At 38.8% G+C, this 57,671-nt stretch carries 44 protein-coding genes, 1 tRNA gene and 4 pseudogenes (2 of these 49 cut by a window edge); 17 read left to right on the forward strand and 32 right to left on the reverse strand.

Features of this window, described 5'->3' with window-relative positions; genetic code table 11:
* The 4 genes and pseudogenes from metG to JO40_RS00310 all read right to left on the reverse strand — a co-directional run.
* Window positions 1–2,010, reverse strand: the 5' portion of a protein-coding gene (metG, locus tag JO40_RS00300; protein WP_044977296.1) for a methionine--tRNA ligase. The gene continues 372 nt to the left of window position 1, outside the view; only the first 2,010 of its 2,382 coding nucleotides appear in the window; its start codon is at window positions 2,008–2,010; the stop codon falls past the left edge of the window.
* Window positions 2,011–2,091: 81 nt separating this feature from the next.
* Window positions 2,092–2,180: transfer RNA gene (locus JO40_RS13795), tRNA-Sec, on the reverse strand.
* A gap of 32 nt (window positions 2,181–2,212) precedes the next feature.
* Window positions 2,213–4,103, reverse strand: a pseudogene (locus tag JO40_RS15125) (ABC transporter ATP-binding protein).
* The gene (locus JO40_RS00310) at window positions 4,103–5,917 is read right to left on the reverse strand and encodes an ABC transporter ATP-binding protein (protein WP_044977297.1); all 1,815 of its coding nucleotides are present in this window, start codon (window positions 5,915–5,917) and stop codon (window positions 4,103–4,105) included. The pseudogene JO40_RS15125 and the gene JO40_RS00310 overlap by 1 nt, the downstream one beginning before the upstream one ends.
* Window positions 5,918–6,286: 369 nt before the next feature.
* Between JO40_RS00310 and JO40_RS14035 the strand changes: the two genes are divergently transcribed.
* Window positions 6,287–6,436, forward strand: coding sequence for a hypothetical protein (locus tag JO40_RS14035; protein ID WP_170225384.1), 150 nt, complete (start codon window positions 6,287–6,289; stop codon window positions 6,434–6,436).
* 191 nt (window positions 6,437–6,627) lie between these two features.
* Here JO40_RS14035 and JO40_RS00315 read toward each other — a convergent pair whose 3' ends face one another.
* From JO40_RS00315 to JO40_RS13810, 3 genes are all read right to left on the reverse strand, one after another.
* Window positions 6,628–6,966, reverse strand: coding sequence for a hypothetical protein (locus JO40_RS00315; protein ID WP_044977298.1), 339 nt, complete (start codon window positions 6,964–6,966; stop codon window positions 6,628–6,630).
* Window positions 6,967–7,136: 170 nt separating this feature from the next.
* Window positions 7,137–7,322 carry a hypothetical protein gene (locus tag JO40_RS13280; protein WP_144242213.1) on the reverse strand — a complete coding sequence of 62 codons (186 nt, stop codon included), beginning with the start codon at window positions 7,320–7,322 and terminating at the stop codon, window positions 7,137–7,139.
* Window positions 7,313–7,489 (reverse strand): hypothetical protein, encoded by a 177-nt coding sequence (locus JO40_RS13810; protein WP_158506557.1) that lies wholly within the window; start codon window positions 7,487–7,489, stop codon window positions 7,313–7,315. The genes JO40_RS13280 and JO40_RS13810 overlap by 10 nt, the downstream gene beginning before the upstream one ends.
* 677 nt (window positions 7,490–8,166) lie before the next feature.
* Here JO40_RS13810 and JO40_RS00320 point away from each other — a divergent pair.
* Entirely contained in the window at window positions 8,167–9,516 is a 1,350-nt protein-coding gene (locus JO40_RS00320) for an MATE family efflux transporter (protein WP_044977299.1), read from the forward strand.
* Window positions 9,517–9,527: 11 nt separating this feature from the next.
* On the opposite strand, the gene JO40_RS00325 is transcribed toward JO40_RS00320, so the two are convergent.
* The 5 genes from JO40_RS00325 to JO40_RS00340 form a co-directional block, all read right to left on the reverse strand.
* Window positions 9,528–11,606: a methyl-accepting chemotaxis protein gene (locus tag JO40_RS00325; RefSeq protein ID WP_044977300.1), complete on the reverse strand. Its 2,079-nt coding sequence runs from the start codon at window positions 11,604–11,606 to the stop codon at window positions 9,528–9,530.
* Window positions 11,607–11,788: 182 nt separating this feature from the next.
* Window positions 11,789–13,114: a Na+/H+ antiporter NhaC family protein gene (locus JO40_RS00330; protein ID WP_044977301.1), complete on the reverse strand. Its 1,326-nt coding sequence runs from the start codon at window positions 13,112–13,114 to the stop codon at window positions 11,789–11,791.
* 183 nt (window positions 13,115–13,297) lie between these two features.
* Window positions 13,298–13,474 carry a hypothetical protein gene (locus tag JO40_RS14150; protein ID WP_201771185.1) on the reverse strand — a complete coding sequence of 59 codons (177 nt, stop codon included), beginning with the start codon at window positions 13,472–13,474 and terminating at the stop codon, window positions 13,298–13,300.
* Window positions 13,467–14,474 (reverse strand): MalY/PatB family protein, encoded by a 1,008-nt coding sequence (locus JO40_RS00335; protein ID WP_201771186.1) that lies wholly within the window; start codon window positions 14,472–14,474, stop codon window positions 13,467–13,469. The genes JO40_RS14150 and JO40_RS00335 overlap by 8 nt, the downstream gene beginning before the upstream one ends.
* A 327-nt stretch (window positions 14,475–14,801) precedes the next feature.
* Entirely contained in the window at window positions 14,802–16,814 is a 2,013-nt protein-coding gene (locus tag JO40_RS00340; RefSeq protein ID WP_044977303.1) for a sigma-54 interaction domain-containing protein, read from the reverse strand.
* Between the two features lie 119 nt (window positions 16,815–16,933).
* Here JO40_RS00340 and JO40_RS00345 point away from each other — a divergent pair, with 119 nt between their 5' ends.
* The 3 genes from JO40_RS00345 (at window position 16,934) to JO40_RS00355 (ending at window position 19,308) form a co-directional block, all read left to right on the forward strand.
* The gene (locus JO40_RS00345) at window positions 16,934–18,727 is read left to right on the forward strand and encodes a tetratricopeptide repeat protein (RefSeq protein ID WP_044979638.1); all 1,794 of its coding nucleotides are present in this window, start codon (window positions 16,934–16,936) and stop codon (window positions 18,725–18,727) included.
* Window positions 18,728–18,795: 68 nt separating this feature from the next.
* The gene (gene rd, locus JO40_RS00350) at window positions 18,796–18,954 is read left to right on the forward strand and encodes a rubredoxin (RefSeq protein WP_044977304.1); all 159 of its coding nucleotides are present in this window, start codon (window positions 18,796–18,798) and stop codon (window positions 18,952–18,954) included.
* A gap of 69 nt (window positions 18,955–19,023) precedes the next feature.
* Complete coding sequence (locus JO40_RS00355) at window positions 19,024–19,308, forward strand: hypothetical protein (RefSeq protein WP_044977305.1); 285 nt, start codon at window positions 19,024–19,026, stop codon at window positions 19,306–19,308.
* 110 nt (window positions 19,309–19,418) lie between these two features.
* On the opposite strand, the gene JO40_RS00360 is transcribed toward JO40_RS00355, so the two are convergent.
* The 9 genes from JO40_RS00360 to megL form a co-directional block, all read right to left on the reverse strand.
* Entirely contained in the window at window positions 19,419–20,102 is a 684-nt protein-coding gene (locus tag JO40_RS00360; protein ID WP_044977306.1) for a P-loop NTPase family protein, read from the reverse strand.
* A 12-nt stretch (window positions 20,103–20,114) separates the two neighbouring features.
* Window positions 20,115–22,202, reverse strand: a complete 2,088-nt coding sequence (gene fusA, locus JO40_RS00365) for an elongation factor G (RefSeq protein ID WP_044977307.1) — start codon at window positions 22,200–22,202, stop codon at window positions 20,115–20,117.
* Between the two features lie 313 nt (window positions 22,203–22,515).
* A complete protein-coding gene (gene rpsG / locus JO40_RS00370; RefSeq protein WP_044977308.1) occupies window positions 22,516–22,986 on the reverse strand; it encodes a 30S ribosomal protein S7 in 471 nt (156 codons plus the stop codon).
* 9 nt (window positions 22,987–22,995) lie between these two features.
* A complete protein-coding gene (gene rpsL / locus JO40_RS00375; protein WP_044977309.1) occupies window positions 22,996–23,370 on the reverse strand; it encodes a 30S ribosomal protein S12 in 375 nt (124 codons plus the stop codon).
* 151 nt (window positions 23,371–23,521) lie between these two features.
* The gene (locus tag JO40_RS00380; RefSeq protein ID WP_044977310.1) at window positions 23,522–23,875 is read right to left on the reverse strand and encodes a nitrous oxide-stimulated promoter family protein; all 354 of its coding nucleotides are present in this window, start codon (window positions 23,873–23,875) and stop codon (window positions 23,522–23,524) included.
* Complete coding sequence (locus tag JO40_RS00385; protein WP_044977311.1) at window positions 23,850–24,269, reverse strand: YbaN family protein; 420 nt, start codon at window positions 24,267–24,269, stop codon at window positions 23,850–23,852. Before JO40_RS00385 ends, JO40_RS00380 begins: the two co-directional genes overlap by 26 nt.
* A 294-nt stretch (window positions 24,270–24,563) precedes the next feature.
* Window positions 24,564–28,169, reverse strand: coding sequence for a pyruvate:ferredoxin (flavodoxin) oxidoreductase (gene nifJ, locus JO40_RS00390; protein WP_044977312.1), 3,606 nt, complete (start codon window positions 28,167–28,169; stop codon window positions 24,564–24,566).
* Window positions 28,138–28,842 (reverse strand): aspartate/glutamate racemase family protein, encoded by a 705-nt coding sequence (locus JO40_RS00395; RefSeq protein WP_044977314.1) that lies wholly within the window; start codon window positions 28,840–28,842, stop codon window positions 28,138–28,140. The genes nifJ and JO40_RS00395 overlap by 32 nt, the downstream gene beginning before the upstream one ends.
* Before the next feature lie 76 nt (window positions 28,843–28,918).
* Entirely contained in the window at window positions 28,919–30,124 is a 1,206-nt protein-coding gene (megL, locus tag JO40_RS00400) for a methionine gamma-lyase (protein ID WP_044977315.1), read from the reverse strand.
* Between the two features lie 191 nt (window positions 30,125–30,315).
* Between megL and JO40_RS00405 the strand changes: the two genes are divergently transcribed.
* Window positions 30,316–31,200, forward strand: a complete 885-nt coding sequence (locus tag JO40_RS00405; protein ID WP_044977316.1) for a DMT family transporter — start codon at window positions 30,316–30,318, stop codon at window positions 31,198–31,200.
* Between the two features lie 269 nt (window positions 31,201–31,469).
* Here the strand turns inward: JO40_RS00405 and JO40_RS00410 are convergent, their stop codons facing one another.
* From JO40_RS00410 to JO40_RS00420, 3 genes and pseudogenes are all read right to left on the reverse strand, one after another.
* The gene (locus JO40_RS00410) at window positions 31,470–32,831 is read right to left on the reverse strand and encodes a Na+/H+ antiporter NhaC family protein (protein WP_044977317.1); all 1,362 of its coding nucleotides are present in this window, start codon (window positions 32,829–32,831) and stop codon (window positions 31,470–31,472) included.
* Between the two features lie 160 nt (window positions 32,832–32,991).
* The gene (locus JO40_RS00415; protein WP_044979639.1) at window positions 32,992–33,147 is read right to left on the reverse strand and encodes an ankyrin repeat domain-containing protein; all 156 of its coding nucleotides are present in this window, start codon (window positions 33,145–33,147) and stop codon (window positions 32,992–32,994) included.
* 1 nt (window position 33,148) lies between these two features.
* Window positions 33,149–38,708: pseudogene (locus JO40_RS00420) on the reverse strand (alpha-2-macroglobulin family protein).
* A 687-nt stretch (window positions 38,709–39,395) separates the two neighbouring features.
* Between JO40_RS00420 and JO40_RS00425 the strand changes: the two are divergent.
* Window positions 39,396–39,878, forward strand: a complete 483-nt coding sequence (locus tag JO40_RS00425; protein WP_044977319.1) for a hypothetical protein — start codon at window positions 39,396–39,398, stop codon at window positions 39,876–39,878.
* An 88-nt stretch (window positions 39,879–39,966) separates the two neighbouring features.
* The gene (locus JO40_RS00430; RefSeq protein ID WP_044977321.1) at window positions 39,967–40,914 is read left to right on the forward strand and encodes a formylglycine-generating enzyme family protein; all 948 of its coding nucleotides are present in this window, start codon (window positions 39,967–39,969) and stop codon (window positions 40,912–40,914) included.
* A 285-nt stretch (window positions 40,915–41,199) separates the two neighbouring features.
* On the opposite strand, the gene JO40_RS00435 is transcribed toward JO40_RS00430, so the two are convergent.
* Window positions 41,200–41,952, reverse strand: a complete 753-nt coding sequence (locus tag JO40_RS00435) for an Rpn family recombination-promoting nuclease/putative transposase (protein ID WP_044977323.1) — start codon at window positions 41,950–41,952, stop codon at window positions 41,200–41,202.
* Between the two features lie 286 nt (window positions 41,953–42,238).
* Between JO40_RS00435 and JO40_RS00440 the strand changes: the two genes are divergently transcribed.
* The 6 genes and pseudogenes from JO40_RS00440 (at window position 42,239) to JO40_RS00465 (ending at window position 46,003) form a co-directional block, all read left to right on the forward strand.
* Entirely contained in the window at window positions 42,239–42,862 is a 624-nt protein-coding gene (locus tag JO40_RS00440; protein WP_245608931.1) for an energy-coupling factor transporter transmembrane component T family protein, read from the forward strand.
* Window positions 42,850–43,635: an energy-coupling factor ABC transporter ATP-binding protein gene (locus tag JO40_RS00445; RefSeq protein ID WP_002674567.1), complete on the forward strand. Its 786-nt coding sequence runs from the start codon at window positions 42,850–42,852 to the stop codon at window positions 43,633–43,635. The genes JO40_RS00440 and JO40_RS00445 overlap by 13 nt, the downstream gene beginning before the upstream one ends.
* A 72-nt stretch (window positions 43,636–43,707) precedes the next feature.
* Entirely contained in the window at window positions 43,708–44,142 is a 435-nt protein-coding gene (gene cbiM / locus JO40_RS00450; protein WP_245608932.1) for a cobalt transporter CbiM, read from the forward strand.
* 7 nt (window positions 44,143–44,149) lie between these two features.
* Window positions 44,150–45,274, forward strand: a complete 1,125-nt coding sequence (locus JO40_RS12965) for an ISAs1 family transposase (protein ID WP_044979641.1) — start codon at window positions 44,150–44,152, stop codon at window positions 45,272–45,274.
* Window positions 45,275–45,295: 21 nt separating this feature from the next.
* Entirely contained in the window at window positions 45,296–45,484 is a 189-nt protein-coding gene (locus JO40_RS00460; protein WP_044977325.1) for an energy-coupling factor ABC transporter permease, read from the forward strand.
* A gap of 32 nt (window positions 45,485–45,516) precedes the next feature.
* Window positions 45,517–46,003 (forward strand): annotated as a pseudogene (locus tag JO40_RS00465) (hypothetical protein).
* Between the two features lie 29 nt (window positions 46,004–46,032).
* On the opposite strand, the gene JO40_RS00470 reads toward JO40_RS00465, so the two are convergent.
* From JO40_RS00470 to JO40_RS00480, 3 genes are read right to left on the reverse strand one after another with little or no spacing between them, the layout of a single operon-like run.
* Complete coding sequence (locus tag JO40_RS00470; RefSeq protein WP_044977327.1) at window positions 46,033–47,355, reverse strand: MFS transporter; 1,323 nt, start codon at window positions 47,353–47,355, stop codon at window positions 46,033–46,035.
* Window positions 47,356–47,379: 24 nt separating this feature from the next.
* Window positions 47,380–47,781, reverse strand: coding sequence for a type II toxin-antitoxin system tRNA(fMet)-specific endonuclease VapC (vapC, locus tag JO40_RS00475; protein ID WP_044977328.1), 402 nt, complete (start codon window positions 47,779–47,781; stop codon window positions 47,380–47,382).
* On the reverse strand, window positions 47,781–48,011 hold the full coding sequence (locus JO40_RS00480; RefSeq protein WP_002668190.1) for a hypothetical protein: 231 nt from the start codon (window positions 48,009–48,011) through the stop codon (window positions 47,781–47,783). The genes vapC and JO40_RS00480 overlap by 1 nt, the downstream gene beginning before the upstream one ends.
* 399 nt (window positions 48,012–48,410) lie before the next feature.
* On the opposite strand from JO40_RS00480, the pseudogene JO40_RS14970 reads away from it, so the two are divergent.
* Window positions 48,411–50,469: pseudogene (locus JO40_RS14970) on the forward strand (S9 family peptidase).
* A 109-nt stretch (window positions 50,470–50,578) separates the two neighbouring features.
* Here the strand turns inward: JO40_RS14970 and JO40_RS00490 are convergent.
* The 3 genes from JO40_RS00490 to JO40_RS00500 form a co-directional block, all read right to left on the reverse strand.
* Window positions 50,579–52,852 carry an oxidoreductase gene (locus JO40_RS00490; RefSeq protein WP_044977329.1) on the reverse strand — a complete coding sequence of 758 codons (2,274 nt, stop codon included), beginning with the start codon at window positions 52,850–52,852 and terminating at the stop codon, window positions 50,579–50,581.
* Between the two features lie 83 nt (window positions 52,853–52,935).
* Window positions 52,936–53,379: an aconitase X swivel domain-containing protein gene (locus JO40_RS00495; protein ID WP_044977331.1), complete on the reverse strand. Its 444-nt coding sequence runs from the start codon at window positions 53,377–53,379 to the stop codon at window positions 52,936–52,938.
* 1 nt (window position 53,380) lies between these two features.
* Window positions 53,381–54,649 carry an aconitase X gene (locus tag JO40_RS00500; protein ID WP_044977333.1) on the reverse strand — a complete coding sequence of 423 codons (1,269 nt, stop codon included), beginning with the start codon at window positions 54,647–54,649 and terminating at the stop codon, window positions 53,381–53,383.
* Between the two features lie 136 nt (window positions 54,650–54,785).
* Here JO40_RS00500 and JO40_RS00505 point away from each other — a divergent pair, with 136 nt between their 5' ends.
* Together JO40_RS00505 and JO40_RS00510 are read left to right on the forward strand one after the other, a co-directional pair.
* Window positions 54,786–55,565, forward strand: a complete 780-nt coding sequence (locus tag JO40_RS00505) for a Nif3-like dinuclear metal center hexameric protein (protein WP_044977334.1) — start codon at window positions 54,786–54,788, stop codon at window positions 55,563–55,565.
* 31 nt (window positions 55,566–55,596) lie between these two features.
* Window positions 55,597–57,255, forward strand: coding sequence for an ATP-binding protein (locus JO40_RS00510; protein ID WP_044977336.1), 1,659 nt, complete (start codon window positions 55,597–55,599; stop codon window positions 57,253–57,255).
* A 1-nt stretch (window position 57,256) separates the two neighbouring features.
* On the opposite strand, the gene JO40_RS00515 is transcribed toward JO40_RS00510, so the two are convergent.
* On the reverse strand, window positions 57,257–57,671 hold the 3' end of the coding sequence (locus JO40_RS00515) for a galactokinase (RefSeq protein WP_044979642.1). It continues 773 nt past the right edge of the window; 415 of the gene's 1,188 nt are visible here — the last part of the coding sequence; its start codon lies beyond the right edge, outside the window; its stop codon occupies window positions 57,257–57,259.

Here is a 57,671-nt window from a genome sequence, read left to right on the forward strand (position 1 = left end):
TTCCTTCAAAAATGGCACAAGACCTGAAAGGATTGTTCTTTCTTCGCCGGAGCCGTCATCAAGCTTTTCGATGTAAAGCTTGTCGGCATCGGGATGTCTTTCGACGGATATAATCTTGGCGGTTTTTAAGGCAATCTTTTTTGAAAAAAGCTCGGCCGGGGAGAGTTTAACTTCCGGCTTTGCAGAAGAAGCTGCTGCATCGGACTTTGAAGAACCGCCGTCCTTACAAGCTGAACAGCCTTTTTCCGATTTTTTTCTGTCCTTTTGACTTCCCGAATAACGTTCACGATAGGCATCGATGACCTTGTTGTCGAGGGTCTTAAAGATGATTACGGGGTTTTCTACCGTTTTAAGCCCTTCCCTTTCGCCTAAATTTTTCCATGAAAGGAAGACTCCTTCCGGCCTATTAAATTGCGGGGCATTACCGTCAAAGATATTTCCCGACCAAATCTTTTGTCCGAAAAAGCCTGCGGCCTGATCGGCGTATTGGGGCATGTAGGGATGAATTAAAATTAAAATATCCTTTATAAGATAGCAAAGCTCGGACATAAGGGCTTCGGCATATTCAGGATCGGTTTCGCGCCTCTTCCAAGGCTCTCCATCTTGAAAGGCCTTGTTTGCAACTGAGGAAAGGGCAAAGGCTTCATGGAAGGAATCTCTAAGCTCGGCCCAGTCGGAAAGCTCCGTTATCTTTTTGAAGCTTGCAGAGGCGGCATCTCTTAAAGATTTTACCATGCTCTTTATGTCTTCACGATCTGATTTTGCCCCGTCAACTTGAGGTATTTTACCATCATAATAGCGGTGAATAAAGGTGGCAGTCCTGTTTACAAGATTGCAGAGGTTTCCGATAAGCTCGCTGTTTACCCTCTCCTGAAAATCCTTCCATGTAAACTGGGTGTCGTTCTTTTCGGGGCGGTTATAAAAGATGTAGAATCTCCACATATCGGCAGGGATACCCGATTCTTTGGCATCGTTTCCGAAAACGCCAACTCCCTTCGACTTTGAAAATTTTCCGTTCTCGTAATTAAGGTACTCGGTGCCGGACATGTGAAAGAGTTTTGTCCAATTTTTTCCGGAACCTATGAGAGAACAGGGGAAGATTACCGTATGGAAGGGAATATTATCTTTTCCGATAAACTGAAAAAGCTCTACATCATTTTGGTCAAGCCACCATGCCTTCCAATCCTTTCCGGCAAGGTCTGCCCAGCACTTTGTTATCGAAATATAGCCTATTGGAGCATCGAACCATACATAAAAAACCTTGTCTTCAAAGCCTTTTTTGGGCACGGGGATTCCCCATTTAAGGTCCCTTGTGATAGCCCTTTCTTGAAGGCCGTCCCTAAGCCAGCTTTTTGACATTTGCAGGGCATTGTTTGACCATCTTCCCTCCTCTGCTGTCTTAGGCATCCACTTTTCATACTCAGGTACGATTTTGGGGAGGTTTATATAAAGATGGGTTGTAGAGCGCACTTCGGGAGAAGCCCCGCAAGAAGAACAACGGGGTTCTTTTAAATCGGTAGGATCTAAAAGTTTTCCGCAATGCTCGCACTGGTCGCCCCTTGCTCCGTCATAGGAACATGAAGGACAGGTACCCAATACATAGCGGTCAGCCAAAAAACGCTTACAGGATGGGCAGTAAAGCTGTTCTACAGTATGCTCGGTAATGTAGCCGTTTTTATCGAGGTCATTAAAAATACCCTGAGTTATTTCGCTCTGCTGCGGTGTAGAAGTTCTTCCAAAATAGTCGAAAGCAATATTAAACCAATTGTAAATTTCAGCATGAATTGCATGATAGAATGAGCATAGCTCTTCGGGGCTCTTTTTTTCTTCGAGAGCCTTTGTCTCGGTAGCGGTTCCGTATTCATCGGTGCCGCAAATATAAAGAGTTTCATATTCTTTTAAGCGGCAAAAGCGCGCAAATACATCAGCGGATAATACTTGAATTAAGTTTCCCAAATGGGGAAAATTGTTTACATATGGCAAAGCCGAGGTTACTAATTTTCGTTTCATAGAAATGATTATGAATTATTATTAAAAAAAAATCAACTACCCGCATTAGCTTGCAAGCTTAGTTTTATCTATAAGGAGGTACGGAAGAGGCAGGAATCGAACCTGCCATTGCGAATTATGCAACCTACGGTTTTGAAGACCGCGGGAGCCACCAGACCCCATCTGCTTCCGCAAGGACTATACACAAAATCGGAGTTTTTGTCTAGGGGTGATTTTGATAATACTGTGCTTGGGCGTTCCACAATTTACTGTAAAGGCCGGCTTCCGCTAAAAGTTCTTCGTGGCTGCCTTCTTGGACTATGCTACCGGCGTCAAAAACCAAAATATGGGAACAAAACCTACAGGAAGAAAGGCGGTGCGAAATATAAAGGGAAGTTTTGTTCTTTACAAGGCTATCGAATTTGGAGTAGATTTCGGCTTCGGCAATTGGGTCGAGGGCGGCTGTAGGTTCGTCCAAGATTATAAAAGGAGAATCCTTATAAAGAGCTCGAGCTATTGCAATCTTTTGCCCTTCCCCGCCTGAAATGTTTACGCCATCATCATCGAAGTTTTTATAAAGATAAGTTTTTTCCGCATTTTTAAATTTAGAAAGATCGAGGCCGGTATTTTTTAGAACCTCCAAGACCTTGAGTTTATCGTAAACCTGCCCGCCTGAAATGTTTTGGGCAAGAGGAAGGGCAAGGAGTTTAAAATCCTGAAAAACTACGGAAAAAAGGTTTAGGTATTCTTTATAGTCATATTCTTTTATATTTTTTCCGTTAAAAAGAATTTCGCCTTCTACCGGGTCATAGAGACGGCAGAGGAGTTTTACAAATGTAGTCTTACCGCTCCCGTTTTTACCGACTACGGCAAGCCGCTCGCCCTGCCTTAAAGTAAGGTTTAAATTCTTTAAAACGGTTTTTTCGGAATCGGGATAAGCAAAGGAAACGTTTTTAAATTCTATTAACGGCTCTTTAAGAGCCGGAGCATCATTTTTTTTGATAGCTGACCTGAGCCTTGTTCATGCACATTCCGTTTTTTATATCCAAGAAGTCAAACACATCCTTTAAAAATTCCCTATTGTTTTTTGCCTCTCCTGCAATCGTAAAAATTTCGGTGAGGGCGGAAGAAAGGGCTGTGATGCTTGCCGCATATTGCATTAGGTTTCCAGCAGGGAAGGCACCTCCTAAGGCCTTCAGCCCAACAAAACCGTAAATGACTATTAAAAGAGAGGTAGAAATAAAGGCCGATAAAAAAGCAAAAAAGCCCATCTCTTTTTTAGCATATTGCGAAACCCTTCCGCCCGGCATAAAAATATTATTGGAAGACCTTATTGTGCTGCCCTCCCCCTGCTGGCCGTAGATACGCACATCCATTGCACGATTTTTTTCGTTAAAGAGCCTAAAGAAAAAACTAAACACTCTGTTTCCCTCTGTGGCATCCTCCGAAACAATTGCCCAATAGGAATCGGACATTGTTTGAAGTTTTGCAGGAATAAGGATTAAAAGCACGATGCTAAAAAGAATTACAAAGATAAACAAAGGATTATTTAAAAAGGCCAATTCAGCGCTTTGAACCTTAAAGCTAAAAAGGCTTATGCTCAATGCGGCCGAAGTAATAACGGAAGTAATATGGGTAGAACATCTTGTATAAACCCAAATGATTTTTTCCAAGCCCCAGCCCCCGTAATTTGTATTTTGCCATATCCTTGTATAAACCTCATTTGTTTTTGCGGATTCAACATCTTGAAAGTCCATGCTTAAAAACTTTTGAACATAGATATCTTGCAGTTTATAATCAACGCTCCGGCCTTCATAGTTTGCCCATCTTTTAAATAAGGAAGAAACGAACATGCAGACAGCCGTTAAAATAAGAGAGAGTAAAACCAAACTTTTGATTTTTGATAAATCTCCTTTCCCCGAATAAATTAAAACAAGCTCGTTTATAATTCTTGCCGAAAAGAAAATGCCTATAAAGGGCAAAAGGCTTGTAAAAACTTTTTCTCCAAGCACGGAAATAAAAAACAAAGGAGCCTTTTTAAAGAGAAGCAAAAAAGCCCGCCGATTCAAGCCCTTGTTATGTCTTTTTTGATTATATCCTTTTTCAGTTTTCATCAGATTTCTTCCTTATAATACTTGCTTTGTACTTCAAAAAGATGAGCGTACTCACCGCCCTTTTTTAAAAGAGAATCATGAGTGCCTTCTTCGATTATCTTTCCGTCTTTTATAAAAATAATCCTGTCACAAAAACGGGTAGAAGCGAGCCGGTGCGAAATAAAGATAGAAGTTTTGTCCTTCGATAAATCGTTATATTTAGTGTAAAGCTCATGTTCAGCGATAGGGTCCAAGGCCGCCGTAGGTTCATCCAATATTAAAAAGGGCCTGTCATTGTAAAGTGCCCTTGCAAGTAAGAGCTTTTGAGTTTCGCCGCCTGAAAGTTCTACTGCATCAAAGAAAATATCCTTGCAAAGACGGGTTTCTTCTTTTTGGGGAAGAGCCTGAACCTTATCATAGAGTCCCGAAAGTTTTAGCACTTCTTCAATTTTTTTCTTGTCAATGACCTCTCGGCTTTGTGCAATGTTTACTGCAATACTGGTAGGCAAAATCGAAAACTCCTGAAAGACAGCACTAAAGCACTTATAGTATTCGCTCCGGTTAAATTCTTTTATATTTTTTCCGTTAAATAAAACCTCTCCTTCTGTAGGATCATAAAGGCCGGTAATAAGTTTTACAAGGCTTGTTTTCCCTGCCCCGTTTAAGCCGACAATGGCGAGTTTTTCTTTAGGCTTCAAAGTCAAATTAAACCTATCCAAAACAGGAGTTCCGCCTTCCGAATATAAAAGGCTGACATCTTTTAGCTCGATGAGGTTTTCTTTTTGTAGAGGAACTTCTTCACCTTTTTCAAATAGGTAGTTCTCCTTGAATTCAAAAAATTCTCTAAGGCGGGAAATATCCAGACTTTGCTTATGCAGAACTGAAAACTTATTTAAAATACCGCTTACCCATTGGGTAAAGGTTCCCGCTGCGGCAAAATAAAGGATAAATTGCGGAACGCTTATATTTTTTTGTAAGACAAGACTTATCAGCCAATAGTAAATAAGGCCGTTCCGCAAAAAGGTTAAAACAAGGTCTGCAAGGTCGGCAAAAAAATAACGCTTTTCTCCTTGAAGATAAAAATTGCTGTAAAGCCTTAGATGCTTTTCATATAATTCTTTAAGCCAAGCCTCCATTCCAAAAAGACGGATATCCTTTGCAAGCTGCTTATTTTTTCCGGTTTGGGTTATGTAGCGTAAATGATTTACATGCTTATTTTCTTCATCACGCCTCTTATACATCCAAGAGCTTACACTGTTGGTGATAAAAAAGCTTACGCAGGTTGTTAAAATGGTAATTAAAATTATATTAAGATTTAAGGAAGCAAGGATAACAAGATAGATGATAAAGCAAAGAAGGTATTGAAGAAGCCCCTGTAAGGTAGTCCAAATAGCTTCGGTAGATTCCGAGTTACCGCCGGTAACATTCATCGCCTTATTTTTCTTTGCTTCAAAATCCTTATTATCCAAGTTATTATAGGAAGTGTTCATCGCCTTACTGCCTATCATAAAAATAAGCTCGCTCCTAACTCCAATCCGCCCGAATAGATGGTTCGTTTGCAGATAAGAGAGGAGTCCGCGTAAAAGCATTAAAGAAAAAGCAAAGGCAAAAATAGTTATTAAAAGATTTTTAATGGGAGCATTGCTTTGAATTAGGGTTAAAACAGCAGGCGCAAAAAATATCGAAATTAAATTATCTCCCGTATATAAAAGAGATTCCAACAAAATCAAAACAGGCACCGACTTATAAGTTCTAAAAGATGTTTTAAGCATAAATAGAACATTGCTTAAAATGCCGTATTTTATAGGCTCTTCTTTTTTTTCCTCTTTTTCCATAAGGAAAGGAGTATAACACAAAGGGGAGAAAGAGTCAAAGGCGTGTTTAATTTAACCGCAGGGAGCGCAAATAGCGCTAAGATTTTTTTTAATGCATTGATTACAAAAATCTTTTTATAATTTACTAATTTTTTCAAATAATAACTATAAATATCTTTGCGTAGACAACATTTAAATTTCGCTCAGAACCTTTGTTTCCTAACTCAACCAAAGAATTGACCAGAAACTTTATAACAATGCGGGATTCCAAAGGGCGGCAAGTCCTTTGGCAGCGCGAGAAAAAGAGGGGGTACAGGGGGAGAGAAAACCCTGCTCTGAACGGGGTGTTCTCTCCCCCTATATATACAAGCAAGACAAGAATATAGATTAATGTCCACTTTTGAGATGGATGCTAGGTATAAGGGCTTTTCCGAAGGCTTAAAGCAAAAATCGATAGAAACAGCAAAACTTATGAAAAACAGAGGCTATCCGATTTCCGAGATTTTGTTAATAACAGGCCTTCCCGAATCCGAAATTTAGGAACTGTAAATTAGGGGAGAGGCGTAAACCTGACGGGGAGGCCTTGTCTCTACTTAAAATTGTTTCGCTAATCTTCAATATGTGGAAAGTGTTTATAAGTTCTAACTACCGCTATCCATAGCGGAATTTTAATACTTATTTGATTTTCAAAACCGCCCAATGGGCGGTTTTGAAAAGTTAAATTGATAATATTAATTGGTACAATTCTTCTCTTTCATTTTAGTGAAAGCTAATATTACAGCAGAAAGAAATCTATCAAATTTTTTCTTACGATCAATATTTAAAATATTTTCAAATTCTTCCAAAATTTTATACATATTATTTTGAAATTCGGATGCAGCCATCTCGATAGATTTTAATGTTTCATCGTTAATAGTAGTAAATTCTTCAAACTCAAAATGAACTTTTCCAATTTTTTTATCTAATCTGTCAACAAATTTAAATTCATATATTGTTGACAGGGCATTTGAAGATTTTTCCGTAATAATAACAGATAAATTATCATCAAAATTAAATCTTTTATTTTCCATATTTTATTTCTCCTTAAATCATTTCCTTCAAAACCGCCCAATGGACGGTTTAGAAAAGTTAATAGTTAATCCACCACCGCCACGGATGGCGGTGGTTACAGCTTCGAGAGTTTTGCTGTCAGGCAAAACTCTAAGATAAAAAATGTACAGGATGTACATTTTTTATCGACTTATGGCCGGCACGCCACACGAAAACCAATAGAGCTGACGCGAAGGTCCGATTTGTAGTCGCCCCGCCAGGCACGAGCGACGAAGTTAGCGTCAAAGATGTGATAGGCGCCGCCGCGTTCGACGCGGTCAGAACCGTATACAGCACCCGTAGGATCCTGCCCGCCTGTAGGCGTATTCACATACACGTTCCAGCACCATTCGGATACTTTACGGGGATTAAATTTTCAAACGAACTGTTTGAATAAAAATATTTATCGATTACTACAACCGTATGATAAATCGATCTTTGATGTTGCCAATTATCCATATTTTTTGCAAAACGCAATGGTTCAAGGCAGATATCGGTACTCATGTCATGTAAAACCTCCTCTCGGCACAATAAACCGCATATATAAAAATTTGCAAAGACGATTAATACAGTTATGTATATGCGTTTTAAACTCTAGAAATAAAGAAAAAATAATTATGAACAAAATTTATGTATAAAATGCAGAAAACCATAAAATAAAGTGAAAAACACTGTTTTGTTTTTGCAGCCTTAACATATTTGACAAACTATTTTTGATTATAGATTGAGAAAAAATTTTATTTATAGCCTTTGCGCAACTCAAGCAAGAGCTTGAGCAAAAACTTGAGCATCTTTGCGTCCCTTGTGGTTTATTTTCAAAAAAGAATTGACCTATATGAGAAAAATAAGTATTACTAGCTTTAATTAGAGATATTTTACTTAATAGAGAAATTGGGGGGGGTAAACCTAGGCTAACATTTTTCAAGTCATTTTTATTCCGTAAATATCGGGAAAGAGAAAATTGTAAATAGCCGAAAAATTTTCATTACCATAATTTAATTATAGCATAAAATATAGAAAAATTCAAGGGGTCGGAATATCAATTTTATCAAATTTATAATATCCTAAAATTAAAAAAAACGGTTTTGACAAAACGGTGTTCTTTCGTTGACAAGCTCTAATTTTATTCTTATTATGTAACCCAAGGTTTTAGCAGGGAATCTCAAAACGGAAAAAAGGCTATGTACAAAAAAGACTTGGATCTTACCGAAGGCGTAATTTGGAAAACTTTGATAATATTTACTCTTCCCATTTTGGCAGGAAACTTTTTTCAGCATTTATATACGGCAGCCGATGCCGTCATTGTCGGGAAGTTTACAGGCAAGGAAGGTCTTGCAGCCATTGATTCCGTTTTAAGTTTATTAAAACTGCCGATAAATCTTTTTAGCGGACTTTCGGCAGGGGCAACAATTATTATCTCCCAATTATTCGGTGCAAAAAAAATCAATGAACTCTTTACTGCAATTCACACTTCAATAGGCTTAACCCTTATTGCGGGCATAAGTCTTTCGATAATCGGAGTTCTTATTTCTCCCATGCTTCTTTTTATGATGGGCGTTCCTAAAGATATTTTTGAGATGACATTGGGCTATGTCAGAATTTATTTTGCAGGAATGGGAGTCTCCCTTTTTTATAATATCGGCTCTGGAATTTTGCGTGCAATGGGAAATTCCAAAACTCCTTTTTATGCACTTATAATTTCTTCAATATCAAATGTAATTTTGGACTTAATCTTTATAGGAATTTTTAATTGGGGAATAGGAGGGGCAGCTCTTGCAACGGTTATTTCACAACTTATAAGTGCTGTAATAATCCTTTTTGTTCTCACAAAAAAAACGGGATGCTGTCCCTTGCTCCTTAGCAAGATAAAAATTGACAGGCTCTCTTCTATCAAGATTGCAAGGCTCGGACTTCCTATCGGTATACAGTCGGCTTTTTTTCCTATAGCAAATATGATAATTCAGGCGACGGTAAACGGTACGGGCACGACCAACATTGCGGCTTGGGCAGTTTGCGGCAAGTTGGACTTTTTAGTTTGGATTTTGCTTGAAGCTATTACCTCTTCAGTTGCAACCTTTGTTGCTCAAAATTACGGTGCAAAAAAATATGACCGCATTACCGGAGTTGTACGATTAAGTCTTATTATGTCCGGAATTATAATAGGAAGTGTTTGTGTAATTCTTTATTTTTGGAATGTTCCCTTGGGAAAACTTTTTATTAACTCAAAGGATTACGGCGTTCTTACAATAAGCGAAAGGCTTATGCACATTCTCGCACCATTTTATACGGTTTTTATATTCACGGAAGTTTTTTCGGCAGCCATCCACGCAACCGGAGAAACTTTTAAGCCCATGTTAATAATCCTCCTCGGAGTTTGTGTTTCCCGCATTGCTTGGATATTTTTATTTGTTCCTATAAACCCTGTAATTGAAATGATTGTTCTAGCCTTTCCTATCTCATGGACTTTGACAAGCATTATATTTATAATTTATTATCCAATATACAGAAGAAAATTATACTTAGAAAAATAATTTTTCTCAACTTAAACCTTAAACTTTGAAATTTCAGAGGCAACGCCGGAAGCCGTCTCTTTATTCAGTCTTGCAGTATCGTTTACCTCTTGGATATTTTTATTTACCTTCCCTACACCGACGGCCATTTCTGCCATACTTTGGGTTATTTTTTCCGAAAGAAGAGACAGTTTTTTAAACTCTTGAGAAATCTTTTCCGTTCTGACAAGCATTTCATCTGAACTTTTTTTTACGGCTTGACTTAATTCTCCCATTCCGTTTATCTCATGCAAAACTGCCTCTGCATCTTTAAGCTGTTCATTCATAGTCCGGATCATTCCGTCTTCATGCCTGTAAATAAAGTCCATCATAGAGCTTATCTTTTCAAATTGCTCGGAAACACGGGGACCGGCACCGTTTAGATTTTCAATCTTGCTTTTTAACTCTTCCAAAACCTTTGTGATATTTTGCCCTTGTTCTCCGGATTCTTCAGCAAGTTTTCTTATTTCATCTGCAACAACGGCAAAACCTTTTCCTGATTCTCCTGCATGAGCTGCCTCGATTGCGGCATTCATTGCAAGAAGGTTTGTTTGACTCGCAGTATTTTGGATAACTGAAATTGCATCTAAAAGTCCCTCAGACTGTTCGGTTACAATACGTGTAATATCCACAACAGACTTTACCGTTTCCTTTCCTTGATGAGTCGTTTGCTCAAGCTCTTTAATGGCTTTTAAGTTGTCTTGAGCCTTTCCTCTCACTCCCTCAATATTAGAAACTATTTCTCCTACAGCTTTAGTAGAAGATATAAAACTTTCAGCTTGACTGTCAATACATTCATCAAGTTCAGATATCGTATTAGAAATCTCATTTACAGTTTGTACTGCATCTTCAACACTTGAGTTTTGAATCATTACTTGATTTTTAACACCGTCAATATTTGCAGTAATTTCGTTCAAAGAAGCTGCAGACTCTATCATACTGACCGATAAACTTTCGCCTATACTTTGCATTTTATTTGTATGCTCTCCTATATTCGAAAGTGCATCTCTAATTTTTTCGATTGCATTATTTAAAACCGCAGTTATGCGTCCGACTTCATCATTTGAAATTTCTGCCCTTATCGTAAAATCTCCTTCGGCAATTTTATTAAATACCTTATTCATTTTAGCAAAACGGCCGAATAAAAATCCCAATAAAAATCTGCTTGACAAAATTACAATAAGAAGAATCGCTGCCGACCAGATTATGGGAAGTCTTAAAATTGAGAGCATCGGCGGAATAAATTCATTTATAGGAGAAGCAAGTACAATATAATACGGAAGCCCCTCAATTTGTTTTTTTGCAATTATAACCTTTCCTAAATATTTATCTATGTAATATTCAAGCCCGGAAAAATCTTCGACGGGCAAGCTTTTTCCCGTAATATCCGTAACTTTTTTTCCTGCCATATCTCCATTTGAAGAAATTAAAAATTCATTATTGGAATCTATAAATCCAAGCCATGAGTTTATGCTTGGAATTGAGCTCTTCATATTTTCGATTGAACTATCCAAATTGACGGCAAGTCCGGCAAATCCCAAAGCCTCTCCTCTGTTATTAAAAATTTTGCAATCAAACCAAAAATTTGTAATTCCCAAGGTTTTATTATAATCAACATTATAAAACATATCTTCTTTTTCTTTTAAAAGAGAATAAAACCATGAATCAGCCGGATCCGTTTCTGATAAACTGTCCCGTATAATATTATTTTTATCAACTACGTAATAAGAGCCTGTTAATTTGGAAGCGGCAAAACAGGTACTGAATTTTTCTTCATTTGACAGTTTTAAAAGCATAGCCCTTATATCCTCACCGTCTTGCTCATTTTTTTCATAAGACTCGAACCAGCGGATAAGGTTTTCTTGATTTGCAAAGCTCCTTGACAACATTAAGCCGCTTTCAAGATCTCTTTGCAATTTGGAACATGACGAATCTAAAAGATAATACATATTACGGTAAAAAGTTTTTTCTACGTATGACCTGACATAATAAATAGTCGAAACTAAAGCTCCGCATATAGCAATAATCAAAGTAAATGCTAAAAACAAATTAACTGATGTCCGAATTTTCATTATTACCTCGAATTTAATATATCATTTTAATACATTTTCTTTAAATTGTCTAGTGAGATATTATTAAAAAATAAAAACCCGTCTTTAAAGAGTTTAATCTCTAAAAACGGGATAAATTTTAAGTAAGATCCGGTTCCGGTAAACCTCAGTTTTGGTATCTATAATTTTTTTTAAAGATAACCTTAAATCGCTGCCTTTTCCTCTTTAGTCCGCAAGAGGCCGAATTGAACAGTTACAACGGCTGCAATTATCAAGGCAAAAATATAGTACGAATGAGCTAGGACTGCCGTCGGAGCTACACCGGATAAGCCTGTAACAATCAGCATACCGCCGTCATGCGGACAGAGTGCCAAGAAAGCACATGCAAATATATCCAGTAAACTTGCCAGCCGTTTAGGCGAAATGTTATATTTAAACCCGATTTCTTTTGCGATCGGTGCTGAAATGATAATAGCTATCGTATTGTTTACCAAGGCGATTGAAAGGAGTCCTGATAATAAACCGATACCGTACTCGGCGCCCTTTCTGTTTTTAATTCTGGAAGTTATTTTATTTATAAGCCAATCAATACCGCCGTAATATTTAATTAAGCCTATTAGACCGGAGATTAAGATGGCAACTATAGTAATGCTCATCATATCTTCCATGCCCTCTCCTAAAGATTGAACAAATGTCATAAAGGTTAATGTACCTTGTAAAAAACCTATGATACCTGACATAATAATGCCTATAAAAAGAACGGCGACAACATTCAACCCTGTTAAAGCGGTTATTAAAACGACAATGTACGGAATTATTCTGATTAAGTGGAATTCAAGGTCACCGGTAATTGTTCCCTTTCCGCCCATAATTGCGTATAAAATAAATGCAACTAAAGCTGCGGGAAGAGCAATCAGCAGGTTCATTCTAAACTTATCTTTCATTTCGCAGCCGACACCCTTTGTTGCTGAAATTGTCGTATCCGATATGATTGAAAGATTGTCACCGAAATAAGCGCCGCCTATTACTGCACTACAGGCGACGGCTAAATTAAGATTTGATTTTGCCGCAACGCCTATTGCAATGGGAGCCATAGCCGCTATTGTCCCCATTGAAGTTCCGATTGCTGTAGAAATAAAACAGCTCATTAAAAACACGCCGGGAATTAAGAGAGTACTCGGAATATACGTAAGACCTAAATTAACGATACTGTCTACTCCGCCCATGGCTTTTGCAGCTCCTTGAAATCCTCCGGCCAATAGGTAAATTAAACCTATGAGCATTACTCCTTCGTTGCCGGCATTTTTTGAAAACACTTCAATCTTTGTATCTAATTTTTCCTTGCGGTTCATAAGCACCGCAATAAAGATACCGATTAAAAGTGCTACGTGCCGAGGAAATTGTTTAAAGGCTTTTGGAACACCTTGAGCCGTAAAAAACAAACCGAATCCGATATACAAGGCTAAAAAAACCAGTAACGGAACAAAGGCTATAAAGCCGTACCTCTTTGAACTCCTACTTTCATCCATAACTTCCCCCTATCATACTCCTATAAAAATTTTTTGCAGCAAATATCAATTTGCGAAAAAAATTTTTTTCAAGTAGTTTTGCTTTATGCAAAACTACATACAATAATGCGATGTTTGCCGAAAGGCAAACTCGGCAGATAAACATGGAGGCTTGTATTTCAAGCCGGAATGTTTATCATACTCCTATAAAAATTTTTTTATTGCAGCATCAAGCTGCATAAGAGACTTTTCAATTACCCGTCTTGAAGCGGCAGCATTTAAACGGACAAAACCGCTTCCGCCTTTACCGAAATCACTTCCCTTACTAAAAGCAACACCCGCTTTTTCTACAAAAAATTGTTGTAAAGCATCGTCATTCATTTTTTAGAGCACTTGCATCTATCCAGCAAAGATAGGTAGCTTCAGGTATATTCGGTTTTAAAACGGGAATTTTATTTTTACAATATTCGTATATAAATTCCATATTGCCGTGAATATATTCGATTACTTGATTAAGCCAATCTTCTCCTTTTCTGTAGGCGGCAATAGTTGCAACAAGACTAAAACAATTATTGCGCGCTATATCCATTTCTTTTAGATTAAAAACATATTGATTTTTTTCTTCCTCATTGGGAAAAATAATTGTAGAGGCTTGTAAACCTGCAAGATTAAAAGTTTTACTTGGAGCTATCATCGTATAGGTAATTTTTTCAACCTCTTTCGAAATAGAAGCGATCGGGATATGCTTATAACCTGAAAATATCAAATCGGAATGGATTTCATCCGAAATTATTTTTACCCTGTATTTTAAACAAAGCGAAGTTAAAGTTTTAAGTTCTTCTTTTGTCCAAACACGGCCGACGGGATTATGAGGATTACAAAATATAAAAAACTTAATCCCCTTTTTAAACTCAGCTTCAATATCTTCAAAGTTCATTTTGTAAATACCTTTTTCATTTACGAGAGGAACATTTACAAGAGTTCTTTTTGTATTTAAAACTATGTCGGTAAAAGGATGATAGACAGGAGTCGTTATCATAATTCTATCATTTTCCGCGCTGAACATTTGAAGAATAAAACGCATGCCGGGAACAACTCCCGGAGCAAAAGCCATAAGTGCAGTGTCCGGTTTATAATTGTTTCTTTTAATCTGCCAATCGGCAATGGAATTAAAATATTCATCCGGCCTAAAAGTATAGCCGAAAATCCCCTGCTTAGCTCTGTCAATAATTGCATCTATTATTGGCTGAGCTGTTTTAAAATCCATATCGGCTATCCATAATGGAATCACATCATTAGTACCGTAATGTAAATAAGATTCTTCAACCTTTGCCGAAAAGTTTGAAGAACGATCAATTATCTCGTCAAAATCATACTTCATATAACTTTACTCCAAAATGATAGTTTATATTGTATTAAGCAAAAAACATACCAAGATAAGGGCCATTGGAAAACTTTACGGTTTAGTGAAAAATAAGATATTTTTATAACATTTTATAGAAACAAATAAATCAATAAATGGGATGCTTAACCCAATTAACCCATTTCAATCCCATTAAATATTAAGGACATCTCTATTCCGAAGGATTCTAAGCAAACCCAAAAAGTTTTTTTAAAAATGACAATAAAAATGCGTTTACTAGACAATTTATAAAAAAACTACTAAAATAAAAAAAATATGAAGGAACAGAGTCCTAAATCATCACTATCAAAAGTCTAAACTCCTAAGATACTTGATACCCCTATCGGTTATTTTTGTGCCGCAGCGGCCATCATTTACATATATAAAGCCTTTTTTTTCAAGAGATGAAAGAATTTTTCGTATCATATTTTCTGAAATACATAAATCATCAGCCCTGCATTTTTCTAAAATTTTTCTTCTTCCGAAACCTAAAGGGAGAGCCGCTTCCAAAAGTTTAAGAATGTAAATTTCTTTTTCCTTGCATGACAAATCTCTTAACAAACCTAACGGTTCAAAATCTCTGATATATTTAGGCAAGTGTTCAATTTCAATTTCTTTTTCATCCAAATATTTTAAATATTCAAGAACATTATAAAGCTCCCTTATGTTTCCTTCCCATCGGTATTTTAAAAAAAACTCTTTAACGCGCGGCGACAGTGTAAAATCGGCTTTTATTTTATCCATAATGGTATAAGCTATAAGTAAAACGTCCTCTTCTCTTTCTCTAAGAGGCGGCACCTCGATAGGTATCGTATTCAATCGGTAATATAAATCTTTTCTAAATTTATTCTGAAAGGTGAGTTCTCTAATATTTTCATTGGAGGCAGCGATTATCCTTACATCTATTTTTATTATACGGTTCCCGCCTACTCTCATTATCTCTTTTTCTTGAAGAACCCGTAAAAGTTTTATCTGAAGATTAGCACTCATTCCTTCTATTTCATCAAGAAAAAGAGTTCCTCCGTGAGCATATTCAAAGAGCCCCAGCTTTCCGCCCTTTCTGGCTCCCGTAAAAGAACCTTCAACATAACCGAAAAGCTCGCTTTCCAAAAGGCTGTCCTGAAAGGCAGCACAGTTCAAAGCAATAAACGGCATAGAAGCCCTTTTTGATGCTTTATGAATGGAATGGGCAAAAAGCTCTTTCCCCGTACCGCTTTCGCCGGTTAAAAGGATTGAAGCATCGGAGAGGGCGGCTTTCTTTGCAATCTCTTTTATTTTGGTAATGGACGCACAGTTTCCGATTATGTCTTGAAAAGAGTATTTTGCGGTATGTCCTTTTTTCATAAGCTGCATCCTAAGGCGGTGCTGCGTTTTTTCCGTTTCACTGAACAGTTGGAGCAAAATATATTTTCCGGCATATTCGTTTTCCCAAAAAAAAGGGATAACGGTTAGAACAAAGTTAGAATTATGAATGCGGATAATCTTTGAGATTTTCTTTGTAGTATTTTCTTCTTTTAAGTGTTCAAAGATACCGGTTAAGGCCGTTTTAAAATTGCCGTTTATAAGTTCAAAACGGTCAATGTTCATTATTTTAGAAAAAGCATTGTTACATACGAAAATCTTTCCTTCCGCATCGATTCCTATAACGGCGACATCAAGGGATTCTATAAGCATTTGATACGTATTTTCGATACTTAAATTTTTGTTTGTGAGCGTTTCGATACTGTAGCTCCGTTCGGCCAACTGCGATATATAATTTTCATATTTTTCGCTTTTTAAAATTTCCCGCCTGCCGAGTTTAAGAATTGTTTCGGTAACCGTATTTGCGTTTAAATACCTGTTCCCCAAATCGATTACGGTTTCAATATTTTTAGGAACAAACCTCTGCTCGCCCGGCGTTACAGCCAAAGCCGCTTCCGGTATATTCTTTTGCCCGGGATAACATGGGTAAAAGTTGATGTTTGTAACATCCAAACGGTACAAATCGGAAATAGTTTCCAGAGCCATTTTTTTACTTAAATTTACAAGTAAGGCCTTTGTTCCGGCAGTTAAGGCTTTTAAACGCTCAATGTCTTGTTGTTTAAAAGTAAGCCTCACCAGCACAGCCTTGTCTTTGTCGATATTCGACATAACATAATCAAAATATTTACTGGAAGTTGTGGCGACAAGGTACACATCCGCTTTTTCGGGTAATACAAAATTATCGGATTCGACGCTTTTTGTTTTAATAAATACCGAATCTCCGAATATTTCAAACAGACAGTTTTTGTAGAATTTCGCCACAAGAGACGATATGGTAAGAATAAGAATTTTTTGCATTTTTCCTCCAATCACTAAAATAATGCTATCATAGCTTAAAAAAAATTTGCAATGAAAATTCTCAATTAAGATTGCTAAAAGATATTGGCAATCTTATTAAAATATATTATAATAAAAGCGTGAGCTTTTACTTAAAAAAAACAACAGTCAAATTTTGTTCTCTACTGTATTTTACGATTCTAATATGCTGTATTACCTTTTTTTCGTGTGTAAGTACAAAATCGGCAGCTGATGACAGCAAAATAGCTACAATAGAACAAAACGGGAGTAATTTAAAACCCATAGGAGAAGGAACAATTCTCTCCCTTCCCGGAAAAAATGAGCTCGCCGAAAAGAGGCTTGACGCTAATCTTGCTGCCCTAATAGAAAAAGGAAGCCCGGCAAGTTTAAAGGAAGCAGTCCTTTATATCCAAAATGACAGCAAAGGCCTCACAAACGAAAATAAGCTTTATCTTAAAGTCATCGCCGATATTATGTATCTGGTTTATCCCCTTGAAACAAACGGTATAAAACCGCCGGTATCCAATGAAGATGACCCCTATTTAAAAGCTCTAAGAGATGTAAAGACCGGAACTTATCCGTCCGGGACCAAAAAAGACGGGTTTTTAAGTCTTATAATACCGGCTCTTATTTTAACCTATGAAGATTTTTCCGATGCGGCGCTAAAACCCTATGCGGATGACATAGAGGCAAGACTCCGTTCAGCCCAAGAATTAAGACCGGAATCCGTATTGCCCTATTACCTTTTAGCCTTACTAAAAGAGAAAACAAACAGCCTTACAGAAGCCGTCAATTTATATCAAAGGGCATGGAAGATTGACTCTTCATGCTACCCTGCGGGGTTTAAATACGGAAATTTTGCAGCAGAATCGGGTAACGGAAACGAAGCCCTAAAAATAGCCGATACTCTCAACTCCTCATACAATGACAACACGGAAGTTAAGCTCTTATATGCTAAAGCCTATTTAGCAAAAAATGACTTTGACAAGGCTTCCGAAAATATTATATTCGTTCTAAAAAAAGAACCGGAAAACATTTCAGCATTGCTTTTGCGCGTAAAAATCTTAATAGAACAAAAAGAATACTTAAAGGCAAACGCCCTTTTAGATGCTTATTCCACAAAGAATAAAACATCAAAAGATTATCTTTTATACCGTGCACGGCTTACAAGGGAATGGAATAAAAATCTTATCCGTTCCTCAGAATTTTTAACTGAGGCTTATAAATACTATCCTGAAGATTTTAATGTTCTATTATCCTGTGCGGAAATTTGCTTTGAAGCCTCAATAAAAATCGATAATAAGACTGCCGATTTTTTTATCAAAAAGGTCTTAGACGGTTATCCCGAAAACACGGCAGCTCTTGCACTCTTGGTAAAAAACGATATAAATAACGGAAGATGGAATCAAGCTGTAAATTCGGCTGAAGATTTAGTCAACAAATATCCTACAGACTCTAACAAGGAACTTTTATTAACAGCATATCTAGGGGCAGGTCAATCTACACAAGCCTTAAACCTTGCAAAACAGCTTTATACAAATACAAAAACTCCTTCAAATGCCTTTATAAACCTTTATATTAATTCTTTATACGCTGCAAAAGATTACCAAAGCATAAATCAAATCATAAATCAAAAACTTAAAGGAGCCGATTCGGAGCTAAAATCAATCTTATATTATTATAATGCAAAATTGGTGCAAAGTAATGATACGGAGTACTTAAACTTTTTACAATCAAGTCTTTTATCCAATCCAAGAAACAAAGATTCTCTTTTTGCGATGTATGAATGGTATTTAAAAACTAAAGATTATAAAAAGGCAAAATATTATCTTGGCCAAGTCGTTGCTTTAGATCCTTCAAACAAGAATATAATCAATTTATCCGAAAATCTAAATAAATTACTTGCCGATTAAGTAAAAATATTGTATTATGTATAAAGCAATATGGTAAATCATAAAGACATAACTTAAGGAGTATGATTATGGACAAATATGTATGCGATTTGTGCGGATATGTGTATGATCCGGCTGTCGGCGATCCTGATGGAGGAATTGCACCCGGAACGGCATTTGAAGATATACCTGATGATTGGGTATGCCCACTTTGCGGAGTAGGAAAAGAAAGCTTTACAAAGGTATAATGCCGATAAAATCCAAAACGGAGCCGGTCTTTAAAATAAGATCGGCTTTATTTTATACTTGGAGATGTTATGGAAATAAACGATTTTATAAATACAATAGGATATGACGGAAATTCAGCCATAGTAGATAAGGCAAGACTTTCTAAAAATTCAAACAAGGACATTGATAAACTATTGGAAAGCGGAGCATTCCGTGCAGCTGCGGCCTATGCGGTTTATACCGAATCGGACGAAGACCTCCAAAAAGTAGCGGATGAATATAACAAACTTTCCAATTCAAATTATAAGAAAGAACAAATTAAAAGGCTTTTCGGTGTATCAAAGGTTGAAGTAAAAAGGAAATTAGTCTGGTAAACCTGCTCTTATACTCTTTATAATCAACAGAAAATAAAAAAGCCGTGCAGGGCAAACCTTTCACGGCTTTTTGTATAGACACTCTAGTCTTATAAAATCCAGTAGATGACTTATTTTTCGCTCAAAAGCATGGTTCTGGCATCAAAAGAAGAACCTGTATCTGAAGCTCCATTTCCATGCTCTTTTAAGGCCCTTATCCTTATAAAATCTCCGTCATTTTCAAGATATAAAAGTACGTCAATATCGTCAATATATTTTTTCAAGCTCTCATCAACTTCAAATGAAGTAACATCTGCCGCAGCCGTATACCAAACGGCAATACCCATTTCTTTAGCGAAGGCCTTCATTTCCTTCATTGCCTCAGGCAGGGCTTTGGCAAAGTTAAAGTCATCAATCATAACTACTGACGGCTTTGAACCACCCTCAGACAAAGCTCTGATTGTCTTTAAAATCTGGGTAGTTCTCACAGTGTCTTGATTAAAGTTTAAGACAATCCTCTTTGCAAAAGCCTGGGCCTTTACTTCCTTAGCATTACCGAGATTCTTTTTCTTTGCAAGCTCGTTAAACATATCGTTATACCAAGTTATGGCATAGTCTACATGCTGACTGAACGATATATGAACAACAGGCTTGTCCTGTAAGAGTTTATCCAAACCGAACTGAACCAAAATAGATGTTTTTCCCACACCTTTTTTTGATGTAACAACACCTACCTCACCTGCTGCCAAGCCGCCGCCGAGGGCTTTTTCAAGTTTTCTCATCGGGCTTTTTTCAATCAAATCTTCTTTAAGCATTACAGAGCCTCCTTATTTTTTTTCTGCAAGCCGTTTAGCTTCGTATTCTTTTATCAGTTCTTCCGAAATACTTGCCGGAGCCTTGCCGTACTTGGCAAATTCCATAGAGTATTCCGCCTTTCCCTGTGTTGAAGAACGCAGGATGGTAGAAAACCCGAACATTTCGCTTAACGGAACTTCGGCATCTACACGGGTAAAATTATCATCCTCCGTTGATGAAACAATAATTCCGCGTCTTTGATTTATAAGACCGAAGATATTACCTTGGAATTCCTGAGGTCCCTCTATGGAAACCTTCATGATGGGCTCAAGGATGGCCGGTTTTGCAGCCTTATAAGCCTCACGGAAGGCACCGATTGCAGCAGCTTGGAAGGCCATATCCGAGGAGTCTACAGGGTGGGACTGTCCGTCATTTATGGTAATTTTAGTTCCGACAATGGGGAATCCGATTAGGGTTCCTTTCTTAACGGCCTCTTTAAAGCCCTTATCGCAAGAAGGTATGAATTCCGAAGGAATTGCGCCTCCCTTTATCTGATTGTCAAACTCGTAATCTTTTTCGGTAATGGGTTCAATAAAGCCCGCAACACGGCCGAACTGACCTGAACCGCCGGTCTGCTTTTTATGCGTATAGTTAAAGTCTGCCCTCTGGGTAATAGCTTCACGGTAAGCAACCTGAGGCATACCGGTTTCAACATCACACTTGTATTCCCTCTTCATTCGTTCAATATAAACTTCCAAGTGAAGCTCACCCATACCCTGAATAATGGTCTGGTTCGATTCCTTGTCTACATAGCTTCTAAAAGTGGGGTCTTCTTTTGTAAAACGGTTAAGAGCCTTAGACATTTGATCGGCAGCCTGCTTGTCTTTCGGTGTAAGAGAAAGAGATATAACGGGATCAGGAACGTACATGGAACTCATTGCATAGTTTAGGTTTCCTCCGCAGAAAGTATCACCTGAAGCGCAATCAATACCGAAGAGAGCTACAATGTCGCCGGGCCCGCCTTCGTTGATGTCTTCCATGGCTGCCGAGTTCATTCTAACTAAGCGTCCAACCTTAAACTTTTTTCTGGATCGGGTATTAAAGAGCTCTTCACCTTTTTTCAAAGTTCCCTGATAAACTCTGACATAGGTAAGCTGGCCGTATTTTCCGTCTTCAAGTTTAAAGCCCAATGCAACTACGGGAGCATTTTCATCCGTACCAAGAACTACGGGCTTTTCATTATCGTCTAAATTTAAAGCAGTATTTTCGATTTCAGTCGGATCGGGGAGGTAATAACCTACAGCATCTAAAAGAGGCTGGATACCCTTATTTTTATAGGCTGAACCGAGGAAGACAGGTACAAACTGCTCTGCGAGAGTTCCCTTTCTGACGGCAGCTCTGATCATTTCTTCGGTTTCGGTACCCTCCAAAAAGGCTTCAGCCAATTCATCCGAGAACATTGTTGCGGCATCAACCATTTCTTCCCTATATTTTTGAGCATCGGCTAGAAGATGCTGAGGGATTTCAGCCATTCGGATTTGCGTACCGTTTTCACCTTCAAAATACATAGCCTTCATTGTAACAAGGTCTACAACACCTTCAAGTTTGTCTTCCAAACCTATGGGAATCTGCATCATGTAGGCATTAAGCCCGAGCTTCTCCCTAAGCTGCATTCTAACCTTAAAGGGATTAGCACCCGTTCTGTCGCACTTATTTACAAAAGCAATACGGGGAACATGGTAGCGTTTTAACTGCCTATCAACAGTGATAGATTGGGACTGAACGCCTCCAACCGAACAAAGCACCAAAATAGCTCCGTCCAAAACACGCAAGGAACGCTCAACTTCAATTGTGAAATCTACGTGCCCGGGAGTGTCAATTACGTTTACCGTATAATCCTTCCATTTAACTTGAGTTGAAGCTGACTGAATCGTGATACCGCGTTCCTTTTCAAGCTCCATATTATCCATCGTAGCACCCACACCGTCTTTTCCGCGTACTTCATGTAAAGCATGAATTCTATCACAATAAAAAAGAATTCGTTCAGAAAGAGTAGTTTTACCGGAGTCGATGTGTGCACTAATACCGATATTTCTCATCTTAGAAATATCATTACCCATAATCAATACCTCATCTTTATAGATTTTTAGGAGGAAACAGGCAGTTCCTCCTAAATTTTTTTACAAAAACCGAAAAGTTTTTCATACTTTTCAAAATATAAGACATTCGAGTATAATAAAAAAAACAATAATATACAAGAGGGTCGATTAAAAATGTACATCCAGAGTACAGTTTTAATCTTAGAGTTTGGAACCATGGACATCCTGAGTCCATTTATGAATGTACATCCTGAGTATATTTTTCATCCGCCGTCCATGCGGATATAAAATATTTACAAAAAAAGGGAGTCCGTAGTATGAACTCCCCTTTGTACTACCATCTGAAGTGAGCAAAAGCCTTATTTGCTTCGGCCATTCTGTGAACTTCTTCCTTCTTTTTAAAAGCGGTTCCCGTATTGTTGTAGGCATCGATCAGCTCTGAAGCTAATCTTTCCGACATTTCATGACCGCTTCGCTTTCTGGCAGCTCCGATGATCCAGCGCATAGCCAAGGCTTCCCTTCTTCCTTCCGGAATGTCCATAGGTACCTGATATGTGGCACCTCCGACTCTGCGGGATTTTACTTCAACAACGGGTTTTACGTTGTCCAAAGCCTTTGAAAAAACGGCCAATGGTTCTTCACCGGTTTTTTCCTTGATTTTATCAAAAGAGTCATACATAATTTTTGTAGTAATACTCTTTTTTCCTGAAAGCATCATCCGTCCGATAAAGCGGGTAACTACCACGCTATTATATTTTGTATCAGGCGCTATAGGACGTCTTGTAGTAATTTTTCCTCTACCCATTTTCTACCCCTAGGCCTTAGGCTTTTTAGCCCCATACTTGGAGCGGCCTCGTTTTCTGTCTTCTACACCGAGAGCGTCTTTAGTACCGCGTATAATGTGATAACGTACACCCGGGAGGTCCTTAACACGTCCGCCTCTTACGAGAACAACAGAGTGTTCCTGCAAGTTGTGTCCGATACCCGGAATATAGGCGGTTACTTCGATTCCGTTGCTTAAACGGATACGGGCAACCTTTCTTAAGGCCGAGTTCGGTTTTTTCGGCGTAATGGTCTTAACGCTGGTGCAAACACCGCGTTTTTGGGGGCAAGACTGCAAAGCAGGACTCTTTGTCTTAACCGCTGCCGATTTTCGCCCCTTCTTTATCAATTGATTAATTGTAGGCATAAGCCTTATCTCCTTAATTTATCCGCCAGCACTACGGAATATCAGTGAAAACATATTATAACATAAATTTTAAAAAAATGTCAATGCCGTAAAAAAGATGTAAAAAAACTCCTAAAGCGGATGACTGACTCAGGCTGCTTTTATTGCCGTTTTAAACCGGAGGCTTTGGAGGATGTTTTTTTGCATAGATTGTATGAAAAAGATGCTTTAAGCTTAAAATAGGCCGTTTAAATAAAAGCCTCGGCCCTGCATACCGCATTACTTTTTTTATTTTTTCACGCATATCGCTTTTGTAACAATGAATAGGACAGACATTACAAAAAGGTTTTTTTTGGGCTTTTTTTCTGTAAAGACAGGTTTCAATTCTTTTAGATGCATATAAAAAAAGCTCATCAAGCTCATCATCATTCATTTCTCTTCCTTCAAAAGAGCGGTACATATCTATCATAATACCAATGAGCTTTTTTTCTTGTTCTGTTTTATCTTTTTTCAACACAGCCTGAATCTGCTTTTACTGCCGATTTTTCTTCAGCAGGAAGAGTTTTTATTTTAAAGATAAAAACATAATATTTAGCCAAAAAAACGCAGGCTATTAAAATTCGGGCGTATGGTTTAGCTGAAAAATAAAAGGCGGCAGCAAGCATGATTGAAGCAAAAGATAAAATAATAATCTTATTTTTTAAACTGATGCCTTTTTTTTCATAAAAACTTTGAATGTATTTTTTATGAAAAGACGTGCCCATAAACCATTTTTTTAACCTTTCAGAACCCTTTGCAAAGCACACAAGGGTTACCATAAAAAACGGCGTCGTCGGTAAAATAGGCATGATAATACCTATAATTCCCAGAACAAAACAAATGAAGCCTAAAATAATCCAAATGATATTTATCACTTTCATAGTATAAACCTTTAGTAAGAGATAATTTACATTTTTTTTAATTTTTATTCAAGAGGCACGTAATTGCCCGCCTCCTGTAGGCTAATTTTTAAATATGCGAGGCGAGTACTAGGAGCCGATAAAAATTAACCGGACGCTTGACAAAGAATGCACATCCTGTACATTCTTTGTCTGCGAGTTTATTACATAAACTCGTTTTTGTTTGGAACCGGCAGCATCCGTGCCGCTTTTGATACGTCGAGGATTAATTTTTATTCGAGCGACAACGTAATCGCCCGCATATTTAAAAATTAATTACTCAGCCATATGCTTATACCTATTATACCGATCCTTAGCATCTTCCTCGGCACGCTTAAATAGGACTTCGGCAACATCGGGGAAGGTCTTTTTAAGCGAGGTGTAGCGGACTTCGGAGTTGATAAAGTCTTGGAATGAAGCTGTCGGCTCCTTGCTGTCAAGCTGGAAGGGATTTTTACCTTCAGCTCTTAAGCGGGGATCAAAGCGGTATAGATGCCAATAACCGGCCTCAACAGCTTTTTTCTCCTGTTCAACACTTCTGCTCATTCCTGAGCGGAGTCCGTGATTGATACATGGGGCGTAACAGATAACAATAGAAGGTCCGTCATAGCTTTCAGCTTCTTTTACAGCCTTTACAAACTGGCTCATATTGGAACCTAAGGCAACTTGAGCTACATAGACATAGCCGTAGGTCATAAGCATTGCACCCAAATCCTTTTTGCGGATACGTTTTCCGCCTGCCGCAAATTTGGCAACAGCTGCCGTCGGAGTCGACTTTGAGGACTGACCTCCGGTATTGGAATAAACTTCCGTATCGAATACGAGGATGTTAAAGTCCTCGCCCGAAGCCATCGTGTGATCAAGACCGCCGTAACCGATATCGTAGGCCCATCCGTCTCCTCCGAATGACCAGACGCTCTTTTTGACTATAAAATCCTTCAGCTTGTAGATATATTCCAAGAGCCTGTCCGCTTCAATATTTCCCGTATTATATTTGAAGGTATGGCTTTCGGGAACCGGAAGATAGTCGGCAGCATCCGTATTCTTTACAGCCGTATTTCTAGGAGGCTGATGAGCATCGAAGAGAGCCTTAATCTTATCGCAGGTTGCGGTATTGGCTTCAACATCTTTTTTATTTTCAATCCATTCTTTAAAGAGAGGAGTAAAATCGGTTCCGACATTGAGCTCGATGAATTTTTTCATATAGTCTTCAGCCTGTTCCCTCAACTTGCGCGTACCTAGGGCCATTCCATAGCCGTAGTTTGCGTTATCCTCAAAAAGGGAACTTGCCCAAGTAGGACCCTTTCCTTTTTCGTTATAGGTAAAGCCGGCAGTAGGATAAGAGCCGCCCCATATTGAAGAACAACCTGAAGCGTTTGCTATCATCATGCGGTCTCCGAAAAGACGGGTAACAAGGGTTGCATAGGCAGTCTCACCGCAGCCTGCACATGCTCCGTGGAATTCCAAGAGAGGCTGTTTAAACTGGCTTCCCTTAACGGAGAACTGATCCATAAGACCGTGCTTTGTAGAAACATTATCAACTGCATAATCCCAGTTTTTGCTTTGAGCTTCTTCTTCAGCCAAGGGCTTCATAACAAGGGCCTTATTCTTTGCAGGACAAATATTTGCACAGTTTGAACAGCCCGTACAATCCATAACCGAAACCTGCATCCTGTACTCAAGCCCTTCAAGGCCTTTTCCGTTGGCCTTTATAGTTTCAAAGCCTTCAGGTTTAGCAGCCCTTTCTTTTTCATTAAGAAGGAAGGGGCGGATTGTAGCATGAGGACATACAAAAGAACACTGGTTACACTGAATACAATTTTCCTTTATCCAATGCGGAACTTCAACTGCAACACCACGCTTTTCGTATCGGCTGGTACAGTTAGGCATTCTTCCGTCTTCAACACCTTTAAAAGTACTTACTTTTAGAGCATCGCCTTCCTGTCTATTGATAGGAATCAAAACATTGCGTACATAGGGCGGCAGGTGAGCATTAGAGATGCGTGAATCCTCTGCATTTGCCCAAGCAGCAGGAACGGCAACCTTGTGAAGAGAGTTTACACCCTTTTCTACTGCGGCATAGTTCATATTTACGATGTCTTCACCCTTTTTGCCGTAATCCCTGACTATGGATTTTTTTAAGCTGTCAACGGCTTCTTCAATAGGAATAATTTCTGCAAGTTTAAAAAAGGCAGACTGCATAATCATATTGATTCTTCCGCCGAGGCCTATCTCCTGAGCAATACCTGTAGCATTGATTGTATAAAATTTTATCTCATTTTTTGCAATAAAACGCTTCATTTCTCCCGGAAGGTTGTCTTCCAATTCTTCGTCAGACCAAAGACAATTAAGAAGGAAAGTACCGCCTTTTTTTAAGCCCTTCAATAAATCATATTGATGAACATAGGACTGCTTTGAGCAGGAAATAAAATCGGCATCGCTTATAAGGTATGTGGATTTTATCGGCTGTTTTCCGAAGCGGAGGTGAGAAATGGTTACGCCTCCGGACTTTTTACTGTCATAAGCAAAATAGGCTTGGGCATACATACCTGTGCTGTCGCCTATAATCTTGATAGCGCTCTTATTTGCTCCGACCGTTCCGTCCGAGCCGAATCCCCAGAATTTACATCTGATTGTTCCTGAAGGTTCGGTCTTAATTTCATCTAAAATAGGAAGACTTAAATTGGTTATATCATCTTCAATTCCTACGGTAAAATTGTTTTTAGGAGCATCGGCTTTAAGATTGTCGAACACGGCCTTTACCATTGACGGCGTAGTATCTTTAGAAGCAAGTCCGTATCTTCCGCCTACTATTAAAGGTTTATTGGGCACATCAATGTAAGCACCGAGTATGTCCAAATGAAGGGGTTCGTAAAGAGCACCCTTCTCTTTTGTTCGGTCAAGAACGGCAATCTTTTTTACCGTCTTGGGCATTACATCAAAAAGATATTTGGGCGAGAACGGACGGTAAAGCCTTACCTTTATAAGGCCGACCTTTTCTCCCTTGGAAACAAGATAGTCAACGGTTTCTTCGGCTGTCTCGGTTATAGACCCCATAGCAATGATTACACGTTCTGCATCGGGTGCTCCATGATAGTCGAAGGGGCGATATGTTCTTCCCGTCAATGCCGAAATTTGCTTCATATAATCGGCAACTATTTCTACAACATCGGTATAGAATTTATTGGAGGCTTCTGCAGCCTGAAAATAAACATCGGGGTTTTGGGCGGTACCCTTGGTAAATGGGTGTTCAGGATTCATTGCCGTGGTGCGCCAATCGTTTAGAGCCTTCCAATCAAGCATCTTTGCAAAGTCTTCATAGTCGATGAGCTCAACATTTTGAAGTTCATGACTTGTTCTAAAACCGTCAAAGAAGTGCAGGAAAGGGACTCTTCCCTTTATTGCGGCAAGGTGGGCAATACCGCCGAGGTCGATAATTTCCTGTACCGAACCGGAGGCGAGCATACCGAAACCTGTTTGGCGGCAGGCCATAACGTCTTGATGATCGCCGAAAATAGAAAGGGCGTGGGCCGAAAGGGCTCTAGCCGATACATGTAAGACTCCCGGTAAAAGCTCACCTGACATCTTGTACATGTTGGGTATCATAAGTAAAAGCCCTTGACTGGCCGTAAAACTTGAAGCTAAGGCTCCGGCAGAAAGGGCACCGTGCATTGAGCCGGCGGCTCCTGCCTCGGATTCCAATTCCGAAACAAGAACAGTCTGACCGAAAATGTTTTTTCTTCCGTTGGCAGCCCATGAGTCAACCAACTCGGCCATATCTGAGGATGGCGTAATCGGATAAATGGCGGCTACATCGGTAAAGGCGTAGGCTACATAAGAAGCCGCATTATTACCGGTCATTGTTTGAGTTTTCTTTTGCATACTCTTTTTTCTCCTTGGTATGTAATATTGTTTCCAGCATTTTTTCTGCCGGGTCTATAATTCTAATTGAAGTATGTTTTTGAAGTTCATTTTTTATATATGGAAAATGGGTGCAGCCTAATATCAGGCTGTCTATTTTATAATCGTTTATCTCGATATTTTCAAGGTAGGATAAAAGGCCTTTAAGGTTTAAAAGCCTTACTATTTCAGCCGGAATAAGCCCCTTTTCAATGAGCTGTACTATACTCATATTCCCTATAGGAATGGTATTTTTTTCTCGGTTATATTTTTGAATAATTTTATCGATTGTGTATGCGGCTAATCCGTTTGCAGCTAAAATAGCTATGTTTTTACAATCTTTAGGAAGATTTTTATATGTATCAAGCGGGCTAAAAATTTGAATGTTTAAAAGTTTTTGTATTTTTTCGTAATCTATGGCAGAGCTTAAAGAATTGCAATATATGACAATAACATCAATGCCCTTTTTTATAGCCTCATTTGATTTTGTGATAAAAAAATTTTCAAGGGCTTCTTGCGAGAAATATTGTAATTGTGACTGTTCCTCACAGGTACTCGACATAGGAACCGCAAAAGCTTCTATGCCTCTTCTTTCCAGAAGTTCAACTCCCATTCGGGTATCTACTGCAGTTCCGGCAAATACGGCTGCTTTCAAAAAACAAGATCCTCCATAATCTTTACAGAATGAACACCTCTAAAACCCAACAAAATTTTAGAGGTGTTCTTGAGATTTATTTAACAAGTTTATCTAAGGCTTGTTTTAAATCGGCAATAATGTCTTCCGCATCTTCAAGACCGACAGAAAGACGTACCAAACCTTCGGCAATATCCGAAGCGGCTCTTTCTTCCGGAGTATATGGAGAGTGAGTCATACTTGCAGGATGCTGAATAAGGGTTTCGGCATCGCCTAAGCTTACTGCAATGGTTGCAAATTTAACCGAGTTTATAAGGGTTTTACCGGCTTCCAATCCGCCCTTAACGGTAAAGGCAATCATAGCTCCGCAAAGCTTCATCTGTTTTTTTGCAAGTTCATATTGCGGGAAGGATTTAAGGCCCGGGAAGGCGATGGATTCAACAGCCGGGTGTTTTTCCAAGAACTCTGCAACTTTTTGAGCGTTGGCGCAGTGCTTTTCCATGCGGATATCGAGTGTTTTCATACCTCGGCCTATCAAGTAGGCTTCAAAGGGCCCCAATGTAGAACCAGTCATATCTTTAACACCTACAAAACGTACCTGATCGATGAATTCTTTTTTTCCGACAACAAAACCTGCAATAACATCTCCATGTCCGTTTAGGTATTTTGTTGCAGAATGTAGAACGACGTCTGCACCTAAATCAAGAGGGCGCTGAAGATAGGGCGTCATATAGGTATTATCTACTATTACCTTACATTCGGGATTATGAGCATGAGCAATTTTGCTTATTTCTGCGATGTCACTAAGATACATGTTAGGATTAGCCGGTGTTTCCAAATAAACGATTTTTGTATTCGGTTTTAAAGCTTTTTTTACGTTTTCAGGATTTCTAGTATCGACAAAGCTTACCTCAACACCGAAGCGTGTTAGACCATGATTTAAAAATGCAAAGGTACAGCCGTAAAGAGTCTTTCCGGCAACAATATGATCACCTGCATTTACAATTGACCAAATACATGAGGTAACGGCACCTATACCGGAACTTGCAGACATACAAGCTTCCCCGTTCTCAAGGCAGGCAAGTTTTTCTTCAACAACCGTCGTTGTAGGGTTTCCCAAGCGGGTGTAGATATAGCCTTCTTCTTCTAAGGCAAATCTTCGGCCTCCCTGTTCAGCCGAATCAAACGCAAATGTTGAAGTTTGATAAATAGGTGTAGCTAAAGCACCGTACTTGTTCTTAATGCTTCCTGCATGAATCTGTTTTGAAGCAAATCCCAATTTGTCCAATTCTTTTCTGTTCATATATCTTCCTCCAAATGAAATATACGCTATGGAAGTATTATAAGCCATTTATTATATTATTGCAAGTAAAAAAAATTGAAAAATTGAAATTTTTTAGGAAACAAATATATGACACTCATACTTGATTTCATTACTATCTTAGTATATCATAATATTAAAAAAAAATCCATGTTAAAGATTAGGAAGGGATTATGTCTAATAAACTGAAATCATATTTATATGCTATTGCCGCCATTATTTTTTTCGGCTCCTCTTTTCCGTTTTCAAGATTTTCCTTAACGCATTTCGGGCCGGAAGCCTTGGGTTTTTTAAGATGCTTTTTGGCAAGTCTTGTTCTTTTAATTATGGGAAGGTTTAATAAAATTAGAGCTCCTTTTAAACTTAAGCACATAGGATTATTCTTTTTGGCGGGAGCGCTTGGGTTTGACCTATATCTTATCTTTTTTAATATGGGTATTAGAACAATCACAGCTGCAACCTCAAGCATAATAATCGCTACAACCCCTATAATGACCGCTGCAGCGGCTTCGGTTATTTATGGCGAAAAGATAAGTAAGATCGGAATCATCTCCATTTTGACGGCTTTTTGCGGAGTTTTAGTTATTATATTATGGGAAGGAATTTTGTCGGTAGACATAGGTATTTTGTGGACTGTGGCGGCAGCAGTTTCTTTTTGCGGATATAATATTTTAAGCCGAAAACTTACAAAAATGGGCTATACTTCAATAGAAATTGTAACCTATAGTATGATTTGTGCGTCTATTATTTTATCTCCTTTTTGTATTGACGGTTATAAAGAACTCATTTCTGCCGATTTTAGGTATATAGGAAGTCTTTTATACTTAGGGATTTTTACAAGTGCATTAGGTTATTTTTTCTTTAATAAGGGAATAGAATTTGCCGAAAAAACAAGCGATGTTACAAATTTTATTTTTTTTAATCCCTTGATTGCAAGTATTTTAAGCTATCTAGCCTTAGGCGAAACCTTAAATAAAGGAACGGCAATAGGCGGAACAATAATCATAGCAAGCATCATAATATTTGCTATGAAAGGCACCCCTAAGGGACGCCCCTAAGGGGCCCCCTTAGAAACACCCGTAATGGGCACCAGTAATGAGACTTCAAAGTGAATAAAAGAAGAAACCTGCCGATAAATCAACAACCCCGACGCGAGCGTCGGGGTTGTTGTTCTCATAAGGTGGTTGCAGTCGGCTTTAATACCCTTTGTTACGACGCAGAGCGTACGTTGCACAGCAACAGGGTATTAAACCCTCCGCACGAATAAAAAATCCCAAGGCTCTAAGTTTTACCCGAACCTTGGGAAAAATATTTTAAGTTATAAAACTTATTTTGCTTTAACAGCCTTCCATTCTTCAAAATTCCAAGGATGTTTTTTAATATATCCGTCGGCAAATGGGAAGAATATAGAAAGAACCAAGAAAACGCCCAGTAAAAGCTGGTACCACAATAGAGGAATAACACCTACAGGATTTACAAGACCATTTGTAAAGGAGCAGGCTATTAAAAGCTGAGCACCGTAGGGAATTAATCCTTGCATTACACAAGAAAAGGCATCAAGAAGTGAGGCAGATCTTCGAGGATCAACCTTGAATTCTTCACACATTTCTTTTGCAATAGGGCCGTCGATAATAATTGAAACTGTATTGTTTGCCGTTGCAGCATCGGTAAGAAGGGTTAGAGCACCGATACCCAGCTCTGCGGATTTTTTTCCCTTTACCATACCCTTTATTTTTTGTAAAAGCCATTCCATACCGCCTGCCTGACTTACCATATAAGCAAGTCCTCCGGTTAGCATAGAAAGCAAGAATATTTCAAACATTCCGTTAAAGCCGTCATAGATATGGTTTGTCCACTCTAATGGATTAAAAGCTCCGTAAGCCATTCCTATAATACCGGAAAAAATAATTCCGCCTAAAAGAACGGCAAATACGTTAAGACCTGCAATAGCTGCGACCAATACGAAGATATAGGGCAAGACTTTTACGATATTAAATTCCAAAGATTCAATTTGCGGAGGAACGGATGGCCTGCCGAAAATCAATAGGAGGATGATAGTTAAAATTGCGGCCGGTAAGGCTAATGCCATATTAACCCTGAATTTATCCCTCATGTCGACATCTTGTGTTCTTGTAGCTGCAATTGTAGTATCCGAAATAATCGAAAGGTTATCACCGAACATTGCTCCGCCTACCATTGAGGCTATCATAAGAGGCATAGAAATACCTGCTTTTTCTGCAAAACCGACGGCTATAGGACCTACGGCAGCAATAGTACCGACACTTGTTCCTGTTGCAATAGACAAAAAACAGCAGATAATAAAAAGTCCTGCCGTAACAAAATTCGGCGGTATTAGGGTTAAACCTAAATTTACTGTAGAATCAACACCGCCCATCTGCTTTGAAACAACCGAAAAAGCTCCTGCCAAAATATAGATGATGCACATAGTAATGATGTTTGCATCTCCGCAGCCTTTGACCAAAGCGTCGAATTTTTCATTGACTGAACCTTTGTGCATTAAAAAGGCTGCTATAATACCTACAATTACGGCAATAGGGCCCTTAAAGCCGTAAAATCCCATAGGATCGCCTTTTGCTACAAGAGTTACACCGATTCCCAGATAAACGACAACAAAGATAAGAAAGGGAACAAGAGCAACACCATTCGGTTTGAACTTAGATTTTTCCATAAAAATCTCCTCCACAAAATAAAAATTACTTTAAGCTATAAGCACAATATGTATTTATAGCTCAAGTATCCACTAGATTATCTCATAATTTTTTTGACTTGTCAATAAAAAAAAAAATATATAAATTATAAAAAAATTATTTATTTATTATTTTTTTAAACTAAAATAAATCCTTATAGCCGAATTCGGCTGCTTCCATAACAGCCGTAAAGCCGTCCTTATCCCTTGTGTTAATATCAAAGCCGTTTTGTAAATAAGTTGTTATAAGTTTAACATCATTCTTTTTTGCGGCTTTTATAAATTCGGCTATATTCATACTAATCAAACGCCTTTACCCTTGTGCCGGGGAGGACTGCCCTATAAGCATAATCGTACATAGCCTCGACAAAGATTGCCGGCATATAGTATTCTCCTCCGTATGTTACGGTTCCCGTAAACTCAAAGTTCTTTGTGCCGTAGCCGCCTAAGGCAAAATGAGTATAAATATGAGTATCCTTCAAATCTTGAAAGTCATATAGGCGGTTTGTGCTGCGCCTGTCTTCCGAATCCGTATCATCGTCGCCTCCGAGCCTTGTGTTTGTAATTTCCCAGCCTGTCGGAATGGGGATTGAAAGGGTAAGGTTTTCAAGAGTACTTTGGGTCTTATTGTCGACTCTTACCCTCATCTTAAACCTCTGTCCTTTTTTTAGGGTCTCAGGCGAGACTTCTTGATCATCCTCGTTTTGATAGATGACCGAAAGTTTTAAGTTTTCTTCGATGCGGGTTTCGCTTCCCGGATTAAGCCTTCCTGCCGTATTTATTGCGGCAAAGATAGGCGTATTCCCGGTATTCTTAATTTCCATCTTTTTTGCCGTTTCGGTATTTACCGGAATATTATGGAGTTTTGATGTATTGTTCAATTTGTCCTTGATTACATTTCCTTCGGTTACAATCTCATAGTTTGCACTCTTATTTTTGTCAAAGGCATAGTGAGGGGCAAGGGCTAAAAGAATCCAAGCCGTTTCCTGTGTCGAAAGCCACTCATTGCTTGACGAAATTTTAGCAAGCTTTGAAATAAGGTTTGATGTCCTTGCAGTTTCTCCGACAGTGGTATAAGCATTTAAGATTAAAGCCAAGTCTCTGATATTGGATGAAAAGTTTCCGCCCGTGCTCCTATAAACGGTGGTCGGTTCATACAGTTTTTCGAGCATTGCCTTGGCCGTACTGCTGTGGCCTGCAAGACTATAAGCATTTGCAAGGAAGGCCTTCGATACGGAGTTAAGGTTTTGTTCCATATTTTTTAAACGGTTCATTGCTCCTATATCACTCTTTCCTGCAAGGGCAAGGGTGTATAGGCGGTAGGCCTGAGTTTCCATGCCGTCCGCATAGGTGCCTGCCCAATTTTTCGCCATTTCTATCTGATGAGAAAGCCAGCTTTGATAAATGCTGTCATTTACTTCATAACCGGCTTTTTTTGCTTCAACCATAAAGTGGCCTGCATAGTTTGTAGCCCAAGAGCTTTCATATCCGCCGTCAGGCCAATAGCTGAATCCTCCCGATCTAAGCTGATAGTTTATATAGCGGTTTAGAACCGAGTTTACATTACTCTTTGCCTTATCAATCTCGGTTTGGTCTAGGGCCGTTATCGTATTTAGGTATAATTGGGGGAAGGCCTTGGAAGTTATCTGCTCTATACAGCCGTAAGGATAACCCAAAAGATAGGCCAGGCGGTTTTCAAGTCCGAGGGCGGGCATTTGAGAAATTTCTACGCTTAAACTCTTTGTTCCGTTTTCGCCCCTTAGCGGAACGGTTTTAGCAAAGGTTTTTCCGGCTTCAATATTTATAAGCTCGACTGTAGAGTATGGCGTTCCTCTGGAAAGCACATCTATTTCGGTAAAGGCCTTTGCCGTTTTTGAAATGCCTGAGGCCGAGGCTTCCGCCGTGAATTTTGCGATGCCTCCCTTATCAGTTTTTAACCTAAAAAAGACGGAAGAGTCGGAATTTGCCGGGATAGTCAACTCTTTTGTTTCGCTTGAGTTTACGGCTCCCTCGCTTTTTAAAACCACCTTTGCTTTTTTTTCGGAAGAGGTTCCGTTAAAGACTGTTACGGGAACCTCGATTGTTTCTCCTATGCCCATGGTTCGGGGGAGAGTCGGCATTACGATAAGATCGCTTTTTACCTTTACTGTTTCTTCTTTTATACCGTAGGCTCCGTCCTTTCCTGCAACTGCCATAATGCGCAAAGCTCCGATGTACTGCGGAAGATCGAATTCGATTGTCTTCTTTTCCTTTGCTTTGATTTCAAAGGGGCCGAAAAAGTAAACAACGGGTTTAAAACGTTCCGCATTTTTTGAGGTCTTATTGTCTATAAAGCCTCCTCCTCCTACCGAAAGAATCGATTCTATCTTTCCGCTGTAGGCCCCGATTACGTACTTGTAAATATCCCAAGAGGTAATTTGCGAGGACTCTTTTTTATAGAAGCTGTCCCATGGGTTACCGGTATGGAAAGCTGTAAGGCCTAATAGCCCCTCGTCTACTACGGCAACGGTAAAGGTCATGGGTCTTCCCTTTTCTTCGCTTACCGTAAACGAAACCTTGCTGTTAGGTTCAAAACTTTGTTCCGTATTTATGACCGGGTTGAGTCTTGATAATTTGTTTTCTATCATTACAGGAGTTATTCCGTACATTCTTATGGGCAGACTGTTTTTTGTCTGGCTGTGTTCCTGTATTAAACTTACGTGAGCGTAGATGTTCGGAGCCATAGAAGAATCAAGTTTTAATTTGTACGAGAAAATTTTCCCCTTGGATTTTATCCATTCTTGTTTTAAGACTCTGCCGTTTTTTTCGATTGTGATTAGGGCCTTTGCACCCTCATAACCGGGGAAGGTGATTTCGGCAGTATCATCGGCATAGTATTTTGCTTTGTCGGTTGTCAGCATGATGATTGAATCGCTTGACTCATCACTTGTTCTTCGGCTGGCCCATCCTTCCCAGTCAAAGTATACTACCTGAGCTGAGCTGTGCCCTCCGTTCGGATCTGAAACCGTAATCAAATACCTGCCCCAGTCTCCATTTGAAACCTTCATCTTAAGTTCGGCCTTTCCGCCCTTTGCCGAAATATTCCAGTTTTTTATGTGTTGAGTGTATCTTGAATTCGTATAGTTGGCACTTTCTTCGTCTGTTTCCCACCACCAATACCATTCCAGCTTATAGAGGTTTACGGTTAAGTTTACGCCTTCTTTTACGGGATTTCCCTCAGGATCTAAAACCACAAAATTTAGGGTTTGATCCTTATTGGTGTAGAGCATATCTCTATATTCATCATCGCTTTTAGGAATCTGCATTCCGACATAGCGTGAATAGGGCGAATAATCAAAGACCTTGTTTTCCGTAGAAAAGGCACCTGAAGGCTCGTATATTCTTGTTTCAAAAATTGCCCGTAGTTTTCCGGGGGCTCTTGCTTCGGATGAAAGATAAAGATTTATGTCGGCTTTTCCCGAATCATCCAAAGTACCTTCCCAAATTTTATTTGAATCTTGTTGTACGCTAAGCTCGGGATTTATAAAATTGTAGTTTTTATAGTTTTCAAAAGGTGTCCGGTTTAAAACATAGCGGGCTGAAATTTCAGCCTTTAGGCCTGAAGCCTTTGCCCCGTGAAGCCATTCTCCTCCCAGCACGGCCGGATTATAGCCTTCGGAAAAATATTTTGCTTTAGGATCGAGGTTTACAAATAGGCGGTTGGGTACAATGGTCTCAACCTTTATGCTCTTAGACCATGTCTTTCCTCCGGCTGTAACCCTTGCGTACCATGTGCCGGTTTTGTCTTGAACATCGGTTTTAGTGTCAATTCTGTAAAAGCCGTCCACAGAAGAAGTAAAAACCTTAGAATCCGCTTTTTTCCCTAAAGGATCTTCAAGATGGAATTTAACAGGAAAATCTTTTGGGAGGCTTTTTTCCAAATCCTGTAAAATAAATACAAGATGAATATCGTCCCCCGGCCGCCAAACCCCGCGTTCTCCATAAATATAGCCCTTAACTCCTTTTTTTTGAAGACTCTCCTTCTACCTGAAAATGACTTGTGGAAAGAATCTCAGAATTAAGGGGAAGCCAGTTTACGTCTCCGCTTTTTTCGGCCCTTATAAGAAAGGCATCGTTTTCGTTTTTGAGCATTAAAAGCCCGTCGCCGTCGGTTTTACCTGATTCCAATTCTTTTTGAGCAAAGTTGAATAAACTTATATTTACACCGCTCATAGGTTCGGCTGTCAATAGATCTGCTGCGCATATATATATATTTCCTTCTCTATCTTTTTTTGCCGATAAGCCTATGTTTGAAACCAAAATTCTTTTTATTGCCATACAGTAATTGCTGTAGGACGGAAGGTAAAAAGCGGGATGATTCGGGTTTTCCCTGTTTGACCAAAATTTATAACGGTCTTCATCTTCTATATCCGAATTATTCCAATAATCGGTTTCGATGTTTGTAAAGTTTTCTATTTCACTTATATCCTTTGGAAACGGAAGATGAGAAAACTCGTTGGTTTTGGAAGGGGATTCATACATGCTGTGCTTTTTTGTAAAACTTGCACGAAGCTGGAACATACCGCCGGGGAATTTTTTTACCAGCTTGCTTATATCGAGGGAGTGTTGAATATAGCGGTTTTTCATCGAACTGTTCCATTCAAAGTCGAAGCTCTGCCGCCAAACGGGTTCTCCTACTCGGTTTAGCTCATAGTCTCCATCTATGTTATTTACCTGAAAAAACTGTGTCATATTTTTATCGTAAATTTGAAAGGCTTCAAGCATGAGGCCGCTGATATTTTTGGTAGAAACAAGGACGGACATTTCCTTTGCCGGAATTATGTTTCCGGCCTTTGTAAAGCTTATTGAGGGTTTTTCCCAAGCAACCGTTACGGAAAAGTCAGCTTCGGTTTCAAGTTTTTTCCCTCTTGAATTTTTTATGCCGGGCAGTACCGATAAGCGCGTATTGTCGGGAAAAGCTCCATTTTGAGCAAAGATTTTAAGCTTGTACCCGTCAATGCCGTATCTAAAGGGAGTTTCAGGAGACGATTCAAGTTTTATAAAACCTCGTAAATCTTGCGAAGGATCAAGGGCATCCGAAAAGTTTACCTGTATTTCGCCTCCCGTTTCTTGCGAAAAAGAAGTTACCTGAAAAACCGACAGGGCTGCCACTGTAAAACTCGTAGAATTTGAGCCTTCTCCTCCGAGAGCTTCCAAATTCCATGATAGGCTCAATTCTTGAACCTGCTTTTTTCTGTTTATTTCTCTTATGCTTATCTTATATTGGTTGGGAGCGGCTCCTTGGCTAACCTTTACGGCAGGGTTTGACTTTGCATTTCCCATCTTTAAATCGGCTGTAAACATTTTTTCTATTGAGTCAAGCGTTTCAGGTATATCGGTTTCGCCTATACCTTCAAATCTAAAAACATCCTCTTTTTTTTCGTCGGGGATTAGTTCCCCCGATATAAGTTTAAACTCAGGCTGAGCTATGCTGAATGTAATACTGACTCCCTTTTTATTTTCGGTGTTTTCGAGAAGGAGTCCTACATCCAATTCCAAGTTAAGATCGGTTTTAAAGCTGTAAGCTGATGAGGGGGTAAAGGTGATTTGATTTTTACCCGCTATCGTCCATTCTCCGGAAGGCTTAGGCGTTAAAATACAAGCCTTTTCAAGATTTTCAGGGTACTTTATTTCTTCCTTAAAAATTACATTGATGGGCTCAAGCCGGTTTAAGGCTCCGTAGCTTATACTTTCAATATCATCCATTGCGTTTTGCAAGGCTTGATCATTTTTTTTACAACCGGTCATAAAAACCGATACCGACAAAACAAGAAATACAGCAGTTAAAAGCTGTTTTGATAATGAGTTTAAACTTTTCATAAACATATATTAGCACAAAATGCAAAAATTTTCAATTGAGGAAAATAGAAAAGGCAAAATTGATTAGGGGAAAAAGGACAACCCGACAGAACAGGTTTGCCTTGAAGCTGCGCCGGCTGTACCTTTCCTCCCCTAAAACAACTCCTTCCTTTACCTCGAAGCTATGCTGGTTGTTCCCGTCTGCCAAAGGGGATACCCCTTTGGAAACCCCGAACTGTTACAAAGGTTCTTAAAAAATTCCTTTGCGGTCGCTGCGGTTAAATTATCTGCCTAAATGCGATATCTTGACATTTTAAAGGTTTTAGCCTATACTCATTTTTATGGTTAAACAGCTTTTTTGCATAACATTAAATTTTTCTCTTTCCCTTATCCTGGCTTGTAATGCGTTAAAAAATGTTAGCCTAAGTTTACCCCCCCCCATTTTCTCTATTAAGTAAAATATCTCTAATTAAAGCTAGTAATATTTATTTTTCTCAATTTATAAACCGCAGGGCTGAATTTATTCGGCTTTGCGGTTTTTTGTATAAATTTATCCTATCTAAAAGGAGGGAGACTGCTATGATTTGGAAATAAAGGGATTAAGGTGCAAGATAAATTGAAAAAACGGGAGCTCTTATCCTTTGGGATAAGTGTGGAATAATAAAATTTAAATTAAACATACCGTAAAGTACGGGAAATGAGACTTTGATGAAGCATGTAAAAATATACTGGGAAGAAATCGATTCGTTTAGTATAGATGAGCTGGACAATTATTCTAACTTAGAAGAAAAATTAAAAGAAATTGTTGATGATAGTGATAGAGAAATTCTCGATAAAAACGGTTTATATGCAATTATTGCAGATAATAAGCAAATACTATACATAGGTGAAACCCATGAGCAAACAATAGGAGCAAGATTGGTTGGAGATCATTCTAGTTATGAAGATATACTTAATAATTTAGATGACTATGAGTATATATCTGTATTTGCAGGTGAAGTTATTTCTGTTTCAGGAGATGATGATATGGAAACACTAATTAAAGATGCCGAAGCCTGTTTGATTTATAAAATACAACCTGAGTTTAATGAGAAAAATAAAGATACTTGTAAAAATGAGATTGAGATCATAAATAGGGGATATTTCCCTTGGAGGAATATCTATAGTTGTGATGGCGATGAAGATGATTAACAGATAAAATTATATATGTTGATATTTCAAGGTAGTAAATAAGCCTTTGGATATACAAAAATTAAATTATTTAAAGGAGAAGTTAGCTATGAAAAAAACTAATTTCAAACTTAAGACTAAGGTCTTAAATCGGGCAGTATCAATTACTGCATTGTTGTTGGCTGCGGGAGTCTTATTAACAGGCTGTCCGCAAAAAGTAAAGGAAAAGCCCAAGCCTGTTCCTCCTATTGATAAGTCTTACACTGTAAGTTCAGTCGAATTTACCATGAAAGGTATAGCCGCTGTGGATGCCCAGTTGGGCGATAATGCTTACAGTGATAACAAGCCTCATACCGTAAGTTTAAGTGCCTATCTTATAGGGGAGACTGAGGTAACGCAGGAGCTGTGGGAAAAGGTGATGGGCACTAATCCGAGCTACTTTGATGGGAGTTCCGGCAAAAAACCTGATGAAGGCGAAGAACAGGGAAAGCGTCCTGTAGAGCAGGTAAACTGGTATGAGTGTATAGCGTTCTGCAATGAGCTTACCAAAAAGGTAGCGGAATTGGGAGAAAGCCAGTGCGTGTATACGGTTGAAGGGCATACCTACGGCACAGCTGACGCAGAGGCAAAAAAAGTACCTGACATGGATATGAACAAAAAAGGATTCCGTTTGCCGACTGAAGCGGAATGGGAATGGGCAGCGAAAGGAGAAACTGATTATAAATGGGCAGGAGCAAATACCGAGACTGAACTTAAAAACTATGCTTGGTACAGTTCAAACAGCGGAAGTAAAACCCATGAGGTAAAGAAAAAGTCTCCTAACGGCTACGGTTTATATGACATGAGCGGGAACATCTTTGAATGGTGCTGGGATTGGTATGTCACTTTGCCGGCTTCGCCGGGGGCGGACTATGCGGGGCCCACGTCAGGCACTCGCCGTGTTTGGCGCGGCGGCTGGAACAATGGCGCGGGGAACTGCGCTGTGGGCCTACGGAGCCACAAAAGTCCTGCCGACAGGGGCAGCATTGTTGGCTTCCGCTTGGCTTGCCGGCCTTGAGTCGATAAAAAATGTACATCCTGTACATTTTTTATCTTAGAGTTTTGCCTGACAGCAAAACTCTCGAAGCTGTAACCACCGCCATCCGTGGCGGTGGTGGATTAACTATTTAAGTTTTCTAAACCGTCCATTGGGCAGTTTTGAAAAACAATTAAGTATTAAAATTCCGCTATGGATGGTGATAGTTAGCTCTTAGAACAGCACACTTTCCACATATTGAAGATTAGCGAAACAATTTTAAGTAGAGACAAGGCCGCCCCGTCAGGTTTACGCCTATCCCCTAATCTACAGTTTCTCAATCTCTGATTCGGGAAGGCCTGTTATTTCTTTAATTAAAGCTATATCGAAGTTTTTTTGTTTCATAAGTTTTGCTGTCTCCCGCTTAACACTATCTTTAATATCCATCTCAAAAGTTGACATTAATCTATATTCTTGCCTTGCTTGTTCATTTTGTTTTACTGTTTGTATCATAGCCTCTATCTCCCTTGTAAATTCACTCTTTACTTTACCTGTTTTAAGGTATTCTAAAAATTCCTTTAATTCTTTGTCTTCGGCATTTTCAAAAGCCTCTGAGTTTATTATAATCTTTTTTGTTCCATCTTGTAAAGATGTGTTTTTATCTTCAATACAGATGTTTTCAAAGGTATAAACAGATTTGTTTTTACCGATAGCATCAAAAGTGCAAATAAAAATTATAAAGCTGTCATTTAAATTATTATAGGAATTTCCCTTATCCAAGAACGAGATATCAATAGCTGCTTGGTAAAACCTCATTCTTTTGGGTATATTCTTCTCGTTGCTTACCTGCATTTCGACATCGTAAAATTTACCGTTTTCTGTCTGTACCAGAACATCAAATCTTATCGATTTAGCCTGTTCATAAGTGCTAATACTGTGCTGTACCGAAATATATGCAATTTTGCCTATTGTATCAGATAATATCATTTCAATAAGTGCTTTACATAAACTTTCATTTTGCATAACTTTACAAAACATAAAATCGTCGATAAATGTTAAATCTTCAAACTTCTTAATCATTTTTTTTATTTTCTTCCTCCTCATTATATTTATAGAAAATATTTAAAAGAAATAGTAAAATATAAAAAGGTTTTTATAAATTGGATTAAATTGTGAAAATCAGACTCTGGATGTACATTTTTAATCGCCCCCCTTGTCTTTCTCCTCTAAAAGTGCTATAAAATAAGGACTCAAGCCAAGGTTATACGATTATGGAAAGGTTAAAAAAAGCACCTCACATAACTTTATATATTCTTTTCTTTTCTTTTTTTTATTCTATCTTTCGAGCATTAAGCACATAGAAGTTTTGATAGTCTGGGTTTTTGTTGTTATTTCCGTGATCTTGATTTTTTCACCTGAAAAAATTAAAAACCTTAAATCGATTCTCGGTGTTTTACCCTTTGTGATAATGGTGCTGCTTCCCTTCGTAATCAGGGGTTTTTACAATGTTCCCATAGAACAAAGATATTTTTCGGCAAAGCTCATCTTGCGGCTGATGTGTGCGATGATGACAATTTCATTTATTTCTTCAAAATATTCTTACCTTTACTTGGTTGAAGGCGTTATGAAGCTAGGCCTTCCCAATTTTTTAAATCAGATTATTTCCCTTACATTTAGATACTTTTTTATGGTAAGGACGGATATAGACAAGACTGCAAAGGCTATGAGTGCCCGCTGCTTTGACAATGCCCGCACCTTTGCAAAGGTTTCAACCTACGGCGAAATGATAGGCGGCTTTTTTTTGAAGGCGGCGGATCACGGCGACAAGGTTTATAATGCGATGAGGGCACGGGGCTTTACCTCCGAAACCAAATTTAAACCCGAAAAAATTGCCTCGCCCTTTTATATATGCCTTCTTGTTTTCTTTGTTTTGCTTTTTATAGGCCTCACAATAATAGAAAGATTTATGGAGATTCCATGGCTGTTTTAATAGAAAATTTATCCTACACTTATCCTGATGGAAGGAATGCAATCAAGAATATAAATGCTCATTTTGAAAAAGGAAAGAAGACGGCAGTAGTCGGTCTAAACGGTTCGGGAAAGTCGACCCTCCTTTATCATCTTAACGGAACAATTTTGCCTCAAACCGGAAGGGTGAATATTTTGGGTGAAGAGGTTTCTAAAAAGACCTTAAATTCCGTAAGAAAAAAATCGGGCTTCCTCTTCGATTATCCCGACCATCAGCTTTTCTTGACAAGCGTATATGAGGACATCGGCTTCGGACTAAAGAATTTGGGTATGGGCAGGGAAGAAATAGAAGCTGCCGTTGACCGTATCTTAAAAAAACTGAATATCGAGCACTTAAAAGATTATTCGCCCTATCAGCTTAGTTTAGGCCAAAAGAAGATTTGTGCCATAGCCGGTGTCCTTGTTATGGAACCTGAAATCATCGTGTGCGATGAGCCTTTTTCGGGTCTTGACAGCAAGGTAAAGGCTGCCTTTAAAGCTATCTTGGACGATTTTTCCAAAGAAGGCAAGACGATTATTTTTTCGACCCATGATCAGGATTTTTGTTATGAGTGGGCCGATAATGTTTATGTGATGAACGAGGGAGAGTTGATTGCAGGAGGCGATGCCGTGAGCATTTTTAATAATGCGGAAGTGTTGCAAAGAGCGGGTATAGTTATGCCTAAACTTGCAAGGCTTTTCGGTCATAAAAATCCGGCACCCCGTTCTGTTGAAGATGCCCTAAATTTATTGTAAATAAAAGGAGTCTTGATAAACAGTTCGGCAGAAATTCCGCCTCACTGTTTATCTTTGATTCAGGAGGAATTTATGCATATATCCGATGGAGGATTATCGACGGCTGTTTGTGCCGTAGGTTATGCGGCAAGCGCTGTAGGAATTGCCTTTGCCGTCAAAGGAACAAAAGAAGAGGATATCCCGAAAATAAGTCTTATGGCGGGAACTTTTTTTGCTATTTCATTGATTATGATTCCGATACCGCCGAGCTCGGTTCATCCGCTCATGTGCGGACTGATAGGAATTATTGTCGGGCGTAAGGCGCCTCTTGCGTTTTTTCCCGCTCTGCTGCTGCAAGCTCTTTTGTTTCAGCACGGCGGGATTACAACTCTCGGAGCCAATACCTTGATGCTTTCTATTTCTTCAATATTATCGGCAATTATTTTTTATAATTGGAAAAGCGATAATGTGCTTTTAAAGGGAATGGTTGTAGGCACGGAAATCAATTTTGCTAAAAACTGCCGATAATGAAGGTATGGAAATAGAAAATATATTTGATTACTTTAACGACATCAAAATAATTAGCAATCACGACGGATATTTTTACAGCGTAAAGGAAGCTTTAAAAATATTACTACTTGGACTTCTTTGTGGACGTAAAAATATTAGAGAGATACACGAGTGGGCAACTGAAGATATTATAAAAGAAAAACTTCGTAAAGAATTCGGAATAGAGAAAATACCTTGCTATTATTGGCTAACCTGTCTACTTAAATTGATAAACATAGACTCATTAAACGAATGTTTTATGAATATGGCTGAAGCTCTTATCAAAGAATACGGTACAGAAAAGCCTCTTACAATAGCGATAGACGGAAAAACTATCCGTTCAACAGATAAAATGAGCAGCTATGAAAGTCCGCTGCACATAGTCTCTGCACAAGTTGCAGAATTTGGTATAACATTGGCACAAAAATGTGTTAAAGGAAAGACAAACGAGATACCTACGGTTCAAGCTCTTATAAAAACTCTTAATATAAAAGGGCATATAATCGTTGCAGATGCCTTAAATTGTCAAAAAGAAACGGCAAAAATCATAAAAGAGGGAAAAGGGGACTATTTACTGTCGGTAAAAAGGAACCAGCCTTTACTAAAAACGGATATTGAAGAATATGTTCAAGATGAAATTTTAAGAAAACAAATGGAAACAGCTTGTAAAAGTGAAAAAAATCGTGAAAGAGTTGAAAAGCGAACAGCCTTCTGCACAACTAATTTAGGTTGGATGGATAATACAGATGAATGGGAGGGGTTAAGCTGTATTGGAGCTATTCATTCAGAGTTTAAGAGTAAGAAAGGAAAGAGTGATGAATGGCATTATTATATTTCGAGCAGAAAACTTACAGCTCAACAGCTATTGGATATAGCAAGAAAAGAATGGGTTGTAGAAACCATGCATTGGTTATTAGATGTTCATTTTAGAGAAGACTTTTGTCGGCTTTTAGATAAAAATCTACAACAAGCCTTGAACATAGGACGGAAAGTGGCGTTAAATTTGGTCTCGCGATACAAACAAAAAAATGCACCTAAATCTTCTTTGTCACACATTATGTTTAAAGCTCTCATGGATATATCTTTTATCAAAAAAATATTACAAAATTGATTTCCATGGGTTGTAGGAGCTTTGTCTGTTATCTTTGTAGTTTTGGTTTTATCGGTTCTTCTTATGACGGGCGGAAGTTTTGCAAAAGAAACCTTTATAGCTATCTTTGTTTCCCACTCCGTTGTAATGGCGGTCGAGGCCGTAATTACCGGTTTTGCCGTCAAACTCATAATGAAGGCAAGGCCCGATTGGTTTAAACGGAATTTATAGGAAAATCAATATTTTTGATAGAAGGTAAAATTATGAAAAAATATGCTTTAACATTATTGTTTTTGTTTGTTGTAAGCTTTACAGCTTTTTCTCATGCAATGTTTTTGGAGCTAGTAGAACCGGGAGTTTTTCAGGTACAATATGACGGCGGAGGTTTTACCCCCGGGACAAAGGTAATTCTTTATTCCGACGGAGGCTTTGATGTCATTCAAGAAGGTGTTTATAGATGATAATGGCTTTTACCGCTTTGATCCCTCGCTTAAAGTAATGTCGGCCGAAGCTGCGGATGGCGCAGGCCATGTTGCCTATTGGGAAGCAAGCGAAGAAGAAAGCTCAGACGAAGGCGGCTCTACCGAATCCGCTTCCGGCGATTCTTCTGTAAAATCTAAAAAAATCGGGAAAACAAAAAGACCTAGTAAGCTCCCCACAATTTTAACCGTTTTAAATACCTGCGCAATTATTTTTCTCTTTTTTGAATTTAGAACATTTAAAAAAAAGGTCTTAGATAAAAAAGCTTAAAACAAGTATCTAAAATATCGCCGCTCATTTTAACTTGAGTTCTGCTTATAATGAGCGGCAAATTCTATTTTTACATTTAAAAAAATTGTTATAAAACATAAAATACTGCCGGCAAAAAGAAAGACGGGATAAAAAATGCCTATTGCAGCGATACTGCTTCCGATAAGCATTCCTATCGGAGAAGATATTTGAATCAACACGGTATTAAAGGCAAAAAATCTTCCTAAGAATTCGGGTTGCACTTTTTTTTGGTAAAGGCTTGTTACATAGACATTAAAAACTCCCATGCTGAAACCTGCAAGCAGGGCGGATAAGCTGATAATACCGCCGAGTAAGATTATATTAAATAAAAAGTTATTTTCTTTTAAAAACCAAAAGTAAAAACCTAAAATCAAAAAAGAAAAGGCCGGCAAAACCAAAGCAAAAAATTTTATATTTTTACCGGAAACTTTTCGAGAAGCAAGGCTGCCCAGTATATTTCCTATTCCTAAGCCGAAAAAAACAATTGTTGAAAGAAGAGTTAAAAAAGATTTTTTATCTTTTAAAAATTTATTTATTACAGAAAAAGCCGACTGCCAATTAAACATAAAAACCGTCTTAAACTGATAGGTCAGTATGTTCGAAAAAATAGGTGTACAAAAAAAGTTTAAGCATGAAGCCAATAATGCAAATCTTAAAAGTTCTTTTTCGCTTAAAACATAGCGGTACCCGTCAAAGATTTTTTTTAACTTTGACTCCGCTTTTTTTTGCTCATCTTTCTTTTTAAAATCGTAACGGATAAAAATCTCGGATAGGGCGGATATAAAAAAAGTTATGGCATTTATTAAAATACAGACCTCACAGCCTAAGAGCATCACTAGCCCTGCTGCAAAGATTACGGCCGACATCGAAATTAAGCTCTTACTCATTTCTAAAACCGAATTAGCTTTTTTTAAATTTTCTTTATTGATTATTTCGGGCAAAATTGCCCTGCTCGAAGGTTTAAAGATGGACAGGCAAAAACCTTGCAAAACACTTATAAGACAAAACAAAAATACCTTTAATTTAAAATCTAAATTTAAAAGAATCAAAAATAGAATAAAAATATTTAAAACTAATTGAGCCGAGTCGCTTAAATATAAAATCTTCTTTTTGTTAAAGCTGTCGACGATTGAACCCGAAAAAAGAGAAAAAACAATTCTTGAAAATTTGGCTGCAGAATAAACAAGGGCAAAATTTATAGGATTATCTGTTTGAAGGGCGACCCAGATAGAAATAGCCACGCTTCCTATTTCATCGCCTATCAGCGAAGTTATTGTGCCGAAATAAATTAAAAATAAATTACGCTTTTCCGTTCTTTTTTGAATTTGCATACAAACATTCTAACCTTTGAGGACTCACTTTTCAACCCAATTTTCGAGTTTTAGGGTCTTTATCCTTTTAAATTCTTTTGTATTATTTGTTACCAAGGTTCCGTTATTATATAAAACTATTGATGCTATAAGTAAGTCATTAGGCCCGATAAGGGTTCTGCTTTTTTCCAGCTTTGAACGTATATCTGCATATGTGTATGCCGTTTGATCCGAAAATGGCTCTACTTCAAATTCTTTAAAAAACACTTCAAGCCGTTTTAGATTGTCTTTCTTTTTGCTGCTTTTATATGCACCCAATAAAAGCTCTGCCTTTACAATTGAAGGAAGCCTTATCTTAGAAGGCGGAATAGATAAAATTTTATTTTTGAGGGATTGATACTTTCCGTTTATAAAATAAATACAGATATTTGTGTCCAAATAATACATTATAGGAACTCCCTAGGGCTGTCATCTTCCCATTTCGGCTGTTCCGGTCTTTTAAAGGTTTTATCATCTACCGATCCGAAAAGATTTATAAATTCTTTGGAGTAAGAAGGCTCAATTTGAGGAAGAATTTTTTCCAAAACCCAGCCTGAAATGGATTTGTTTGCATTTTTAGCGGCTTTTTCAATTTTTTCAAAATGACTTTCTTTTACATATAAAGATATTTGCGGCATCGCTCCATCCTCCCCTATAGATAACCTCTAAAAACTTCAGTTTTTTAGAGGTTTACCTTAAGCTTACTTGCGATGTTTTTCATAAGTCATTTATAAATAAAGACTTATGAAAAACTCGTCGGGTATCTATAAGTATACAGCTTTTTTATTTATCCGTCAAGTATACTTGCAAGTATACTTGTCATATAAAAATCGGGAATTCAAAATCCCAAGATACCTGCTTCTCAGCATCTTAAAGCCGCCGAAGCGTTTTATGTTTTCGGAAGGGAATTTGGGCATCTATTAAAATGCCCTGTGTGTTTTTTATATCTTTGAGACTGCTTAATTTTACATAAACTATCCGGTAGACATAAAGTTAGAAAGGGCTTATAATGCACTCTAAATTATAGGAGAAATAAATTGAAACAATCAGATTTTGAAAAGCCGCCTATTGCGGAAATAAAAGAAACACGTTTTGAAAAGTTTGGGAAAACAAGAATCGATAATTATTATTGGTTAAAAGACAAGACCGATAAAAAAGTTATCGATTACCTAAATGCCGAAAATGCTTATACTGATAAGATAATGGCTTCTTCAAAAGATTTGCAAAAATCTATTTATGATGAAATTGTAGGCCGCATAAAAGAAGATGATGAAACCTATCCTGTTTTTGAAAACGGCTATTATTATTATAACCGTGTCGAAAAGGGAAAGCAGTACAGAACCTATTGCAGAAAAAAAAGCGTCTCTTGATTCAGCCGAAGAAATCATTTTCGATGTAAACAAAATGGCCGAAGGAAAGCAAGCCTTTATTTTCGACGACTATGTTGTAAGTCCCGACAATAAAAAAGCTTGCTATTTTTATAACGAAACAGGTTCCTTTGCGGAATTTATTTTAAAGATACGCGATTTGGAAACCGGAAAAGATATAGGCTTCAGCTACAACGGAGCCGTTACCGCAGCTTGGGCATCAGACAGTCAAACTCTTTTTTACAGTGCAATCGACAGCACCTTGCGTTCAAGTAAGATCCTAAGGCAAAAACTTGATGAAGAAAAAGGAACCCTTGTCTACGAAGAAAAAGATGTAAAGTTTTCCTGCTATGTGCAGGGCACAAAGACAAAGGAATTTATTTTTATTTCAAGCTCAAGTTCTACCACCTCGGAAGAACGCTTTATTTATGCCGATAAACCTGAAGAAGAATTTAAAATCTTTCTTCCCCGCGTTAAGGATACCGAATACTCCGTTTACCCGCACAAGGAAAAGTTTTTTATCCGCTATAAGGACAAACAAAACTTAAACGGCAAAATCTATTCCGCTCCACGTTCCTCCTATTCAGATAAATCTACATGGAAGGAAGAAAGAGCTCACGACAAAAATGTCCGCATTGAAGATGTATCCGTATTTGAATCCTACCTCGTATTGGAGCTTCGTAAAAACGGACTCATCGAGATTGAAATTAAGTCTCTTAAAAACGGAGAGGTAAAAAATATTTCTTTCCCCGAACCCGTTTATACGGCTTATTTAGGTGCAAACCCGGAATACGCTTGCGATAAGGTACGCTATATTTACACTTCATTAAACCGTCCAAGCAGCGTATATGATTACGATATGCTTACGGGAAAATCGGTCTTGTTAAAACAGCAGGAAGTTCCATCAGGTTTTAATCCGGATAATTACATTGTAGAAAGGCTTTGGGCAACGGCTGCTGACGGAGTGAAGGTTCCTATGGCCGCCGTTTATAAAAAAGGTTTTGTAAAGAATGGTTCAGCGCCTGCACTTCTTTATTCTTATGGAAGTTACGGCTACAGCTCCGATGTATATTTCAGTCCTAGCGTTTACAGTCTTGTTGAGCGGGGCTTTGTTTATATCATTGCTCAAATCAGGGGCGGAAGCGACATGGGAGAACAGTGGTATGAGGACGGTAAGCTCTTAAAAAAGAAAAACACTTTTACCGATTTTATAGCCTGTGCCGAATACCTTATTTCTCAAAAATATACTTCTTCCGATAAACTTGCAATAATGGGCGGAAGTGCGGGCGGTCTTCTCATGGGTGCAGTTACAAATATGAGGCCGAATCTTTTCCATTCTGTTGTTGCTGCCGTTCCCTTTATAGATGTCGTTACTACTATGCTCGATGATTCTTTGCCCCTTACAACAGGCGAATACGAAGAGTGGGGAAACCCTAACGAAGAGGAATATTATAATTACATGCTTTCTTATTCTCCTTATGACAATATCGAAGCAAAAAATTATCCGCACATGCTTGTAACCGGAGGTTTAAACGATTCTCAAGTGCTTTTCCATGAGCCTGCAAAATATACTGCAAAGCTGCGTGCAAAGAAAACCGGAGATAATATCTTAATCCTACACATGAACATGGATTCAGGACACGGCGGAGCTACAGGCCGCTATGACATGATTAAAGATACTGCTTTTGAATATGCCTTTATCCTTAACATGGCAGGAATCAATAAGTAAGCCTTAGCCTTAGAGAGTTTTATTATTGCAAGTTAAATTCTAAGGAAAGCCTCGAAAAACTTAAGTTTTTGAGGCTTTCTTAATATTAAATCACAATTTATTAAGCAAACTAAATTCCGGCAGCTAATCTTTGCGCAGCACGAGTTGCTTCCAAAACCTTTCCCGAACAAGAGCTGTCTCCGATATTATAAATTTCGGGAGCTATGTTTTTAGTTTGGGCTGCAAAATAAAGGTCGTCATCGGTTTTGTTTCCAACGGCAAAGACTATTAAGTCGGCCTCCAGTTCAATCTTTTGAGTTTCGGTGCCTATTTTTTTCGCAAGCGGGTTAGGTATGTTTTCAGGCAAGATGGGCTGCCAAGTATTATATGGATTAGGCACACCTTTCGAAATGTTTTTTTCTACAATAGCTTTTCCCGAATCAAGCCCTATAAGTTTTGCGCAATTTAAAAGTTTAACACCGGCTTTTTTCATATAGTAGATAAGGTAACCCCTGTTAGCAGTACAAACTCCTTTCATAAAATACGGAAGCATTTCCAGTACCGTAACATCTTTTTTGTGCTCATATTTTAGCCAATAGGCCGTTTCGCATCCTACAACACCTCCGCCTATTATAACAATCTTTTGAGCATTTTCAGCCTCTTTAGGATTTAAAAGAAGATCTACAGCCTGGATTGTCTTTATCTTTTCCATTCCCGGAACGGAAAGAGAAATAGGTTTACCTCCGTATGCAAAAACCAAGACATCGAATTTTTTGTTTTTTAGAAAATTGAGATCAACTTCAGTGTTTAAAGAAAGTTTAAAATTAGGCATAGACTTAGCCTTTTCTACCTTTGCTTGAAGATAGGTTAAATAATTTTCAAAATCATATTTAATCTTAGGCACACTTCCAGTAATTACGCTGCCGCCGACTCTGTCCGTTTTTTCAAAAAGTTCTACATTATGTCCCCTCTTTGCTGCCTTAACTGCAAATAAAATGCCGGCAGGCCCGGCACCTATAACACCGATATTCTTTTTTACCTCTGCTGAAGGAGCATCAAAGGGAAGAACATCTTCAAAACCTGTTCTGGGATTTACGGCACATTGAGGATGCCCTCCTAAAACAAATTCGTTGATACAGCCTTCCTGGCATCCGATACATGGCCTAATATCTTCTACCCTGCCTGCGTAAGCTTTATTGCACCACTCGGCATCGGCCAATAAGGGGCGGGCAAGCATTACCATATCGCATTCGCCGTTTCTCAATGCAGTTTCAGCAACATCGGGATAGCCCAACTTGCCGACAGCAACTACAGGAACGGGGATTCCGGCATTAGATATAATATTATTGGAAGCAAAATAATCTTTTACTATTTTGGAAACTTCAAGAAAGCAGCCTGCGGGCATTCCGCCCGGAGGATGAGGAAGCCACCAGTTATCATAGCATCCGAGGTCTACGTCAAAAATATCTACGCCGCATTTTACAAGATTTTTCATATAGTCAAGGGTTTCTTTTATTGTTCTTCCGTTTTTAAATTTTTTAAGCTGCCGAACTTTCATGCCTTCTTCTCCGTAGGTCTCATTAAGGGCAAGAGAAAGGTCTATGCGATACATTATAGGATAGTCGGCGCCGGCCCTTTTCCTTATCTCTTTTACAATATCAAGCCCGAATCTTTGCCAGTCGGCATATTTTCCGATCTTACGGCGGTTAAAGGCCGGATTGGTCAATTGTTCAAGAAGATAGCCTTCATGGCCGTGAAGATATACTCCGTCAAGCCCGCACTCCTTGGCATCGGCGGCAGCCTGCCCTGCATTTTTTATAATTTTTCCTAAGGCTCTGCCTGAAAGACGCAAGCTGGGAATTTCGGAAATATAAAAGTTGGGATTATTTGAAGCAGACACGGGAAATCTAAACTTGGTTAAAAGACATTGAGGATTTCCTACACGTCCCAGTCCCGGGGTTAATTGAATAAAGATCTTACTTCCGAAAGCATGACAGCCCTGAGCCAGATCCCTCCAGCCTGCAAGATTGGTTCTCGTTCCGTCGATACGCGGAAAATAAGAATAATTATGAGGCTCCGTTACCGAGTGATCTATTCCATGACTTATTGGAATAAGGCCGGTTGTCAATAAACCTACACCGCCTTCAGCTCTGGCAAAAAAATATTCAAGCATTTTTTTGTTTGGCCGTCCCGATTCTTCACACATATTTATGTTTCCCATAGGTCCCATGACAACACGGTTTTTAATTTTTGTTTTGTTAATTAAAATAGGCGAAAAAAGACGGGTATAGGGATAAAGGGCCTTAGTCATGCGGCCTGTCCCCCCTGCCCTGTTTTCAAAATCGCTTTCCATCCATCCGCCGTAAGCGTCCACCATTTTTTTTACTTCAGCATCAAATTTCATTCTTTTCCTCCAAAATAATTTTTATACTCTATAATTTTAATTTTTAGGAACCCTCAAAAAACTTCAGTTTTTAGAGATTCCCTTTAGTCTTCTACTATGACTTCACCGTTTTCTTTAACTTCAACCCTGTTTCCGCTTTTAACCGCTTCTAAAAATTCTTTTCCTAAATTATCGATTGTAGGAATACGGTTATCGGTAAAGTTTGCTGCAAGGATTACGCCTGCAGCAGCCAATGAATCTATCGGCTCCGAAAAAAGCATACATGCAGGCTGACGGCCCATAGAAGCTGCACAGAATATAACCATTCCGCCCGTAGTTGAGCCTATAGTCTGAGGGAGGCACAGAGCCTTTCCTGCTATTTCCTTTTTGTATATGTCAGGATTATTTTGATCGGAACAATGAGCCTTTTTATCGCCGAACATCAAAGCTTTTTGAAAGCTTGCAAGGGTATTAAATCCTTTAGAACTTACAAGAGCTTCTGCCGATACTGTACCCGGAACAATTACTCTTCCCTTAAATATTTTCATGTTAAATCCCTCCCGTAATTAGATCGGCTATTTCATCGTCCTTATAATAGACAGCCGTAGTATAGGTTCTAAGTTTATTGGAATTCGTGATAACCGATTTTTTTGCACAAAGAGGGTTATTCATATACATTAGGGGACAGGTTTCCGAAAAAATAAGGCCGAAAGATTTTAATTTTTTATATTCCTCCGTTTTGGAAAATTCCTTTAAAACACCCCGCGGCGAGGTCATAACCGTCGGTATCGAAATTTTTGATTTTTTATTTTGTTTTAACTTTTGTTCTATAATGCCTGTCCATTTAATAAGCTGTTCTTTAGACAGGTGAGGACAGCCTATAAAGCAGAGTTCAGGAGGTGCATTTTTGTTTTTTCTAATATCCGGATATGATGACCTTATCCTCAAAAGCTCGGATTCGGTAATTGTATAGACTTCCGCATTTTTGCGGATTAAAGAAGCCCCCGATTCTTTTGCTTCAGGCGTAAGATTTTCGACATGGTATAAACCGACGGCTCCGTTTGATGCCATCGCAGCGCCCATATCCTTAAAATAGGCCTTTACCTCATCATTCAGCTCACGGCCTAAAAACCTGTCCAAACCTTTGATATAGGGTACGTTTTCAACAGCCTTGATTCCTATTGCACTTCCCAAAAGTTGGGCTTCGGGCAGACTTTCGGTTTTGACCTCTACAATTAAATCGGCTTTACGCCCATCATCGGTCAATAGGCCGAACTCCGGCACCCAGCCTGCAATCAGCCCGAACATTTCGATTATACCCGAATTGCGGTTACACCTCGCTCCCAATACCGAGTTTGCATAATTAACGGCAGAAGATTCTGCCCAGCTTAAGATTTCTCCTTTTTTAGGTGTGTTCCCTACCTCGTCAAAATAGCAGGTACAAGTATAAGCGTCATCCGATAAAAGCCCCATAGCTTTAAGCTGTTTTTCATATTCTTCCTGTTTGCTGTACATAAAATGAAAAACAAGGCGTTCTAAAAAACTTTTAGGCACCGCATCATCAAGCGGACGAGGGTCTACCGTAAAGGGAATCCCTGAAACAGCTTCGGATTGGAGAAGTTCATCCATCAATTTATAGACCGGCTTCATAACTCCTATACCGAAACTTGTAACAAGGTGACCGTATTTCCCTGTAACCTTAACAAGCCTTTGGGCACCAAAAGCTTCACCATACATGACCAAGGTTTTTAAAACCTTAGCCTGCATTTCTCCTTGAGAACCGTTTAGAATTTCTTCTTGTTCCCGTGTCAGTTGCATACTCAACCTCCTTACTAACGTAGACAATTATATCATAATTTTTGCGGAAGGTAAATTTATTTTTTAAAATATAGAACGCCCTTGAATTCAAAAAGAATCTAAAGTATAATCAGCAAAAACGATGAGGATATAAACTATGAAACTAAAAGACCTCGACCTTTATTTTACCGAATTATTAAACATAGATGCCTTTGCGGCTCAAGACTTGTCGCAAAACGGTGTTCAGGTACAAAACAGCGGAAAAGAAATAAAAAAGGTTGCTTTCGCGGTGGATGCCTGCCTTCAATCCATAAAAGAAGCCGCCGAGCGGAAGGCCGACATGCTTTTTGTACACCACGGCCTTTTTTGGAGCCGCTCCTTACGGATTATGGGAAATCATTACCATAGGATAAAAGCTCTTTTAGATAACGACATCGCACTCTATGCCGTTCACCTGCCCCTCGATGCCCATCCCCTTTACGGGAACAACATCGGTCTTGCCGGCCGCCTTTCCCTTGAAAACTTAAAAGAGTTCGGCATGTACAGGGGTGTAAACATAGGTTTTTACGGCAGTCTTCCTTTAAAAGGAGTATCCGAAGAAGGTTTGGAAATAGACGAAATTGTAAATAAGCTTTTCCCTCAAAGGGAAAAAACGGCAAACATTCTTCCCTTCGGGCCTAAAAAAATTAAAACCATCGGAGTGATTTCCGGCGGAGCCGCTTCGGAAATAGATGATGCAATAGCCTTAGGACTTGACCTATACATAACAGGAGAGATTGAACACATTACCTATCACAATGCCCTCGAAAACAGGATAAACGTAATTGCCGGAGGTCATTATCAAACGGAAACTGTAGGCATTCAGTTGGTTGCAAAAAAGCTGGAACTTGATAAAAACATAGAAACCTGTTTTATAGATATTCCGACAGGCTTTTAAATTTTTAGATTAAGATGAGTTTAACCGGAATATGAAAGAAAATAAAAAGCGTATTTTAATTTTAGGAGCGGGACTTATGCAGGGGCCGGCAATAAGGGCAGCAAAAGAATTGGGCTGCGAGGTCATCGCAGTAGATGGAAACCCGAATGCGGTTTGTGCAAAAGAAGCCGACAAGTTTTTTCCGATAGATTTAAAGGATATTCCAGCCCTCATCGGCCTTGCAAAAAGTTTAAAAGAAAACGGCTTACACGGAGTTTTTACCGCAGCTACGGACTTTTCCGTATCGGTTGCAGCTATTGCAGAAAGCTGTTCTCTTCCCGGTCACAGTTTGGAAGCAGCCCGCCGTGCAAGCGACAAGGTTTTAATGAGAGAGTGCTTTGAAAAGCACGGCGTCCCTTCTCCAAGGTTCACCCACATTTTTAAAAGTGAAATAGATGAGGCCCTTCAAATTTTAAAACAAAAAGCCATTCAATTTCCTCTTACGGTAAAGCCTGCCGACAACATGGGAGCACGCGGCTGCCGTTTGGTCTATTCCCAAGATGAATTAAGACCGGCCTTAGAAGATGCTGTAAACTTTTCGCGGAGCGGCAAGGCCATTGCAGAGGAGTTCATCGACGGTGAAGAGTTTTCGCTTGAAGCCCTCGTTATAAACGGAAAGATTTTTTTAAACGCCCTCGCAGACAGGCATATTTTTTTCCCGCCCTACTTTGTAGAGATGGGACACACGATTCCATCGATTAAGAGCAAGGAAGAATGTGATGAGCTTATAAGAGTTTTTTTTCTTGGTATAAAGGCTCTGGGGCTTACAAATGGGGCAGCCAAGGGGGATATTTTTTTACGAAAAGCCGATCCGCAGAAAGACGGCAAAAGGGAGGCCTGTGTGGGAGAAATCGCCGCCCGTCTTTCAGGGGGCTACATGTCGGGCTGGACGGTTCCCTATTCTTCCGGCTTTGATGTAACTAAGGCCGCCGTCAAAATAGCCTTAGGCGAACCCTTAGATGAGCTTCCGCCTCAAGCTATGTTCAGTTCGGAACGAGCCGCTCGCTTTAGTGCTGAACGAGCGTGGATTTCGGTGCCGGGCATCATAAAAAAAATATACGGGCTTGAAGAAGCAAGGAACACAAAAAACGTAAAAGATGTTTTACCCCGCCTTTTTGAAAAAGATGAAACCGTTTTCCCTAAAAACAATGTAGAAAAATGCGGCAATGTCCTAAGCTCTGCGGAAAGCTATGATGAAGCAGTTAAGGCGAGCATGGAAGCCGTACAAAAAATATTTTTGAGGCTTGAAAGAGCAAACGACAAAACAAATCTTTTTTTTGAAAATACAAATCTTTCGATAGCCGTGCAAGGAAATTATCCTCCTAACTTTTTTAAATTCCCTGAAGATAACAGCACAGAGGAAATTAAAAATAAGACTTTTGATGAGCTATTAAAAAATTCCATTTTAGCGGAAGAAGATGGAATTCTTTATCCTTCGTTTTTTAAAGATTTTTTAGATAAAGCCTTTGATGTGCACGGACTTTCCATTCGGGAAGCAATAAAACACGCCTTTTCCCTTGAACCTAGGTTAAAAGAAAAGATGCTCAGCCTCCAAAATATAGGCGAGCCTTTAAACTCTGATCTTGTTCTGTGGTGGAAGTATTTTATACGCGGCAGCCTCCAAGGACTCATCTATTATCTTGATACCTAGTTTAAACTATAGACACTCCGTCTGAGGCTTGACAGGCAAAAAATGAAGCGGTAAAGCCGGTTTGTTCCGTGTAGGCCTTCCCTACCCTTTCGGCAAATTCTTCAAAGCCGTCCTTGTGCACAATGGCGATAGCACAGCCCGAAAAGCCCGCCCCTGTCATTCTTGCACCGATGCAGCTTTTTTCTTTTGTAGCTGCAAAGAAAAGAGCATCCAGTTCTTTTCCGGTAACTTCGTAATCGTCTTTTAGTGAAAGATGGGATTGGTTTAAGTAACCGCCTAAAAGTTTTAGGTCCTTATTTTTTAAGGCTTCGGCACTCCGCCTTACCCTGTCCATCTCGGTAACACAATGCCTTACTCTGCGGAAAATTTTTTCTCCCAAATTGGAAGTCAAGTCATCTTTTAAGTTTTCAAAATCG

This window comes from Treponema putidum, assembly GCF_000755145.1.
Taxonomy (GTDB): domain Bacteria; phylum Spirochaetota; class Spirochaetia; order Treponematales; family Treponemataceae; genus Treponema_B; species Treponema_B putidum.

Bases quoted from the DNA above. Each gene is read 5' to 3' on its own strand.
- JO40_RS00310 (WP_044977297.1), bottom strand. From the start codon at position 5,917: ATGGAAAAAGAGGAAAAAAAAGAAGAGCCTATAAAATACGGCATTTTA.
- JO40_RS14035 (WP_170225384.1), top strand. From the start codon at position 6,287: ATGTCCACTTTTGAGATGGATGCTAGGTATAAGGGCTTTTCCGAAGGC.
- JO40_RS00315 (WP_044977298.1), bottom strand. From the start codon at position 6,966: ATGGAAAATAAAAGATTTAATTTTGATGATAATTTATCTGTTATTATT.
- JO40_RS13810 (WP_158506557.1), bottom strand. From the start codon at position 7,489: ATGAGTACCGATATCTGCCTTGAACCATTGCGTTTTGCAAAAAATATG.
- JO40_RS00320 (WP_044977299.1), top strand. From the start codon at position 8,167: ATGTACAAAAAAGACTTGGATCTTACCGAAGGCGTAATTTGGAAAACT.
- JO40_RS00325 (WP_044977300.1), bottom strand. From the start codon at position 11,606: ATGAAAATTCGGACATCAGTTAATTTGTTTTTAGCATTTACTTTGATT.
- JO40_RS00330 (WP_044977301.1), bottom strand. From the start codon at position 13,114: ATGGATGAAAGTAGGAGTTCAAAGAGGTACGGCTTTATAGCCTTTGTT.
- JO40_RS14150 (WP_201771185.1), bottom strand. From the start codon at position 13,474: ATGAATGACGATGCTTTACAACAATTTTTTGTAGAAAAAGCGGGTGTT.
- JO40_RS00335 (WP_201771186.1), bottom strand. From the start codon at position 14,474: ATGAAGTATGATTTTGACGAGATAATTGATCGTTCTTCAAACTTTTCG.
- JO40_RS00340 (WP_044977303.1), bottom strand. From the start codon at position 16,814: ATGCAAAAAATTCTTATTCTTACCATATCGTCTCTTGTGGCGAAATTC.
- rd (WP_044977304.1), top strand. From the start codon at position 18,796: ATGGACAAATATGTATGCGATTTGTGCGGATATGTGTATGATCCGGCT.
- JO40_RS00355 (WP_044977305.1), top strand. From the start codon at position 19,024: ATGGAAATAAACGATTTTATAAATACAATAGGATATGACGGAAATTCA.
- JO40_RS00360 (WP_044977306.1), bottom strand. From the start codon at position 20,102: ATGCTTAAAGAAGATTTGATTGAAAAAAGCCCGATGAGAAAACTTGAA.
- fusA (WP_044977307.1), bottom strand. From the start codon at position 22,202: ATGGGTAATGATATTTCTAAGATGAGAAATATCGGTATTAGTGCACAC.
- rpsG (WP_044977308.1), bottom strand. From the start codon at position 22,986: ATGGGTAGAGGAAAAATTACTACAAGACGTCCTATAGCGCCTGATACA.
- rpsL (WP_044977309.1), bottom strand. From the start codon at position 23,370: ATGCCTACAATTAATCAATTGATAAAGAAGGGGCGAAAATCGGCAGCG.
- JO40_RS00385 (WP_044977311.1), bottom strand. From the start codon at position 24,269: ATGAAAGTGATAAATATCATTTGGATTATTTTAGGCTTCATTTGTTTT.
- nifJ (WP_044977312.1), bottom strand. From the start codon at position 28,169: ATGCAAAAGAAAACTCAAACAATGACCGGTAATAATGCGGCTTCTTAT.
- megL (WP_044977315.1), bottom strand. From the start codon at position 30,124: ATGAACAGAAAAGAATTGGACAAATTGGGATTTGCTTCAAAACAGATT.
- JO40_RS00405 (WP_044977316.1), top strand. From the start codon at position 30,316: ATGTCTAATAAACTGAAATCATATTTATATGCTATTGCCGCCATTATT.
- JO40_RS00410 (WP_044977317.1), bottom strand. From the start codon at position 32,831: ATGGAAAAATCTAAGTTCAAACCGAATGGTGTTGCTCTTGTTCCCTTT.
- JO40_RS00415 (WP_044979639.1), bottom strand. From the start codon at position 33,147: ATGAATATAGCCGAATTTATAAAAGCCGCAAAAAAGAATGATGTTAAA.
- JO40_RS00425 (WP_044977319.1), top strand. From the start codon at position 39,396: ATGAAGCATGTAAAAATATACTGGGAAGAAATCGATTCGTTTAGTATA.
- JO40_RS00430 (WP_044977321.1), top strand. From the start codon at position 39,967: ATGAAAAAAACTAATTTCAAACTTAAGACTAAGGTCTTAAATCGGGCA.
- JO40_RS00435 (WP_044977323.1), bottom strand. From the start codon at position 41,952: ATGATTAAGAAGTTTGAAGATTTAACATTTATCGACGATTTTATGTTT.
- JO40_RS00445 (WP_002674567.1), top strand. From the start codon at position 42,850: ATGGCTGTTTTAATAGAAAATTTATCCTACACTTATCCTGATGGAAGG.
- cbiM (WP_245608932.1), top strand. From the start codon at position 43,708: ATGCATATATCCGATGGAGGATTATCGACGGCTGTTTGTGCCGTAGGT.
- JO40_RS12965 (WP_044979641.1), top strand. From the start codon at position 44,150: ATGGAAATAGAAAATATATTTGATTACTTTAACGACATCAAAATAATT.
- JO40_RS00470 (WP_044977327.1), bottom strand. From the start codon at position 47,355: ATGCAAATTCAAAAAAGAACGGAAAAGCGTAATTTATTTTTAATTTAT.
- vapC (WP_044977328.1), bottom strand. From the start codon at position 47,781: ATGTATTATTTGGACACAAATATCTGTATTTATTTTATAAACGGAAAG.
- JO40_RS00480 (WP_002668190.1), bottom strand. From the start codon at position 48,011: ATGCCGCAAATATCTTTATATGTAAAAGAAAGTCATTTTGAAAAAATT.
- JO40_RS00490 (WP_044977329.1), bottom strand. From the start codon at position 52,852: ATGAAATTTGATGCTGAAGTAAAAAAAATGGTGGACGCTTACGGCGGA.
- JO40_RS00495 (WP_044977331.1), bottom strand. From the start codon at position 53,379: ATGAAAATATTTAAGGGAAGAGTAATTGTTCCGGGTACAGTATCGGCA.
- JO40_RS00500 (WP_044977333.1), bottom strand. From the start codon at position 54,649: ATGCAACTGACACGGGAACAAGAAGAAATTCTAAACGGTTCTCAAGGA.
- JO40_RS00505 (WP_044977334.1), top strand. From the start codon at position 54,786: ATGAAACTAAAAGACCTCGACCTTTATTTTACCGAATTATTAAACATA.
- JO40_RS00510 (WP_044977336.1), top strand. From the start codon at position 55,597: ATGAAAGAAAATAAAAAGCGTATTTTAATTTTAGGAGCGGGACTTATG.